General features: G+C 64.6%; 50 protein-coding genes (1 of these 50 running past the window's edge). 30 read left to right on the forward strand and 20 right to left on the reverse strand.

Annotated elements, in window-relative coordinates; genetic code table 11:
* The first annotated feature begins 166 nt into the window (after positions 1–166).
* Positions 167–940, forward strand: coding sequence for a ParA family protein (locus DAES_RS00010; RefSeq protein WP_013512967.1), 774 nt, complete (start codon positions 167–169; stop codon positions 938–940).
* 69 nt (positions 941–1,009) lie between these two features.
* On the opposite strand, the gene DAES_RS00015 is transcribed toward DAES_RS00010, so the two are convergent.
* Positions 1,010–1,435: a hypothetical protein gene (locus DAES_RS00015; protein WP_013512968.1), complete on the reverse strand. Its 426-nt coding sequence runs from the start codon at positions 1,433–1,435 to the stop codon at positions 1,010–1,012.
* Between the two features lie 92 nt (positions 1,436–1,527).
* On the opposite strand from DAES_RS00015, the gene DAES_RS00020 reads away from it, so the two are divergent.
* From DAES_RS00020 to DAES_RS00030, 3 genes are all read left to right on the forward strand, one after another.
* Positions 1,528–2,448, forward strand: a complete 921-nt coding sequence (locus DAES_RS00020) for a ParB/RepB/Spo0J family partition protein (protein ID WP_013512969.1) — start codon at positions 1,528–1,530, stop codon at positions 2,446–2,448.
* A 178-nt stretch (positions 2,449–2,626) separates the two neighbouring features.
* Positions 2,627–3,634, forward strand: coding sequence for a D-glycero-beta-D-manno-heptose-7-phosphate kinase (rfaE1, locus tag DAES_RS00025; protein WP_013512970.1), 1,008 nt, complete (start codon positions 2,627–2,629; stop codon positions 3,632–3,634).
* Positions 3,635–3,784: 150 nt separating this feature from the next.
* On the forward strand, positions 3,785–5,095 hold the full coding sequence (locus DAES_RS00030; RefSeq protein ID WP_013512971.1) for an ATP-dependent 6-phosphofructokinase: 1,311 nt from the start codon (positions 3,785–3,787) through the stop codon (positions 5,093–5,095).
* A gap of 59 nt (positions 5,096–5,154) precedes the next feature.
* Here DAES_RS00030 and DAES_RS00035 read toward each other — a convergent pair whose 3' ends face one another.
* The 4 genes from DAES_RS00035 to DAES_RS00050 all read right to left on the reverse strand — a co-directional run bounded on the left by DAES_RS00035 (position 5,155) and on the right by DAES_RS00050 (position 7,665).
* A complete protein-coding gene (locus DAES_RS00035; protein ID WP_013512972.1) occupies positions 5,155–5,556 on the reverse strand; it encodes a hypothetical protein in 402 nt (133 codons plus the stop codon).
* Between the two features lie 11 nt (positions 5,557–5,567).
* Positions 5,568–5,852 carry a helix-turn-helix domain-containing protein gene (locus tag DAES_RS00040; RefSeq protein WP_013512973.1) on the reverse strand — a complete coding sequence of 95 codons (285 nt, stop codon included), beginning with the start codon at positions 5,850–5,852 and terminating at the stop codon, positions 5,568–5,570.
* Between the two features lie 487 nt (positions 5,853–6,339).
* Positions 6,340–7,131, reverse strand: coding sequence for a class I SAM-dependent methyltransferase (locus DAES_RS00045; RefSeq protein ID WP_013512974.1), 792 nt, complete (start codon positions 7,129–7,131; stop codon positions 6,340–6,342).
* 60 nt (positions 7,132–7,191) lie between these two features.
* On the reverse strand, positions 7,192–7,665 hold the full coding sequence (locus tag DAES_RS00050) for a MarR family winged helix-turn-helix transcriptional regulator (RefSeq protein WP_013512975.1): 474 nt from the start codon (positions 7,663–7,665) through the stop codon (positions 7,192–7,194).
* A gap of 114 nt (positions 7,666–7,779) precedes the next feature.
* On the opposite strand from DAES_RS00050, the gene DAES_RS00055 reads away from it, so the two are divergent.
* The 15 genes from DAES_RS00055 (at position 7,780) to DAES_RS17465 (ending at position 24,031) form a co-directional block, all read left to right on the forward strand.
* Entirely contained in the window at positions 7,780–8,634 is an 855-nt protein-coding gene (locus tag DAES_RS00055; protein WP_013512976.1) for a ChbG/HpnK family deacetylase, read from the forward strand.
* 74 nt (positions 8,635–8,708) lie between these two features.
* Positions 8,709–9,485, forward strand: coding sequence for an asparagine synthase-related protein (locus DAES_RS00060; RefSeq protein ID WP_013512977.1), 777 nt, complete (start codon positions 8,709–8,711; stop codon positions 9,483–9,485).
* A complete protein-coding gene (gene larB / locus DAES_RS00065; protein WP_049776355.1) occupies positions 9,458–10,267 on the forward strand; it encodes a nickel pincer cofactor biosynthesis protein LarB in 810 nt (269 codons plus the stop codon). The genes DAES_RS00060 and larB overlap by 28 nt, the downstream gene beginning before the upstream one ends.
* Positions 10,268–10,316: 49 nt before the next feature.
* The gene (larC, locus tag DAES_RS00070; protein ID WP_013512979.1) at positions 10,317–11,138 is read left to right on the forward strand and encodes a nickel pincer cofactor biosynthesis protein LarC; all 822 of its coding nucleotides are present in this window, start codon (positions 10,317–10,319) and stop codon (positions 11,136–11,138) included.
* The gene (locus DAES_RS00075; protein WP_013512980.1) at positions 11,131–11,793 is read left to right on the forward strand and encodes a DUF3431 domain-containing protein; all 663 of its coding nucleotides are present in this window, start codon (positions 11,131–11,133) and stop codon (positions 11,791–11,793) included. Before larC ends, DAES_RS00075 begins: the two co-directional genes overlap by 8 nt.
* A 55-nt stretch (positions 11,794–11,848) precedes the next feature.
* On the forward strand, positions 11,849–13,072 hold the full coding sequence (locus DAES_RS00080) for an ABC transporter permease (protein ID WP_013512981.1): 1,224 nt from the start codon (positions 11,849–11,851) through the stop codon (positions 13,070–13,072).
* Positions 13,073–13,262: 190 nt separating this feature from the next.
* Complete coding sequence (locus DAES_RS00085) at positions 13,263–13,835, forward strand: TetR/AcrR family transcriptional regulator (protein WP_013512982.1); 573 nt, start codon at positions 13,263–13,265, stop codon at positions 13,833–13,835.
* Between the two features lie 424 nt (positions 13,836–14,259).
* Positions 14,260–14,904 carry a TetR/AcrR family transcriptional regulator gene (locus tag DAES_RS00090; protein WP_013512983.1) on the forward strand — a complete coding sequence of 215 codons (645 nt, stop codon included), beginning with the start codon at positions 14,260–14,262 and terminating at the stop codon, positions 14,902–14,904.
* Between the two features lie 4 nt (positions 14,905–14,908).
* Entirely contained in the window at positions 14,909–15,997 is a 1,089-nt protein-coding gene (locus DAES_RS00095; protein WP_013512984.1) for an efflux RND transporter periplasmic adaptor subunit, read from the forward strand.
* Between the two features lie 45 nt (positions 15,998–16,042).
* Positions 16,043–19,264 carry an efflux RND transporter permease subunit gene (locus DAES_RS00100; protein WP_013512985.1) on the forward strand — a complete coding sequence of 1,074 codons (3,222 nt, stop codon included), beginning with the start codon at positions 16,043–16,045 and terminating at the stop codon, positions 19,262–19,264.
* Positions 19,265–19,857: 593 nt separating this feature from the next.
* Positions 19,858–20,733: an HAD hydrolase family protein gene (locus DAES_RS17860; RefSeq protein WP_013512986.1), complete on the forward strand. Its 876-nt coding sequence runs from the start codon at positions 19,858–19,860 to the stop codon at positions 20,731–20,733.
* Between the two features lie 143 nt (positions 20,734–20,876).
* Complete coding sequence (locus tag DAES_RS00110; protein WP_013512987.1) at positions 20,877–22,301, forward strand: diadenylate cyclase; 1,425 nt, start codon at positions 20,877–20,879, stop codon at positions 22,299–22,301.
* Positions 22,302–22,338: 37 nt separating this feature from the next.
* Positions 22,339–22,563 carry a hypothetical protein gene (locus DAES_RS00115; RefSeq protein ID WP_013512988.1) on the forward strand — a complete coding sequence of 75 codons (225 nt, stop codon included), beginning with the start codon at positions 22,339–22,341 and terminating at the stop codon, positions 22,561–22,563.
* A gap of 80 nt (positions 22,564–22,643) precedes the next feature.
* Complete coding sequence (locus DAES_RS00120) at positions 22,644–23,681, forward strand: HD-GYP domain-containing protein (protein WP_013512989.1); 1,038 nt, start codon at positions 22,644–22,646, stop codon at positions 23,679–23,681.
* Positions 23,682–23,857: 176 nt separating this feature from the next.
* Positions 23,858–24,031 (forward strand): hypothetical protein, encoded by a 174-nt coding sequence (locus DAES_RS17465; RefSeq protein WP_013512990.1) that lies wholly within the window; start codon positions 23,858–23,860, stop codon positions 24,029–24,031.
* Here the strand turns inward: DAES_RS17465 and DAES_RS00125 are convergent.
* The 5 genes from DAES_RS00125 to DAES_RS16760 form a co-directional block, all read right to left on the reverse strand.
* The gene (locus DAES_RS00125; RefSeq protein ID WP_041271285.1) at positions 23,982–25,067 is read right to left on the reverse strand and encodes a hypothetical protein; all 1,086 of its coding nucleotides are present in this window, start codon (positions 25,065–25,067) and stop codon (positions 23,982–23,984) included. The two genes, DAES_RS17465 and DAES_RS00125, sit on opposite strands and share 50 nt — an antisense overlap.
* Before the next feature lie 146 nt (positions 25,068–25,213).
* Entirely contained in the window at positions 25,214–26,272 is a 1,059-nt protein-coding gene (locus tag DAES_RS00130; protein WP_013512992.1) for a GGDEF domain-containing protein, read from the reverse strand.
* A gap of 145 nt (positions 26,273–26,417) precedes the next feature.
* Entirely contained in the window at positions 26,418–27,323 is a 906-nt protein-coding gene (locus DAES_RS00135) for an HD-GYP domain-containing protein (RefSeq protein ID WP_236608432.1), read from the reverse strand.
* A 185-nt stretch (positions 27,324–27,508) separates the two neighbouring features.
* Positions 27,509–28,336, reverse strand: a complete 828-nt coding sequence (locus tag DAES_RS00140) for a glycosyltransferase family 2 protein (protein WP_013512994.1) — start codon at positions 28,334–28,336, stop codon at positions 27,509–27,511.
* Between the two features lie 5 nt (positions 28,337–28,341).
* Complete coding sequence (locus DAES_RS16760) at positions 28,342–31,629, reverse strand: response regulator (protein ID WP_013512995.1); 3,288 nt, start codon at positions 31,627–31,629, stop codon at positions 28,342–28,344.
* A gap of 174 nt (positions 31,630–31,803) precedes the next feature.
* Between DAES_RS16760 and DAES_RS00150 the strand changes: the two genes are divergently transcribed.
* Positions 31,804–32,568: a substrate-binding periplasmic protein gene (locus DAES_RS00150; protein ID WP_013512996.1), complete on the forward strand. Its 765-nt coding sequence runs from the start codon at positions 31,804–31,806 to the stop codon at positions 32,566–32,568.
* A 95-nt stretch (positions 32,569–32,663) separates the two neighbouring features.
* On the opposite strand, the gene DAES_RS00155 is transcribed toward DAES_RS00150, so the two are convergent.
* The 3 genes from DAES_RS00155 to DAES_RS00165 form a co-directional block, all read right to left on the reverse strand.
* Positions 32,664–33,962, reverse strand: a complete 1,299-nt coding sequence (locus tag DAES_RS00155) for a PAS domain-containing sensor histidine kinase (protein ID WP_013512997.1) — start codon at positions 33,960–33,962, stop codon at positions 32,664–32,666.
* The gene (gene ercA / locus DAES_RS00160; protein ID WP_013512998.1) at positions 33,946–35,115 is read right to left on the reverse strand and encodes an alcohol dehydrogenase-like regulatory protein ErcA; all 1,170 of its coding nucleotides are present in this window, start codon (positions 35,113–35,115) and stop codon (positions 33,946–33,948) included. Before ercA ends, DAES_RS00155 begins: the two co-directional genes overlap by 17 nt.
* Positions 35,116–35,318: 203 nt before the next feature.
* Entirely contained in the window at positions 35,319–38,861 is a 3,543-nt protein-coding gene (locus DAES_RS00165; protein WP_013512999.1) for a PAS domain S-box protein, read from the reverse strand.
* A gap of 306 nt (positions 38,862–39,167) precedes the next feature.
* On the opposite strand from DAES_RS00165, the gene hcp reads away from it, so the two are divergent.
* On the forward strand, positions 39,168–40,775 hold the full coding sequence (gene hcp / locus DAES_RS00170) for a hydroxylamine reductase (protein WP_013513000.1): 1,608 nt from the start codon (positions 39,168–39,170) through the stop codon (positions 40,773–40,775).
* Positions 40,776–40,914: 139 nt separating this feature from the next.
* Here the strand turns inward: hcp and DAES_RS00175 are convergent, their stop codons facing one another.
* A complete protein-coding gene (locus DAES_RS00175) occupies positions 40,915–42,360 on the reverse strand; it encodes a SagB/ThcOx family dehydrogenase (protein ID WP_041271286.1) in 1,446 nt (481 codons plus the stop codon).
* Positions 42,361–42,534: 174 nt separating this feature from the next.
* Here DAES_RS00175 and DAES_RS00180 point away from each other — a divergent pair, with 174 nt between their 5' ends.
* From DAES_RS00180 to murI, 4 genes are all read left to right on the forward strand, one after another.
* A complete protein-coding gene (locus tag DAES_RS00180) occupies positions 42,535–43,770 on the forward strand; it encodes an HD domain-containing phosphohydrolase (protein WP_013513002.1) in 1,236 nt (411 codons plus the stop codon).
* The gene (locus DAES_RS00185) at positions 43,767–44,690 is read left to right on the forward strand and encodes a hypothetical protein (RefSeq protein WP_013513003.1); all 924 of its coding nucleotides are present in this window, start codon (positions 43,767–43,769) and stop codon (positions 44,688–44,690) included. Before DAES_RS00180 ends, DAES_RS00185 begins: the two co-directional genes overlap by 4 nt.
* Positions 44,691–44,717: 27 nt before the next feature.
* Complete coding sequence (locus tag DAES_RS00190) at positions 44,718–45,962, forward strand: EAL and HDOD domain-containing protein (RefSeq protein WP_013513004.1); 1,245 nt, start codon at positions 44,718–44,720, stop codon at positions 45,960–45,962.
* Between the two features lie 523 nt (positions 45,963–46,485).
* Complete coding sequence (murI, locus tag DAES_RS00195; RefSeq protein WP_013513005.1) at positions 46,486–47,325, forward strand: glutamate racemase; 840 nt, start codon at positions 46,486–46,488, stop codon at positions 47,323–47,325.
* A 16-nt stretch (positions 47,326–47,341) separates the two neighbouring features.
* On the opposite strand, the gene DAES_RS00200 is transcribed toward murI, so the two are convergent.
* Together DAES_RS00200 and DAES_RS00205 are read right to left on the reverse strand one after the other, a co-directional pair.
* Positions 47,342–48,271, reverse strand: coding sequence for a universal stress protein (locus DAES_RS00200; RefSeq protein WP_013513006.1), 930 nt, complete (start codon positions 48,269–48,271; stop codon positions 47,342–47,344).
* Between the two features lie 10 nt (positions 48,272–48,281).
* Positions 48,282–49,706, reverse strand: a complete 1,425-nt coding sequence (locus DAES_RS00205; RefSeq protein ID WP_041271496.1) for an SLC13 family permease — start codon at positions 49,704–49,706, stop codon at positions 48,282–48,284.
* 177 nt (positions 49,707–49,883) lie between these two features.
* Between DAES_RS00205 and ilvN the strand changes: the two genes are divergently transcribed.
* The 5 genes from ilvN to DAES_RS00230 all read left to right on the forward strand — a co-directional run bounded on the left by ilvN (position 49,884) and on the right by DAES_RS00230 (position 54,793).
* Positions 49,884–50,363: an acetolactate synthase small subunit gene (ilvN, locus tag DAES_RS00210; protein ID WP_013513008.1), complete on the forward strand. Its 480-nt coding sequence runs from the start codon at positions 49,884–49,886 to the stop codon at positions 50,361–50,363.
* 3 nt (positions 50,364–50,366) lie between these two features.
* Entirely contained in the window at positions 50,367–51,329 is a 963-nt protein-coding gene (locus DAES_RS00215) for a phosphate acyltransferase (RefSeq protein WP_013513009.1), read from the forward strand.
* Positions 51,326–52,459 (forward strand): butyrate kinase, encoded by a 1,134-nt coding sequence (gene buk / locus DAES_RS00220; RefSeq protein WP_013513010.1) that lies wholly within the window; start codon positions 51,326–51,328, stop codon positions 52,457–52,459. Before DAES_RS00215 ends, buk begins: the two co-directional genes overlap by 4 nt.
* Before the next feature lie 205 nt (positions 52,460–52,664).
* Positions 52,665–53,543, forward strand: coding sequence for a CheR family methyltransferase (locus DAES_RS00225; RefSeq protein WP_013513011.1), 879 nt, complete (start codon positions 52,665–52,667; stop codon positions 53,541–53,543).
* 29 nt (positions 53,544–53,572) lie between these two features.
* Positions 53,573–54,793: an HDOD domain-containing protein gene (locus DAES_RS00230; protein WP_013513012.1), complete on the forward strand. Its 1,221-nt coding sequence runs from the start codon at positions 53,573–53,575 to the stop codon at positions 54,791–54,793.
* A 128-nt stretch (positions 54,794–54,921) separates the two neighbouring features.
* On the opposite strand, the gene DAES_RS00235 is transcribed toward DAES_RS00230, so the two are convergent.
* The 4 genes from DAES_RS00235 to DAES_RS00250 all read right to left on the reverse strand — a co-directional run.
* Positions 54,922–55,932 carry a bile acid:sodium symporter family protein gene (locus tag DAES_RS00235; RefSeq protein ID WP_013513013.1) on the reverse strand — a complete coding sequence of 337 codons (1,011 nt, stop codon included), beginning with the start codon at positions 55,930–55,932 and terminating at the stop codon, positions 54,922–54,924.
* A 109-nt stretch (positions 55,933–56,041) separates the two neighbouring features.
* Positions 56,042–56,254, reverse strand: coding sequence for an electron transport complex, RnfABCDGE type, subunit B (locus tag DAES_RS00240; RefSeq protein WP_013513014.1), 213 nt, complete (start codon positions 56,252–56,254; stop codon positions 56,042–56,044).
* A gap of 108 nt (positions 56,255–56,362) precedes the next feature.
* Positions 56,363–57,007 (reverse strand): TPM domain-containing protein, encoded by a 645-nt coding sequence (locus tag DAES_RS00245; RefSeq protein WP_013513015.1) that lies wholly within the window; start codon positions 57,005–57,007, stop codon positions 56,363–56,365.
* A 16-nt stretch (positions 57,008–57,023) separates the two neighbouring features.
* Positions 57,024–57,671, reverse strand: the 3' portion of a protein-coding gene (locus DAES_RS00250) for a TPM domain-containing protein (RefSeq protein ID WP_041271288.1). 141 nt of this gene lie beyond the right edge of the window; the window shows 648 of its 789 coding nt (coding positions 142–789); the start codon falls outside the window, past its right edge — the gene reads right to left on this strand; its stop codon occupies positions 57,024–57,026.

A 57,671-nucleotide genomic window follows, 5' to 3' on the forward strand; every position in this document is an offset into this window, starting at 1 on the left:
TCGCCTTCTATTGACGCTCATTTCTTGCCTTCCCTGCCGATTCATCTTAGGAACACTCATGGCCTGATCGCATTTGTTTCACGTGAAACAGGGATGGTCTTGCCGCATGTTTCACGTGAAACCTGCGGAGACCGGGCGAAAACCGCAGTGCGCAAGTGAGGATCCTGTGGCGAGAAGAATCGTTGTGGCGAATCAAAAGGGTGGCGTGGGCAAGACAACCACCGCTGTGAACCTGGCTGCGTCTTTGGCCGTGATGGAGAAGCGGGTGCTGCTCGTGGACTTTGACCCCCAGGGAAATGCCTCGAGCGGGCTCGGCTTTTATCCGGGCGACAAGCGGGAGAATGTGTATTCTGTCCTCTTTGAGCCAAAAAACATACACAAGGCCATCTGCCAGACCGACATCCCGTTCCTGGATATTCTGCCGGGGACGCAGGATCTGGTCGGTGCGGAGATCGAGCTGGTGGACAAGTTCGGGCGCGAGTATTATCTGCGCGAACTGGTGGAAACGGTGGATGATCAATATGACTACCTGCTCATCGATTGCCCGCCATCCCTTGGGCTGCTGACGGTCAACGCCCTGTGCGCGGCCACGGAGCTGCTGGTGCCGCTTCAGTGTGAGTATTACGCGCTGGAGGGCATCGCGCAGTTGCTCATGACATACGAGCTCGTGCGCAAGCGGCTCAATACCAACCTGGATATCCTCGGCGTGGTGCTGACCATGTACGATTCTCGCAACAGATTGTCCTGGCAGGTGAAGAATGAGGTGCGCAAGGCGTTCCCCCAGCACCTGTTCGAGACCATCATCCCGAGAAATGTGCGGCTGTCCGAGGCGCCGAGCTTTGGCAAGCCCGTGATCAACTATGATATCAAGTCGCGCGGGGCAGAGGCGTATCTGGCGCTGGCCCAGGAAGTGGCAAAAAGCTCCACGAGCCGGGCGTAGGCGGGTGTTTTTTGGCAAGGTGATCACCCGCTCGCTGGCGGGTGATCAGCGTGAGCAAGCGGTGAGTGATCAGTAGTGGCCTTCCTTGGACCGGTCCTTGGCCTCGGTGAAGGGAGTGCATTCGGTCTTGATGCGGTCCTTGAAGTGTTTCTTGACCACCTTGGCCCGGCAGCCGGCGCATTGGAACGAGACCAGCCCGGCCAGATTGGCCGCAGTCAGGCGGAATTTGCGCGGATCGTCCGCCTGCCAGTCGTCGGTCGTGTTGCCGCACAGTTCGCAGTGGACATCCGTGTCGACCGGGTAGGCGAAATCCCAGTATTGCTTGAGGGTTTCCCAGTCGGTCAGGGGCTCGGGCCGCTCGACGGGTTTGGCCTGATCCGGGATGCCAAGGGCGACGAGCACGGAGTGGCGCACCTGTGTCCACGCCTGGGCCGAGAGCAGCGCGCCGATCAGGTTGCCGTCCTTGTCAAAGAGTTCGTTGATGTGGTCAGACATGTGTGCTCCGATTGTTTTTCGATTGTTCGGGGCTTTATAGGCGCTAAACCCAGCTGGGGCAAGGCGCATGATCAGCACGAGGAGTGTGGGCCATGGTTTCAGGCAACAGAGGATTGGGACGCGGGTTGGATGCGCTGCTTGGCGGCGTGCGCGAGGACGAGAAAAAGACTTCCGCCTCTGCCGAGGTCCGGCTGATCGGCGTTGGGGACATCGTTCCCAACCCGTACCAGCCAAGGCGCGAGTTTTCCCAGGCCGCGCTGGATGATCTGTGCGAGTCCATTCGTTCGCGCGGGGTGCTCCAGCCGGTGCTGGTCCGCTCGGTCGCCAATGGCCGTTTCGAGCTGGTGGCTGGCGAGCGGCGGCTGCGGGCCACCAGGCAGGCCGGCTTGGCCGAGATACCTGCCCTGGTGCGCGAGATGACCGACCAGGAGAGCCTGGCCATCGCATTGATCGAAAACCTGCAACGCGAGGACCTCAACGCCATTGAAGAGGCGCAGGGATACCTCCAGCTCCAGCAGGAATTCGGCCTGAGCCAGGAAGAACTGGCCAGACAGGTGGGCAAGAGCCGCTCAGCTGTAGCCAACGCCATGAGGCTGCTCAACCTGCCGGACGCGGCCCAGAGGGACATACAGCAGGGGGCCATGACCGCCGGGCATGGCCGGGCCATCATGAGCGTGAGCGACGCGGCTGCCCAGGCCGAGTTGCACCAGCGCGTGGTGGGCAACGGCCTGACCGTGCGTCAGGCCGAGGCGCAGGCTGTCTTCTGGAAGGGCAAGGGGCGGCTGCCCGGTGCAAGTGAGATGGATATGCCCTCCAAGCCGGGCCGATCTGCCCCTGCCGAGGCCGAGCCCCTGACTCCGGAGCTGGAATCTGTCCAGGCTGCCCTGAATGAGTTGCCGGATATTAAGGTCCGCATCGCTGGATCAATGGAAAAGGGCAGGGTAACAATTAGTTACAACAGTGAAGATGGCTTGCGGTCATTTGTGGAAAAGGTCGGCGTTGATCTGCCGTAGTTCCCCCTGTGGCCGGGGCCGTGTCCGCTCCAAGACAAGGCTTTGGCAGCCGGGATTGCGATGATCACCCCGCGGCGATCCGCCCCTGAGCCACGCGCCGCGCGTTTGGCGCGATGAGCGGGTGAAGCGCTGGCGAAGAACCAGTTGAACCACCATGAACCATTGGGAAAAGAACAGTATGAAACGCAAGTTGATTCGAGAGGCCGTGCGCGCTCTGGCGGGCAGGAAGGTCATGATCATAGGCGATCTGATGCTTGACCATTACATGATCGGCGGGGTTGAGCGCATCTCGCCCGAGGCCCCGGTGCCCGTGGTCCGCGTCGAGCGCGAGACTTCGCTGCTGGGCGGGGCGGGGAATGTGGCCCGCAACATCACGGCCCTGGGCGGTGAAGCGCTGCTCGTCTCCACGGTCGGCACGGACGAGGACGGGGCGCGGGTGGACCGCCTCTGCAACAAGGCGCAACTGCGCACAAAGCTCATCCGGGATCCGGCCCGCCCGACCACTAAAAAGACCAGAATCATTGCGGGAACACAGCAGGTGGTGCGCGTTGACCAGGAGCTGGCAGTGCCCCTTCAGGATGCGGAACTCGAAGAACTCTTCAACTATCTGCAACCCATTCTGGAAGAGTATCCGGTGATCATTCTTTCGGACTACGGCAAGGGGTTCATCTGCGAGGAGTTTATGTGCCGGTTCATGCCCATGGTGGCCGGGTGCGCCAGGCGGCCCGTGGTGCTGGTCGATCCCAAGACCGTCAACTACGACCTCTACCAGGGCGTGGACCTGCTCACCCCCAACACCAAGGAGGCAGGGGAGGGCGCAGGCCTGCCGGTCAAGGGACAGGATACCGTGCTTCGGGCCGGACGCGCCCTGTTCGACCGCCTGGGCTGCCGCAATCTGCTCATCACCATGGGCGGGGACGGCATGGCCCTGTTCGAAGGCGCGGACACGGTCACGCATATCCCCACCGTTGCCCGCAAGGTCTTTGACGTGACCGGTGCGGGCGACACCGTGATCGCCACCGTGGCCCTGGCCCTGTCCGCAGGTATCGACCTGCTGACCGCCTGCACCCTGGCCAACTACGCCGCAGGCATCGTGGTGGGGCAGGTGGGTGCAGCCACTGCCACCCCGGCTGACATGCTGGAGGCCATTGACGAGCTGCCGGAACCCGAGGCGAGCCGCTGGTAGACCACAAGAAAAGATTCAGTACAATCAGGATATTGCTGTATCACTCGCAAGTAAGCGCAACGTTCAGCAACTCTGGGCCGCTGCCTGGGCCGGAGTTCGGCCCGGTTCAGCCTGAACCCGCCTGACAGGAAAGACAAGGAAGGTATGCACATGGCCAAATCGCGACACGCTGTCCCAGACACCACCATCCGCACTCTTGGCCCGGCCAAGATCGGCACCCCCCTGCGTCATCCGCGGTATGTGGATGAAACCAGGCCGCTCAAGCTGGTCATGACCTCCGAGGAGTTGTGCGAGCTCGACAACGAGACCATGCTGCTTGACTTTGAAAAGGCCGGGCCGCGCGAAAAACTCTACTTTGACCCGCCCAAGACCAAGTGCGCCATCGTCACCTGCGGCGGCCTGTGCCCAGGCATCAACGACGTGATCCGCGCCATCGTCATGGAGAGCCACTACCACTACGGCATCCGCACCGTGCTCGGCATCCGCAACGGCCTGCGCGGATTCATCCCCAAATACGGCTATGATCTCAAGGAACTGACACCCCAGAACGTGTCCAGCATCCACCAGTTCGGCGGCACGATCCTGGGCTCGTCGCGCGGGCCGCAGGACCCTGGAGAGATCGTGGATTCCCTGGAGCGGATGAACGTCAATGTCCTCTTTGTCATTGGCGGCGACGGCACCATGCGCGCGGCCAGCGCCATCGTGGACGAAGTGGAGCGGCGCAGGCGCAAGATCGCGGTCATAGGCATCCCCAAGACCATCGACAACGACATCAACTTCATCACCCGCACCTTTGGCTTTGACACCGCTGTTGAAAAGGCCACCGAGGCCATCCAGTGCGCCCATGTCGAGGCCACAGGCATGGATATGGGCATCGGGCTGGTCAAGCTCATGGGCCGTGAGGCCGGGTTCATCGCGGCCCAGGCCACCCTGGCCATGCAGGAGGTCAACTTTCTTCTGGTCCCGGAAGAGCCTTTTGCGTTCGATGGCGAGCGCGGCCTGCTCATGGCCATTGAGCGGCGGCTGCTGCATCGGGGGCACGCGCTCATTGTCTGCGCCGAGGGCGCGGGCCGCGACCTCCTGGAGGAGAGCCGCCGCACCGACGCCTCGGGCAATGTCAGGCTGGGCGACATCTGCGGGCTGCTGGCGGATCGGATGAAGGCGCATTTTGCTGCGCGCAACCTGGAGATGAACATGAAGTTCATTGATCCGAGCTACATTATCCGCTCCGTGCCTGCCAATGCGGGCGACCGGGTCTATTGCGGCTTCCTGGGCCAGCATGCGGTCCACGCGGCCATGGCGGGCAAGACAGGCATGGTGGTCACCCAAATCAAGACGAGCATGGCGCACCTGCCCCTTGAGCTCGTCACCTCCAAGCGGCGTTACCTGAACACCGACTCCGACTATTGGTCGTCGGTCATGGAGGCCACTGGCCAGCAGAACTACTTCATCGCGCAATGAAAAGGGGGGCCGAAAAGGCCCCCCTCGCATGTCGGATAGGGAACAGGAGAAACCGGAATCTATTCGTTGGCTGCGAGACGGCGGCGGACCTGCTCGCTGACCTGACGGCTGACGCTTTCCTTTTCGGACTCGATGGCCACGGCCAGCAACTCGAAAAGTTCGTCGTAGGAAAACTCAAGGCTCAGGCTGCCGTTGGAGACCACGCAGCTCTCGGCCCGCTCATCGATGCGGTAGGCCCTGCGCTCGCGCGCGTGGCCGATGGCGGAGATGATGCCGTAGGCCAGGATGCCCTGCTCGTCGCGGTAGAGCTTCTCCATGGTCAGCATGCCAGTGGTGTCGTCAAAATACATCTCTTCGCCGATAAGTCGCCCCGTGACCGCAGCGTCTTCGCCGAAATCATTGGGAAGATTCACGGTAAGGACCGGATCGGTGTCATGCCCGCCAGCAAATTTCTTCGACATGCGCTCTCTCCTTAATCCAAAGGAAGCTTTAACTGTTCAGGTCCGGCATCGGCGTCTTTCCTGTCCGGGGCCGCCTTTCCCGTGCCATCCTGTCCGGTGGCAGACACCTTCCACCCTTCTTCGATGAACTCCATCAGCGCGGGTTCGGTGACCCGCCACTGGCTGCCTATCTTGATGGCCTTGATGCTCCCGCCCATGATCAGCCTGTAGGCAGTGCGCTGATGCACCCGCAACACGTCCGCCACTTCGCGAACCGTGAGCAGTGCCGGGGGCCTCGTGGTGTCTTTGTTGTCCATAGTGTCACAAGCTTACTCTCTATGATCATCCTTTGACATAGGGAGTCAAGGATTGTCAACAAAGTACAACGTTGTCGCACAAAGTCTAGAGTTTATCTACAAAAACAACGAAAAGGTGGCATTACAGGGCATTGTTGTGCGTTACGGAATCCTATAGCAGAATCTTCAGAAAAAAATAATGGGTATTTGGCAAGGAATGCGAATTTTCATGCACGATCCGAAGAAATACCGTCTAGAGGATTTCTCGGAAAAATCATGAGTAGCACACAGCCGTGTTTGCCAAAAACTAAATTATACTTGATTGTTGCAGCAAAAAAACCAGAGTGCAGCACTGTGCTGCTCAAAAGGGGAAAAAAGGAAAAACAGGGTTGCGGCCACCGCCTGATGCTTGTGGGAAAACCGGATCAGGATGGACAAAGCGCGTTACAGCCAAGTAAAAAAGAGTGTTGGAAAGTGTTGCGGAAGCTTGGGGATCGAAGTGCGAATCCTATCGGGCGCAAGGGGTCCCGGTCTTGGTGGCGGTGATGATGACATCCTTGCCCAGGAACAAGGCCCGGCTCAGAAGTTTGCGCGCTATGAAAGTGTTGTAGGCGATGTTGTCGGGCTGGGTCTTCTCGTGTTCCTGCGCGGTCTTCTTGTAGTGCAGCAGATAATAGCGCGTTGCCAGGGCGATGAAAGGGTGCAGAAGCAGGAACACGGTGTCGCTGGCCTGGAAATAGGAGGACTCGACCGCAGTGATCTCATACCCGGTCTTGCGGAGGAAGTAGTCCATCTCCGGGTAGCCGATGAGGTTGATGTGGGCGTCACCAAAGGGAACATCGAGGTTGATGGGCGACTTCATGCCCCGGTAAAAACCGGTCAGAAGGTGCAGGATGCGTGAGCGGATCTGGAGCCGGTTGGGAAAGGTCATGATCAGCCGCCCGCCCGGCTTGAGAACGCGGTTGAACTCGCGCAGGGTGTGCGGCACGCACTCCACGTGCTCTATGACCTCGCGGCAGATGACGACATCAAAGGCGTTGTCCGGAAGCTCGATGGGCTTGTTCAGGTCGGCCTGGAATTCGGTGATGTCGGGAAAGTCGTGGAAGTAGTAGTTGGAGATGGTCAAGTCGTGGCCCTGATCGCGCAGCTGGCGGGCCAGCAGGGCCGCGCCCGCGCTGGATTCAAATATCCGGCAGGGGCGGTCGGGGATGTGGGAGCAGATGACAGCATCCTTGTCCACGTCCCGCCGATGCTTGCGGACCGTCTCGTTGCCAATGACCACGTCTATGTATTTGCTCATGTCGTCTCCTGCGTGGCAAGGTCTTTAGCCGGAAGCCGGACCGATGGCAACCCGGGAAAACTACCCGTCCACCTCGTCGAGGAGCAGGAAGAGGGGGTCGGCCTGATCCGCTTCCAGCGCTTCGGTCATCTGGCGCATGATGCGTCTGAAGTAGCGGCGGTCGGTCACGGTCAGTCCGGCGTTGACCGCGGCCCGGAGGTCGCCGATGGCCTGGATTACCGGGGCCTTGGCCGATGCGCCCTTTTGGGTAAGGGAGATGATGTGGTGCCGCTTGTCTCCGGGATCGGGCGAGCGCTCGATGAGCCTGTCGCGTTCCATGCGCTTCAGGGTGTTGGAGAGCGTGGCCTGCTCAACCGGCATGAGCTCAAAGAGGGTTTTCTGGGTGACTCCATCGCCCTGCCACAGGTAGTGCAGCACGCCAAGATAGCCGGGGTGCACGTCCAGCGGGGCCAGCCGGGCGGCCAGGCTGCGCGAATACAACCGCTGAAACTGCGAAAGCTGGGTGAAGAAGAGGGAATCGGGTTCATAATGCATGGCGTGGCTCCGTGTTAAAAGACGCATCACATAGTAAGCTATATAGTCCTCTGTTCGTTGTCAACCGGCGGATGAAGCTTTACGGGGTGGGTGTCCTGTGACTAGGATGCGCTCATGAAAATTGTCATCAACGTGGACGATTGCGGGGTGCACCCGGCAGTGGGGCGGGCCGTGGCTGCCCTGGCCGAAGCTGGCGTGGTGACCTCCGCGTCCATCGTGCCGGGCGGGCCGGATGCTGCTGCCGCTGCCGGGCTGGCCGGGCTGGTCGGGGTGGACATCGGCATACATCTGGACATCCTGCGCGGCAGGCCCGTGCACCACTGGCAGGAGCTCTCCACCCTGGTGGATGAGCGCGGCGTGTTCCTCGGCTCGGCCATGCGGTTGTTCGCCCGCTATGCCGAGGGGCGGGTGAAGCATGAGCAGGTGGAGGCCGAGTGGCGCGCCCAGATCGAGCGCGGTCTTGATCTCGGCGTGCGCCCGACGCATCTGTCGAGCCAGGGCAATGTGCACGCCTGGCCGACCCTGACCCGGATGGCGGGCGATCTGGCCGCGCGCTACAAGATCCGCTGGCTGCGCACGCCCGACGAGTGCTCCGAGGTCTCGCGCCTTGACCTGAGCGCGTCACGGATGAAATTTCTGAACGTCTGCGGCCTGTTCGACCGGAAAACCAGCGGCGTTTCCTGGCCCGCCCTGGCCTGGGGTCTGGACGCGGGCCGGGGCGATTTCACGCCAGACCTGTTTGCCGCTCGCGTCCGACGCGCGGCAGACATCCTGGGACCGGACGCGGTCGTGGAGCTGTGCTGCCGTCCGGGCGTGATCATGGCTGGCGATCCGCCCATAGACCCGGCCTATGATCCCATTGTGACTGCCGGGATCTGGCGGGACCAGTTTGCCGCGCTCTCCGCTCCTGGCTGGGGCGAGGTCTTTGCCTCGCTCGGCTTGGAACCGGTGGGTTTTGGGGGTGTGTGACCCGGCCATGGCCATGCCCGAATTCCGGACACGGATTTGGTTGAAGCCCGGCAGGCGGTGGGGTAGGCTCGGCCATGGACTTTGACGCGCTTGTCTCGATCATGGGCTCACGCCTCACCCCGGCTGGCCTCCTGGTGGTCGCCCTGTCGGGCGGGGTGGACAGCGGGCTGGTGGCCGCTGCGGCGCACGCAGCCGGGACTGGCCCGGCCAGCGGCGGGCGGGTCGTGGCCGTGACCGTGTGCAGCGAGCTGAGCGCCGGGCGCGACGTGGAAAGAGCCTCGGCAGTGGCCCGCCACATTGGCCTTGCGCACGGCACCCTGACGGCGCGATTGCTGGAGAACGAGGCGGTCCGGCGCAACAACGCGGACCGGTGCTACCACTGCAAAAGGGCGATTTTCGACCTGATGCGGCGCGAGTTCGGTCAGGAGTGCCTGCTGGTGGACGGGACCAATGCGGACGACGATCCGGCCCGGCCCGGCCTGCGCGCGGCCCAGGAGTATGGGGTGTTCCACCCCCTTAAGGAGTTGGCCATCCCCAAGGTGCGCGTGCGCGAGCTGGCCCGTGGTCTCGGCCTGCCCAACTGGGATACGCCGTCCGAGAGCTGCCTCGCCACCCGGTTGCCGCAGGGACTCGCCCTGACCCAGGCGCGGTTGGACAAGGTCCGGGCCATGGAAGATTTTTTGCGCGAGCGCGGTGTGAAGACCCTCAGGGCGCGCCATGATGATATGGTGGCAACCGTTGAATACCCGGCGCAATATGCCGGAATAATTGCACAAGAGCGTGATTCTCTGGCCGATATGATCAAGGGGATCGGCCTGGGATCATGCCAGTTCAAGGAGTGGACCGAGTGAATCCCGATGCTGTGCTCGACGCCTTCGCCGCTGGCGACATGACCAGGGAACAGGCCAAGCATCTGTTGCTGGGCAACTCATTCATGGACACCGGGTGCGCCAAGCTCGACCTGCACCGCGAGTTGCGCACCGGCGGCCCGGAGGTGATCTATTGCGCGGGCAAGACCCCGGCCCAGGTGGCCAACATCTTTGCGGCAGCAGTGGGCCACGCAGGCCGCGTGCTTGGCACCCGCGCCACGCAGGAGCATGCAGACGCGCTGCCCGCGTCCATGGAGGCGCGGTTTGATCCCGTGTCCCGTCTGCTCTGTGCCGGTAGGGGGAACAGTCCTGGGCAGGGCAAGGTGGTGGTGGTTTCGGCTGGCACCTCGGACCTTCCCGTGGCCGAGGAGGCCGCCGGGACAGCGGAATATCTCGGCACCCGCGTGGTGCGCCACTACGACTGCGGCGTGGCCGGCATCCACCGGCTGTTTTCAGTGGTCGGCGAGATGGCCGACGCCTCGGCCATCATCGCGGTGGCCGGGATGGAGGGCGCGTTGCCCTCGGTCCTGGGCGGCGTGGTGGTTCCGCCGGTCATTGCCGTGCCGACCAGCGTGGGCTACGGCGCGAGCTTCCAGGGGCTGGCCGCCTTGCTGGCCATGATGAACTCCTGCTCGCCGGGCGTGGCCGTGGTCAATATCGACAACGGCTTCGGGGCCGGGTTCCTGGCCCACAAGATCAACATGCGCGTTGCCGGTTTCAAAGGGGTGTCCGGGTCGGCAGGGTGCAAGAAAACAGCGCTATAATCCAACGGGGCAAAGCGAACGCCAGCCCGAGAACCGACAGGAGTATGAGTTGAAACCCGACCAGAAGCCCTGCATGCACACCCTGTATCTCGATTGCTCAAGCGGTGTCAGCGGCGACATGCTCCTTGCCGCGCTGGCCCATGCTCACGAGGAACTGCACGGTCCCGGCAGCGGTCCCGCCTTTCTGGAACAGGAACTGGCGCGTCTGGGCATCGCCGGGTTCGAGCTGGCCTGGTCCGACAAGTCGGTGGGCGGCATCGCCACCCGCCATGTGGACGTGATCCAGACCTCGGACCAGCCCATGCGCCACCACGCCGACCTCGTGCGCATCATCGAGTCGAGCGGAATATCGGGCCGGGCCGCCAAGCGGTCCATACACGCCCTGACCCTGCTCGGCCAAGCCGAGGCCAAGGTCCACGGCACCACCCTCGACCAGGTCCACTTCCACGAGGTCGGGGCTGTGGATACCATTGTGGACATTGCGGGAACCATGCTCCTGCTGGACGCCCTTGACGTGGGCCGGACCACGGCTTCAGCCGTGGATTTGGGCAGTGGTTTTGTCCAGTGCGCACATGGCAAAATGCCAGTTCCTGCACCGGCTTGCGCCGAACTAGCCAGGGGGTTGACCTCCTTTGGCTCGGACTGCGGCATGGAGCGGGCCACCCCCACTGGGCTGGCCGTGTTGCGGACCATTGCCGAGACTTGCGGAAGCATGCCCCTTGGCACCTCCCTGGCCGTGGGCTACGGATCAGGCGGGCGGTCCTGCGACGCGCAGCCCACCTATGTCCGGGCGTTCGTGCTCAAAGGGGTTGCGGTCGATCACGGTGCTGGGCACGGGCATTCCCACTGCGGACACCACCACCATGGATAATCGCGTCCACGTGATCATAGCCCGCTACGGTGAGGACATCGCCTGGGCCGACGAGCTTGGCTATGGTTACGTGGTGTACGACAAGGGCGGCCAACCGGCAGCCAACGCAGTGGCGCTGCCGAACATCGGACGCGAAGGGCATACCTGGCTGACCCACATCGTGCACCATTACGAGGCACTCGCGCCGGTCAGTGTCTTTCTCCAGGGCGATCCGTTTGATCACATCAGCGAGCAGGGCCGAGGCACGGTTTCCATGTTGCGGTCCATGATTGAAGATGTTGTGGTCAAAAAGACCCCTTTCAAGGGATTCGCCTGGTTCCGGATCAAGTGCGACGGCCTGGGCCGTCCGCATGATCTGCGCGATGTCGCGAACCAGGGCCGCTGGGCCGGATGGGGCCGTGACATCCCCGTGGCCGAAGTGTTCGACGAGCTGTTCGACGCGCAGCCGCCCGACCAGTTCATCGTCCGGGGTGCGGCAGGATGCTTTGCCGTCACTGCCGAGCGCATCCGGACCCGGCCCCGCGCCTTCTACGAGCACGGGCTCAGGCTCTTCGAGGCCGACCCGGACGACGCACGCAACACCGGCCACGCCTTTGAGCGGTTGTGGCACTGCATCTTCAACGGGAACACGGCATGGAACAAAACGCAGTACTAAGGGCCGCAACGTGCCGGGCCAGGGCCTGCGCCAACACGCCGAAGCAGGGCTGCCCATGACACCCGCCCTGAACCTGCGCATTGCCATCTCGTCGTTGGCCGCCCACAAGTGGCGCGCCATTCTGGCCATGGTCGGCGTGTTCCTCGGGGCGCTGGCCTTCACCGGCGTGCAGCACGTCTCGGAAATCATGGTCCGCCAAGCCGAGATGGAGACCGAGAAGCTCGGACCCAACCTTTATGCCGTCATGGCCGGGTCCATCCGGTTCCGCCGCTCCGGCGCAGTCTCCACTACCTCCAACGTGCGCAACTTCACCCTGGGCGATGCCCAGGCCGTCATCGACGGGGTGCCATCGGTCCTGGAAGGCACGCCCTTTGTCTCCACCACCATGCAGGTGCGGGCCGAGGGCCGTGCCTTGGCCGCCAAGCTCATGGCCTCCCTGCCCAATTATCAGTCCATCAGGAGCTACTACCCGGATCACGGGCGGTTTTTCGACGAGGCCGAGGTCAGCAACCACGCCAAGGTGTGCGTGCTTGGCCAGTCTCTGGCCAGCCGTCTCTTCGGCAAGCCCGAAGACGCTGTGGGCCGGTCCGTCTACCTCTTTCGGGCCAGCTTCCGCGTGGTGGGGGTCATGGAGGCCAAGGGGCGCGATCTCTCGGGCGAGGACCAGGACGAGTACCTGCTCATGCCCCTGACCACCTACATGCGCCGCGTCAGCAACCAGCCGTGGGTCAACGGGGTGTATCTGCGGCTCTCCAAGGAGGCCGGGCTCGACGCCGTGGGCGCATCCGCCACGGCCATCATGCGCGCGCGCCACGCCATCGACCCCGGCCAGGACGACGACTTCAGCACCATGTCGCCCAAGGACACCATCCAACTGCAACGACAGGCCCTTGACCTGATGACCACCCTGGGCGCCATTACCTCGTCCATATCCTTTGCCGTGGGAGGCATGGGCATCCTCTCCATCATGATTCTGGTGGTCCGCTCGCGCCGGGTCGAGATAGGCATCCGACGGGCCGTGGGCGGCAGACGGCGCGATATCGTTCGCCAGTTTCTCTTCGAATCCGGACTCATGGCCGCAGTGGGGGGAGCCCTGGGCGTGGCCTCCACCCTCGGTCTCGTGACCGTGGGCAGCGCCCTGGCCGACCTGCCCCTGATCATCGACCCCGCCAACCTCGGCCTGACACTGCTCGGGTCCTGCTTCCTGGGTGTCCTGGCCGGGGCGTATCCGGCCTGGCAAGCCGCCAATATCGAGATACTCGACGTGTTGAAGAGTTGATCGCACAATCGCTTGTAAACAAACAATAACCACGAGAACATTCACGGCTATGTGTTTTTTAGATAGCAGGCTGTTTTTCCCAAGGCGCTGGGGCCATCGCGGTCTTGATTCAGGAGTTTTCATAAAATAATGGACGCCCCATGCGCCATACCCAACACTCGGTACCAGGGCACAAGAAAAGGGAGAGATCATGGCAGAACAAAGAGAAGCATTGCTTGCCGCAGCAAGCGCCCGGTTCCAGGTATCCGAGCTGGCCGGGCTGGAACTGGACAGCCTGATCGATGAAACAGGCGTGAGCCGCGAAAAAGCGCAAGAATTCTTTCCGACGCGCGACGACCTGATCCGGGCGGTGTACGAGCGAGTCCTGGTCGGCATGGCCCAGGATTCCTTTGCCAAGCTTCCGGCCACCGGCCTGCAGGAACAACTTGAATACCTGCTCCGCTGCCGATACGAGTTCATTGCACGGCACAAACAAAGCTCCCGGCATGTGTTGCTCGGAGCCATCAGCGAGCACGGTGGCTGGCGCGATCCTTTCGAAGACCAGTTCTGGCGGTTCTCCATACAGGTGGTGGCTCTGCTCCAGGGTGCCAAACGCGCAGGCAAAATCAACGCCACGGCAGATGAGGCCCTGGCCGCGCGAGCCTTTGTCTCATTCTATCTGACCGGGGTGCTCCTTCTCCTGCGCAGCGAAAAAATCGACGCAAATGGAGCCTGCGAATTCACCTTTCCACTGGTCAACGCGCTGCTCACGCCGCTCCGGTAAAGAGGGTATGCCTCCGGCGGCCAGAGAACCTTTTGGAAAAGGTTCTCTGGACTCTCCAAAACTGTTTGGCGCTCCGCCCCAAGGCGAGGCTGAGGGAACAGAGCGACGGAGAGCGACGGAGAGCGACGGAGAGCGGCGGAGAGGGCGTGGATAAGCGGGAAAGCAGCCCTCGTATCCTTTTAGCAAAAAGCGGCTCGCCCCCGGCGGACGGCAGGCCCCTACGGTGCCATCAAGCCCTTGCTTCCCCTTTGTCCTTCCAGGCGGCGTAGCCCCAACAAGTTTTGAAAGGGGGGTCCGGGGGGAGAACTTTTGGAACAAGTTCTCCCCCCGGAATCTCTCACTCCTCACTCCACCCCCCCTGCCCCCGCCCCGTGAGTGGTGAACGGTGTTTACAAGGTGAACGGTGTTTGCTAGAGGGTGCCGGATGAGCAGGCGAACTAGGCGTGAGTGTGACAGGGACCGGATGCGGCGGCTGATCTTGGATTCGGCCAGGCAGTTGTTTGTGCGCGAGGGTTTCGACAACGTCTCCATGCGTCGCATTGCCGGGGCCATCGAGTACAGTCCGGCGGCAATCTACCGATATTTCAAGAGCAAGCGCGAAATCCTCTCGACCTTGCGGGATGAGGGGTTTCGGCGTTTCGTGGTGAGCCAGCGGTTGCGCGCGCAAACGTGTCCGGACCCGCTTGAGCGTTTGCGGGCCGGGGGCGTCGAGTATGTGTGTTTTGCCCTGGCCGAGCCGGAGTATTTTCAGCTCATGTTTTGCACGGACTGTTCCGAGGTGGACCTGGAGGGGGATCTTGCAGCCACGTCCATGGAGGCTTATGCCTTGTTCCGCGCGACGGTGGACGAGGCTGTGGGGCTGGGGCATTTCGGCGATGCAGACACGGACAGCGTGGTGTTTTCCGTGTGGGCGGGCGTGCACGGGTTGGCGCACCTGATCAATTCGGGCCGGGTGGGCCTGCTTGTTGATGCGCCGGACATGGAGGCGCTTTTGGGCCGAGCTATGGATTTCATACTGCGCCCTGGCCAGGGCGGCTGCGGGCTGTCTGGACAAGGGCAAGAGGGGTGAGTGGATGAAACGACTGATGATGACCGGTTTGGCCCTGCTGGCCCTTGGCGGTGTACTGCTCTTCGGTGGCTGCGGCGACCAGGCTGGGAGCGAGCCCAAGCCTGCCGAGGCGAAACCGGCTGCGCCTGCAAAGACCCCTGATGCCGGGAGTGCCGGGCAGGACTTGGCGAAGAGCCGCGAGACGTTCGTGGTCCAGTCGGCGGAGCGGCGGTCGATGCTGACCGCATTCACCAGGGCGCGCACGCTGATGACCCTGGTGTCCGAGGAGTCGGGCCGGGTTCACAAGGTGCTGGCTGACGTGGGCGACACCTTGGGCGAGCAAGGGGTGTTCGCCCAGTTGGACACCACCTTCATCGAGCTTGATCTGGAGGCCAACCGGGCCGATCAGCAGCGGCTCGGAAGCGAACTGATGTACAGCAAGAAGGAGATGGAGCGCTACGAGCAGCTGGTGCGCAGCAACAACGCGCCCCAGTCCACTCTGGACAATAACATCCGGGCGCATCAGTCCGCCCTGCAGCAGTTGCGCGCCGAGCAGATCGAGGAGCGGGTGCTCGTGGAGCGGATGAAGCGGTTTTCGCTTGTCGGCCCGCCCGGATGGAAGGTGGTGACCCGGTTCATCGAGCCGGGCGAGTGGCTGACCAACGGGGCCAAGGTGGCCGAGCTGGGCCGCTATGATGTGCTCCTGGTGCCGTTTGCCCTGTCCAGCGAGGAATACCGCGCCCTGGAATCGCAGGGCGACAGGGTGGAGCTGCGGCTGACCGATCTGAATCTTACGGTTCCTGCCACCGTGGCCAGGGTATCGCCCGGTTTTGACGCCCAGACGCGCAAGATCAATGTGGACCTGGAGATAGGGGAAGGGGATTTCGAGTTCCGGGGCGGGCTGCGAACCGAGTTGACGCTCGATCTGCCGGACCCGGGCAAGGCTGTGCTGGTCCCGGCCACGGCCCTGGTCAAGGCGTATGAAGAGCACTTTCTCGTGACCCCGGACAATGATCGCGTCCGCGTGGTCCTGCTGGGCGGGGCCGACGACGGCATGCGCCGCGTGAGCAGCCCGGACGTGCGGCCGGGTGACAGCTTCCTGTTGCGTCCGTAGGCGGTTACAACGGTTTTTGGCCCGATCTAGAGGTTGGAGAGAGCGATGACGACGGCTGGCAGAAGTACGCCCATTGAGGGGCTGGTGCGCATGACCCTCAGGCAGAAGGTCTTTGTGAACCTTCTTTTCGTGGTCCTGACCGTGGCCGGCGTGTTCTGCATGTTCAGCCTGCCGGTGGAGCGGTATCCGGACGTGCGCATGGGCAAGGTCATTGTCAGCGCCTTTCTGCCCGGTGCCAGCCCCGACGAAATGGAGATGCTCGTCACCCGCAAGATCGAGGACGCCCTGGAAGACCTGGAGAACGTGGAGTTCATCCGCTCGCGCTCCTTTCGCCAGCGCGCCTCCATTCTGGTGAAGTTCCTGGATGATACGGATTACGACAAGCTGTATGACGAATTGCGCTTCAAGGTGTTATCCATACAGAATGACCTGCCGTCAAACATGGACCCGCCGACCTTCACGGTTATCAGCGTCAACGAATGGCTGCCGGTCATCTCCGTCAATCTCGTGGGCGAGCGGTCCAACCGGGCTCTGACCTTGATGGCCGAGGAGATGAAGATCCCCTTGCAGCGCATTCCCGGGGTCAAGGAAGTCAAGATAGAGGGGGAGTACACCCGCGAGTTCCATGTCTCGCTCGATCCGGGCAAGATGATGCGCCTTGGCGTGACCTTTGACGAGGCGGCCAAGGCGCTCGAAGCGGCCAATGTCTCGGTGCCTGCCGGTGATTTTGTCAGTGATTCCGGCGAGTATGTCATCGTGGTGGACGAGAAGTTCCGCTCGCGGGACGCGGTTGCCGCCACCATCATCCGGCGCGACCTGGATGGCTCGTTCGTGACGGTGGGCGATGTCATGAGCCGCGCGGCCATGGACTATCGCGACCCGTTCGTCATCTCCTCGGTCAATGGCCGGGATTCCGTGTCCATCAAGATCATCAAGACCCCGGAAGGCAACGCCCTGGACATTGGCGCGGCAGTGGAGGGTGTGGTGGCCGATTTTCACGGCCTGCTCGCCAGGGAGGGGGTGGAGTCGGTCCTGAGCCAGGATCAGCGCGTCAACATCAACGAAAACATCAACACCCTGGGCTCCAACCTGCTGGTGGGCATTGTTCTGGTCTGCGTGTGCATCTGGGTGGTCATGGGTTTTCGCAACGCCATGCTGACTACGGTAGGCGTGCCGTTCTCGTTCATGGTGACCATGGTCATCATGCAGTTGACGGGCAACTCCATCAACGAGATCACCCTGTTCTCCTTTGTCTTGGTCAGCGGCATCATCGTGGACGACGCCATCGTGGTGGTGGAGAACATCTACCGTCATGTGCAGGAGGGCAAGCGATTGGCGCAGGCCGTGGTGGAAGGCACCAGCGAGGTGTTCCTGCCCGTGCTGGCCGCCACTTCGACCACCGTGGCCGCCTTCCTGCCCATGCTGATCATGACCGGGTCCATCGGCGAGTTCTTCGCCCTGGTGCCCAAGGCCGTGACCTTTGCCCTCATCGCCTCGCTCATCGAGTGCCTGTTCATCCTGCCGCTCCATTTTCTGGACTGGCCGGGGGCCAAAAGGCTGGAGGCCGACGCCCGCACCCATTCCCGCCGGGCCACTGACCCTCGGTTTCTGGTGGCCATCAGGCAGGGGGCGGACGTCCTGCTTGCGCTCTCCATGCGTCACAAGTGGAAGACCATGGGCGTGGTCTTTGGCGCGTTCGTGGTGGCCGTGATCATGCTGGTGGTCTCGGTGACAGGGGCGGTGCCGCTGTTGCGCATCAAGTTCTTCCCGGACGAGTACACCCTCTACTATGTTTCCATGGAAGGGCCGGTAGGCACGGACGTGCGCGTCGCCTCGGAAAAGGCCAAGGAGGTCTCGCGGGCCATCGCGGATTTCGGGCCGGGCACCACCAAGTCGTGCTCCGCCCTGGGCGGGATGGACATCAACGAAGATTATGAGAACATCTTTGGCTCCAACCGGGCCATTGTCATCGTGGAGCTGCCTGACAAGGCCGATCAGGCGTTCATGGACAACCCGGACAATGATCCGCTGCTCCTGCTCGACGCGGTGCGCGAAAAACTCGTCCCCTTTGCCCAAGGGGGGTGGAGCCTGCGCATCTGGCCTGAAAAGGGCGGACCGCCCTCGGGCAAGGACTTGAATATCCGTGTGCTCGGCTCGGACCCGGCGGCGGTGGCGGCCCTGAAGACAGCGGTGATGGCCTGGATCAAGGGCAATGAGGAGATCGCGCCATATCTCATCGATTTCAGCGCGGACACCGGCTCGGACAACCGGGTCTTCCGTTTCAGTCCGATTCCGAGCCGGGTCTCGGAGCATGGGCTGAACCCGACTCAGGTGGCGGCCCTGGCCGGCGGAGTGCTTGATGGCCGGTTCGTGGGCGAGTACCGCACCGACGACGAGGACATCGACCTGCGTCTCAAGATCGACAGCCGGTTTATGAAGGAGCCTGAGGACGCCCTGGACATCCCGGCGATCGAGGACGCCCATGGCCCGGTGCGCGTGGGCGATCTGGTGGAGGTCAGAACCTACCGCGAGCCGGGCGAGCTGAGCCGCTTCCAGGGCCAGCGGTCCGTGACCCTGACCGCCAACATCCGGCCCGGCGGGCCTGTCAACGCCCAGAGCGTGGTCCACGACGTGCGCGGCTTCTACTCGACGATCCAGGCCGATTATCCGGGGGCAAAGCTCGATTTCGCCGGCGAGTTCGAGTCAACGGGCCGGTCGTTCACCTCGCTCATGTATGCGTTTTTCATCGCCATCATGCTCATCTACACCATCCTGGCCTGCCAGTTCCAATCCTACACCCAGCCCGTGGTCATCCTCTCGGCTGTGTGCTTTGCCCTGACCGGCGTGGTCTTTGGCACCTTTCTGACGCGCTCCCTGTTCACGGTCAACAGCTTCATCGCCACCGTGGGCGTGACCGGCGTGGTGGTCAACGACTCGCTGGTGCTGCTCGACTTCATCAACCGGCTCTATGCGGCAGGCTATACCAGGGCCGAGGCCATCCGCGAGGGCGTGCGCATCCGGCTGCGGCCCATCCTGCTGACCACCCTGACCACCACCCTGGGGCTGCTGCCTATGGCGCTCGGCATCCCCTACTACTCGCTGGTCTGGGGGACCATGGCCACCACCTTTGTCACCGGCCTGTGCGTGGCCACCACCCTGACCCTGTTCGTCATGCCCATCGAGTGGGATCTGCTCATGCGCCACAAGGAGCGCAAGGAGCAAAAACGCGCCCTCAAAGAAGGCCGCACCGAGCCTGATCCGGGCTAGCGGGCGGGTGATGGAAGCCTGCACCGCAAGGGCGGCGTGACAGCCGCCATACCTTTGGATCATCCCCTCAGGCACCGTGGGCCAACCTCTTTGACTGAAACTGAGGGAATTACTGGCTCTAGAAAATATCTATAAAAAATCTAGAAAATGAAAATTTGCCTGGAATAATTAAAGTAATGATTCCTGTCTGACGCGCGGCAGCGTGGGAATGCGGGAGATACAACCGGGCGGCGGAGCGTGACGGTCAGGGCATGGCGACGGCGGCAACCCTGCTTGGCACAGTGGCAGTATGGTTATAATTCCGAAGTGTTGCGCTGTGGAAAAAATCTATGGCGTCAGAGCGATCTTGGGGCAGGGAGGCGGGCGGCATCCGAGGGTCAGCGGTGTCTGTCCATGGCGGTTGACTGCCTGTTGTCCTGTTGAGATGTTTTGACTTTTTGGGCGAAGTCGGTTGTGCGGGCCGTGCCGGAGGGCGTTCCGGTGTGGGGAAGGCTTTGTCGTGGGGCGCGCGGGTGTTGCGCGCGCGGGCAAGGCGGCGTATCCTTTGCGCAACTCCGGCATCCGGGCCGGTCACAAACCCATAAGGAGCCGCCATGGCACCCATCATGACTCCCCTGTTCGCGCCCCAGGTGCCTGCGGTCGTGCTGCTGGTCCGCGACATTGGAAAATCCCGCGATTTTTACGCCAAGGGCCTGGGCTACGTGCCGGGAGGGGGGTGTGATGCCGGTGCTGGTGCGGGCGAGACCCTGGCCGGGGCGTTCGGGCAATCCCTGCGCCTGGTGCCGGTGGTGTCTGACAGGCCTGTGGCAGAAGTCGGGTGCATGCACGAGTGCATGGACGGGCGCGTGGTCCTGTGCGTGTCCGTGGCCGACAGGGAACGCGCGGCCAGCGCCATCATGGCCCATGGCGGCGGACGGGCCGCAAACCGGCTCGGCGACACGCCGCTCTATCTTGGTCCGGACGGCGAGCTGATCCTGCTTGAGGAGCGCGGTCTGCCCGGCGTGGAGCGGGTGCGGCTCGTGGTCTACGACTTTGACGGGGTCATGACCGACAACCGTGTTTTCGTGGACCAGGACGGGCGCGAATCCGTGGCCGCCAACCGTAGCGACGGACTGGCCGTGGGCATGATCGCCCGGCTTGGCGTGGATCAGTGCATCCTGAGCACCGAGACCAACCCCGTGGTCCAGGCCCGGGCCATGAAGCTCGGCCTGATCGCCGAGAGCGGGGTGGCCGACAAGCCTGCCGCCCTGGTCGCGCTGGCCGAGCGGCGCGGGGTGGCCCTGGCGGATATTCTTTTTGTGGGCAACGATGTCAACGATGCCGGGGCCATGGCCCTGGCCGGGTTCTGCGTGGCCCCGGCGGATGCCCATCCCTCGGTGCGTGCCCTGGCCGGATATGTGACCCTGGCCCGCGGCGGCCACGGCGTGGTCCGCGAGCTGGCCGACCTGCTCATGGCCGCCCGGTCTTGACCGGTTCGGCCCACCCGAGTCCTGTTTATCCCGGCAGGAGGCGCGTATCTCGTTTTCCCATCTGGACATTTCTCCGTTTTTCAGCCTACTCATGATCATGACCTGTCAAAACCGTGGCATGCGTACACGTTTCGGAGTCGGGTATGGGCACAGCATCCTTTGAAAGCATCTGCATCTTTCACATCATGGACGGCCTGCGCCTGGGGCTGTCCCATTTCTCGCCGCCCAGCCGGGCCGCGCTCATCTACGCTGTCAGCCCTGATTCGCCGCCGCGTATCTGTGATCCTCAGGGGTTGCTGGTCGGGCACGAGCCAAAACTGCGCGATTATTACATCTACTCAAATTCCTGGCGCGGTTCGCCCGTGTCGGGCCGTCATCTGAAGCTGATCGAGTCCGACGAGTCCGGGCTCGACCTGGCCGGGACCATCGCTCTGGGCGCGCGTTCCCACGCCCTCCACTACCAGATGTGGTTCACGGACGAGCATCCGGCCATGTGTTCCACCGGTCCGACCTCGCGCTGGCTCGAATACGCCGCCGGACTTCTGGCCCAGAACTTCGCCACCAGGGAGATCATGGACCTGGACACTGCGGGCATCGTGCTCCAGCACTGCGCCACCCACGCCGTGCGCGACCACATCGTGGACGAGCGCAGCCAACTTGGCTGGCTCGACACCCGGATCAGGGTCTATCCCTTTCTGGACGCGGTCCTTGGCGTGTCAGGCACGCAGGAGGAGGGCGCGCGGCCACGGGGGCGCATGGTGGTGGTGGAGCCGGGCCAGCTCGGTCAGGTGCGCTTCATCTGCCGGTTTCCGGCCACGGAGCAGCCGAGGCTGGAGGACTGCAAGCATGTGCGCAAACTGTTGCAGGCCGTGGAGGATTCAGGGCGGGTGCTCGTCTCGGACGGGGCTCTGGTGCTCGGTATCGCCATCGGCCCCATGCCCGGCGCGTACCTGACCGCACAGTTCAGCGGCACCCACGGTTTCCTGTGGCTCAAGGACGATCTGGTCTGCACCTTCTATGACGGCGCGTTCCACTCTTCCAACATGCGGGCCAATCTGGTCCAGCTCGAAGAGCAGCTGCTGGAGACGGACATGCCCATGGAGGACCAGCACACCCTGCTCCAGATCGCCTCGCTCATGGTCAACCGGGTGCGCGACCGCAAGCACGGCTGCACTCTGGTCATCGACACCGGGGTGGAGCGGCTGTTCATGTCGGGCCAGCATTTCGAGAGTCCCCTCGACCTTCGGGATAGCGGCCAGCTCAAGCTCGCCTGCTCCCTGGCCAAGCTCGACGGCGCGCTGCACCTGGGCCGCGATCTCAAGCTGCACGGCTTTGCCTGCCTCATGGATGGCCGGGCCGTGCCCGGCGAGAACAGGGCGCGCGGGGCGCGTTTCAACTCGTCCCTGCGGTTCACTGCCGAGCATGAGGACATCGTGGTGGTGGTCGTGTCGTCTGACCGGCCCGTGTCCATCATCAAGAACGGCGTGGAGCTGACGGCCCTGTGTCACTTCCGGCAGATCAGCGGCCTGACGCGTCCGCCCCTGCTGGTCGAATGGATCATGAATTGAGCCCGGTCCGTCGTGCGCTCCAGGGGAGGCGCGGCCCGTGACCGCCCGGTGGATATCCGACCCGCTTTTCTGGATCGCCGCGCTGCCCGCGCTGGCCGTGTCCGGCCTGCTCGCGCAGATGGTCGCCAGCCTGTTCACCTGCTGCGGCACCTTCCGGCTGCGGGGCCGGTCCGTGCGCCTGAAGTGGTGGATGATCCCGGTGGCCGGGGTGGCCTGCGCCGCGCTGTGGACGGCGGCGGTCCTGTGCGCCGCCCTTGGCTGAGGCCCGGGGCTCGACGAAACCGGATTTCGCGGCTATAGGGGGACTTCCCTTTCCCGGCGATAACCACGGGCTGTGTGAATATGGCGAAACGGCAAAACGTTCTGGGCATCAACGGCATCGAGGGCGGCGACGGCCCGAACACCGAGGAATACAACCAGATAGACCCCAATATCCTGGACTGTTTCCCCAGGGCCTCTTTTCCTGTGGATCTCTTCCACTGGCGCGAGGACATCCGCGTGCTCTCCCCGGTCTATCGCGCCGGGCGCGAGGTGGACCGGCGGCTGCGCGAGCGGCTCCGGGGGCTGAGCGAGCAGGGGCTGCTCTTCTTCTCCCGCAACCAGATCGAGGCGTACACGGCCTGCGTGGCCTGCAACCTCGACACCGCACTGGACGACCCCAACCTGACCTGGGAAGAGAAGGCCGGGGTCTTCATCGGCGAACTGGCGCGCAGGCAGGACGCGGTGTACGCCCACCCCATGCCCCAGGAGCTGGACGGGCTGACGCGCGCCCTGTCCTCCTTCTGCGTCTATGTGGTGGAGGACAGCCGGCGCATGGGCACGGTCGTCCAACACCTGCACTGCGATCTTGGCCCGGAGCGCAGGCGCATCAATGGATCGCTCCTGGCCCTGGCCGTGTACATGGAGATGCACCGGGGCGACATCATCATCGAGATGCTGGAGACCGTGGCCCTGGGATTCTTTCTCTACGACATCGGCATGAGCAGGGTCTCGCCCATGATGATCTCCAGAATCCAGCAGCTGACCCCGACCGAGCAGCGGACCATGCGCGAGCATCCGAGGATGGGCCTGGAAATTCTGAACCGGCTCAACCTGACCCGGCCCGAGCTGGCCGAGCCGGTCATGCAGCACCACGAGCGGCTCAACGGCAGCGGCTATCCCAACAAACTCTCCGGCGACAGCATCGGCCATCTGGGCCGCATCGCCGCCGTGGCCGACTCCTACTGCGCCATGGTCACGGGCAAGCCCCTGCGCCAGGGGCTCGCGCCCATCAACGCCGCCGCCGAGCTGGTCGGCAAGGAGCGGCACTACGACCAGATGGTCTGCCGGACCCTGGTCCGCTTTCTCCAGACGATTCCCTCCTCCCAGCAACCCTCCTGAACCCCAGCGGACCGCGTCACGGTCCGGTCACGCAAAAGTGACCAGGTTGTCTGCCTGTTGCCGCAAAAATGGTCGTGCCTTTTGAACGGGCGGCTATGCTGCCGGAAAAGGTCCGGGGTCCGGCTTGCCCGCATTGGGCGACGACCGGGGCGCGGACACAACGGCGGGAGGTGGTCATGATCTGGTTGAGCCACAGTAAATACACCCATGAATACGTGTCGGGCCAGCTGGCCGAGATGTGCGTCCGGATGCGGCGCGAGACGCGGCGGATGGTCTATGTGGCCAGTGCGGCGGTGGGGCTCATGGCCGCGGCCCAGGCCACGTATCTTTACGGGCTGCTCGGCGTCTGAGCAGCAGCCAGGCCCAGGCCAGCGCCCCCAGGACGGCGGCCAGGGCCAAGGTTCCGGTGGGTGTAGCGCCCGCCGGATCGTCCGGGGCCAGGACCGGATTCAGGGTCAGGGCGTCTGCCGGGAGCCGGTCCGCAGGCACCCCGAACCGTGCCAGCACGGTCAGGTCGAGCACGGCCCGCGCGGACAGACGTTCGGGCAGCATCTCCCGGGCCGGTTCCCCGGCTGCGATGCGCAGGACAAGCCCGCCCAGGGCCGCGCCCAGGTCGCGGCCCGGCACGCTCACCGCAGCGGCGATCCCCTGGCTCGTGCCCGGCTCCATCCATCGGTCCGAGAGGGCAAAGACCGGGCCGCTGCTCCGCCCGGCCAGGATTCGCACGGCCTCGTCCTGGTCCACTGCCCGGCCCTGGGCGTCGTTGGCGAATCCGAGGAAAAGCGCGGCCCCGTTCGCGGGTATGCTTGAGGCCACACCCCGGAGCGAGCGCAAGGTCAGCCCGGCCTCGTCGCCCGGCTCGTGGCCTGGAAACACCACCTGGACATGCTTTTGGCCCGCGCTCACGGCCTGGGCCACGGCCCGCTCCGTGGCCAGGCTCAGGGCGAGCGATCCCGGCGAGCCGTCCATGATTCCCACCACCAGCCGGGTGTCCGGGCGCAGTCTGAAGAGCAGGTCCACGGCAGCGGCCACGTCCGGGGTCTCGGGCAGGCCGGTGCAGTCGCCGCACTGGCGCAGGTATTCCGGGTCGGGCGTATCCATGCCGCAATAGAGGACCGGGGCATAGGCAAAGAGATCGTCGCGGTACTTGCGCACAAAGGCGAAGGATGCCTCGCCGTCAGCGATGACAACCGTGGGCGCTGCGTGTCCCCAGGCCGGTCGCAGGGCCTCGAACCGGGCGTGGAAGTGCTCGTCCCCGCGCGCCTGGGAGCCGAGAACGATGGAGACGATGTCGCCGCGCCAGGACAGGGCCTCGGCCAGCCCCTGGGCCATGGCCCTGGTGCGGGCGTCGTCCCTGTCCACGCCGTGGAGCAGGACCACGGACAACCGGCCCTCAGGCCCCTTGGCCCAGGCCGGCGCAAGGGAGAGGAAGAGACACAGGACACCAGCGGTGACCAGGAGTTTTCGGCAAGTTAAAAATCTAGTTGATACAGTTGTTTCAGGCATCGGCAGTTATCGATCTTCAGACCCGATCAGGGTTTTCGGTACGCGTTCACCCGGTTGCGGCCATGGGCTTTGGCCTCGTACATGGCCGTGTCTGCCGCGCTGATCAGCCTGGCCGCGTCCCAGTCGGGCCGACACTCGGCCACGCCGATGGAGACCGTGAACTGAAGCGGGATCTCGGACAGTCGGCCCTCGGTGCGGGTGCGGAAGTCGTAGTTCTCCACATCCATGCGCAGGGCCTCGGCCTTGAGCACGGCGGTGTCCAGGGGCATGTTCCTGACCGCCACCACCAGCTCCTCGCCGCCGTAGCGGGCCGCGAATCCCTGATACTGGATGGCGTGGGCCGTGATGATCCGGGCCAGGGCGTGGAGCACGTCGTCGCCCGCCTGGTGGCCAAAAGTGTCGTTGACCCGCTTGAAGTGGTCCACGTCGATCATCATCAGCGAGAGCGGCCCGCCCTGGCCCTTGCGCAGGGCCAGGACCGAGGCCTGGACATGGGCGTCCAGGGCGCGGCGGTTGTGCAGCTCGGTCAGCAGGGGGTCGAAGTTGGCGGTGTGCTCCAGCGCCTGGGTGCGTTCCTGCAACTCCCTGGCCTCCTCCCTGAACTCCACGATGAGCTCCTGGAACATGCCGCGCACCTTGGCCACGATGTGCGAGCGGGTTCCGCCCGACTGGATGACGCCCACGGTGTCTTCCTTGAAGGCGTTGAGCTTGCGGTTCTGCCGCTCGCCGTGGCCCTGCATGGAGCCGATGATCATGTTCATCTCGTTGACCAGCTCGGTGGCGGACCGCTTCTCCTGGGTCAGGGCCTCCTCCAGCTCCAGAGCGCCGATGGTCTGCATGATGTGCATGTCGAGCATGGCCACCACCGCTTCGAGGTGATCCCTGGAGAAGTCGCACCTGGCCAGCTCGGCCAGGATGTCGTGCTGGATCTCGGCCTTTTTTTGGTCGGTGTAGACAGAGAGGCGGGGCAGGAGATTGCGCACGAACAGGACCACGGCGACCCAGTTCGGATCGTCGGCCATGCCGAAATTCGACAGGACTTCCTCCAGTTCGTCCATGGTGGTGTGTCCCTTGTCTGGCGTCATGCGTGCCTCCCGTGTCCATGGGCCGGGCCTGTCATGGCCCAGCCTTGTCATGGACCTTAAGCACAGAGCGGTGCCGGGTAAAGGAGAATGCGCCATGCGATGCGGAAAATAGAAAAGTAGGAGAGGGCACAGGGGCCGCAGCCCGTCAGATCATGTCTGCGCCGCTCAGGACGGCCACGAACCTCTTGAAGATGTCCATGTCCACTCCGTCGCGCATCTGGTGACGGATAAGGGTCAGGGCCTCGTAGGGGGGCATGGCCTCGGCGTAGGGCCGGGCCGTGGTCAGGGCGTCGTAGATGTCGGACACGGAGATGATGCGCACGGGCAGGGGGATGCTCTCGCGCCTGAGACCCGCCGGGTAGCCCGTGCCGTCGAGCTTCTCGTGGTGGAAGAGGATGCAGTTGATGGTGTTCTGGGTCATGGGCAGATGGGCGCACATGGACACGCCGTGGACCGGGTGCTCCTTGATCACGTCGCGTTCGGCCTGGGTCAGGGAGCCGCGCTTGTTCAGGATGCGCCGGGGGATCCTGGCCTTGCCGATGTCGTGCAGCAGCGCGCCCAGGCCGCACTCGTAAGTGTCCGCTTCGCTCATGTCAAAGGCCTGGAACACGGCCACCGAGTAGATGAACACGTGCATGCAGTGGGTGTAGGTCTTGTAGTCGTGGGAGATGAACGGAGCCACGGCGGACAGGGTCTTGTCCGAGGCCAGAAAACGGATGGAGTTCTTGACGATCTCGGTGATGCGGGAAAAATGTCTGGCCCGGACCGCGCTTGGCAGCTTGTGGTCGAAGATGTCCTGCATGACCACGGTGGAGGCCTCGTAGAAAACCTGGGAGCGGACCTCGATGGGCAGGGTTTCGTCAAGCAGGATGGTGCCCAGGTTGCGCTCTATGTACAGCTCGTACTGGGGCTTTTCCGAGCTTTGGACATAGACTTCGCGCACCCCGTTGTCGTGCAGGGTCTTGCGGTGCCGGACCGTGAACTTCTGGCCGGAGACGGTGTAGAGGACAAAGTCCCCCCCCTGCCAGAGGTAGACGGAGAAATCCCCCAAGGCCTCCGGAAACAGCATCACCGGGGAGACGGGGAAGTAGGATACCGGACGGGCGGCGTGGGTATTCAGTCCCATTGGCGGGAAATTACCCCAAGTGCAACCGGAAGGCCAGTGAAAATCCTGAAAAACTCTAGACTGACCGGAGGAGAGAAAGGACGAAAAAAAGGGAAGGAGGAAGGGGTGACTCAGCCTCTGTCCGTATCGCTTCGGGCGAGCATGGACCTGACCACGTCCAGGGTGGGGATGATGCCGCGCGGGCCGGGATCGGCCCAGGATTGGCCGGTCATGACCGCGTCTGCCCAGTGGCGCACCCCAGCGGGAAAGAAGAGGGCGTTGTTCAGGACAATGGCCGCCTTGGCGCGGGCGTCGTTCTTTCTGGCGGCATAGGAGAGGTTGGCCCCGTGCATGGGGTGGCCGAACCGGGGGCCGGGCACGCGCGCAAAGCCGAAGCCGTTGACCGCGGCCTGGACCCAGAAGTCCCAGTCCTCGTAGGCGGTGTTGGCGCGGTAGCCGACCGACGCCTCCCAGACCTTGCGGCGAATGACGGCTGCGGGCGGCAGGATGTTCTGCACGCGCAGCAGCCCGGGGTCGAAGTCCGGCAGGGGGATGTCGCGGGCGTGGCCGTCTTCGATGTGGGTGTAATCGGTGTAGGCCAGATGGGCGTCGGGCCGCTCGGCCAGGGCGTTCAGACAGGCGGCCAGGTAGCCGGGGCCGGGGATGTCGTCCGGGTCCAGGCACAGGATCAGCCCGCCCTGCGCCCTGGCGAATCCCGCGTTGCGCACCGGGCCGGGGTGGCCGCAGTGGTCGAGCCACAGGGCCGAGAATCCGGCCAGGGGGAGCGCCTTGAGGGCTGCGGCCTCCTGGCGCGAGTCATCGGTGGAGCCGTCGTCCACCAGGATCAGCTCCACAGCGTCGAGGCCGCCCTGCTGCCCGGCCAGACTGGCGGCCAGCCGGGGGAGGTAGCGTCCGTAGTTGTGGTTGGGGACGATGATGGAGAGGGCCGGGGCGCTCATGTCGGTCACGCCGCGGGAAAGAGCCGGGCCAGGACCGCCTCGAGTTCCGTCAGTTCCACGGGTTTGGCGATGTAGTCGTCCATGCCGCCCTCAAGGAAGATCTCCCTGTCGCCCGCCATGGCGTGGGCCGTGATGGCGATGACCGGAATGGCCGGGTCGATGCCGGAGCCCTGGTCCGCCTCGCGGATGCGGCGGGTGGCCTGGACCCCGTTCATGCCCGGCATCTGGATATCCATGAACACTGCGTCAAAAGGCTGTGTCTCAAGGGTCTTGAGCGCCTCCTCGCCGTTGTTGGCCGTTTCCACAGCGTGGCCCATCATGGTCAGCATGCGGGCCACCATGAGCCGGTTGACCCGGTTGTCCTCCACCACGAGCAGGCGCAGCCCCTGGCGGGCCGGGCCAGTGATCCTGTCCGAACCATCGGCGGCGTCGGCCTGGGTCGCGCTGTCAAAGCCCAGGACCACATGCAGGGTGGTGCCGCGCCCGGTCTTGCTGTCGATGCACATGGACCCGCCCAGCAGGCCGATGAGCCGCTTGACGATGCCAAGCCCCAACCCCGCGCCCTGATGACGGCGCATATAGGACCCGTCCACCTGGGTGAAGGGTTCGAAGATGAGGTCCACCATGGCGTCCGGGATGCCGATGCCCGTGTCGCTCACGCTGAAGAGCAGTCGCGTCCTGCCGTCCCTGGGGTCTGGGCCGAGGGGGCAGACCGAGATGGTCACCGATCCCTGGTCCGTGAACTTGATGGCGTTGCCCACCAGATTGAAGAGGATCTGGCGCACCCGGCTCTTGCCGCCGGTCAGATGCTCGGGCGTGCCGGGCCAGATGTCCACCGCCAGGGTCAGCCCCTTGTCGCGGGCCTCGCCCCGGAAGGTGGTCAGCACGTCATCGAGGAACGGGGTCAGGCTGAAGGGCTCGGTGATCACCTCAAGCTTGCCCGCCTCGATCTTGGAGAAGTCGAGGATGTCGTTGATGATGGCCAGCAGGCTGCGACCCGAGGCCAGGGCGGTGTCCACAAAGTCGCGTTGCTCGGCGTCGAGCCGGGTGGTCTGGGCCAGCTGGAGCATGCCGAGCACCCCGTTGAGGGGGGTGCGGATCTCATGGCTCATGTTGGCCAGGAATTCGCTCTTGGACCGGCTGGCGGCCTCGGCCAGTTCCTTGGCCTTGAGCAGGTCGCGCTCGTTGGCCTTGCGCTCGATGGCCAGGGCCACCTGCTCGGAGACCGAGGTGAGCAGGTTCACGTCCCGGGCCGTGTACTGGTAGGGGTCGGTGTACGACTGCACGGCCATGACGCCCACCACCTCGCCCCTGATCTTGAGGGGCACGCCGAGCCAGACCTCCGAGGGGGTGCCCACCGAGATCGATGCCTCGCACCCCTTGGCGCGCAGGAACTCGCTGCGGACCATGCGGTCCACCGGATGCAGGCCGGGATCGCCCGGACCCGGCACATCGACAAAGGCCAGCTCCTTGCTGGTCACCAACAGCGGCCTGCCGGTGCGGATGACCTCCACGGTCAGGCTGCACGTGTCCTCTTCGGACAGAGGGATGATCTTGCCCTTGAAATCGTCCTTCTCATCCTCAATGTAGGGGAATTCGAGCCGGGTGCGCTGCTTGTCGAGCAGGGCGATGAAGAAGTTGGCGGCCTCGATGTTGTCATTGAGGATGGCGTGTATGCGCTGGTAGAGGTCCTCGAGGTCCGTGGTGGTGCTGACCGCGCCGGAAATGCGGTAGAGCATGGTGGCCACGGTCTCGTTGTACTGGCGGGTGGTGATGTCGCGGGTCACGGTGGCCACATGGGTGACATCGTTGCCCTCGCCCCAGTAGGGGTACATGGTCACCTCGTAGAATCTGCGGCCAGAGACCGGGAAGGAGAACCACTCGCGGTAGACGACGCTGCGTCCGGTCAGACACTTCTCCAGCCTGGGCCTGATGGCCTTCTCAAATGGGCCCGCGCCCCACAGCTCGGCCACGGGATGGCCGATGACGCCGCTCTCAGGCCTGCCGTGGTGGTCCAGGTACGCCTCGTTGGCCGCCTCGAAGACGAAATCCCGGTTGATCAGGGTCATCATGTCCTGGGAGGCGCTGGCGATGAACTGGAACTTGCGCAGGGACTCCTCGATATCCTTGCGCGCGGTCACGTCCCAGAAGGCGATGAAGGCCGCCTTGCGCCCGTCCAGCACCATGAGCACAGCCGATGCCTGGGTCCAGAACCGGCTGCCGTCGGCGCGCACCATCTCCACCTCGACGTTGTCCAGCCGCCCCTCCTGCATGATGCGCTCGAAGAGATCGACGCGGGCCTGCCAGTCGGCGTAGAATGCCCTGGTGGACATGCCCTGGGCCCTGGCCCGGTCAACGCCGAACAATTCAGCCCCTCGCGCGTTGCAGAACAGGGTCTGGCCGCTCTCCATGTCCACCACGATGATGGACAGGGGGGAGGTCTCCAGGATGGTGCGCAGCCGTTCCTCGCTCCTTTGCAGTCTGCGGGAGATGTCCTTTTGCCGGGTGATGTCGGTCAGGACGCCGACGATGCCGCCAGGGGTGCCGTCAGGGCCATTGAAGACCGCCTTGCGGATGAGGATGTCGCGCTCAATGCCGCCGAAGCGGGTGACCTGCTCGTATTCCTGGTGCCCGCCCGTGGCCATGAGTTCGCGGTCCTTGCTGACAAAGACGGGGCTCTCGGCGGGCGGGGCGAACTCCTCGACGCGTCGGCCCACCACCTGCTCGCGGGTCATGCCCGCGAACTCCTCCCAAGCCTTGTTGCAGCCCAGGTAGCGGCCTTGCGCATCCTTGTAGAAAACCTGGTTGGGCACCGCGTCGATGAGGGTCTGGAGAAAGGCGATCTGGTTGCCCAGAGCCTTCTGGGTGCGCTGGTGTTCGGCGATCTCGAAGTCGAGCCGGGCGCGCTGGGCCGCCAGATAGGCGGCGCGCTCCAGCCCCTTGAACAGGGCATGATCCAGTTCGGCCAGCACGGCCTCGCCCTTGACCACGAAATCCCACGCGCCCCGGCGTACGGCCTGGACCGCGTCCTCGATGCCGTTGCTGCCCGAGACCACGATCAGGGGGATGGAGTCGCTCCGGTCGGCCATGTCGGCCAGCACGGCCAGGCCGTCCATGTCCGGCAGTTGCAGGTCCAAGAGCACGGCAGAGAACCGGCGCCCGCCAAAAGCGTCGAGGCCCGCGCGCCCGTTTTCGGCCAGATGGACAGAGAAGCCGCTGGCTTCCAGGTGATGGGCCACGAGTCTTGCGAATTCGGGACTGTCTTCTATGATCAGGATGTGATCCGGCTTCACTGCATCGTCCCCTCCCCAGAAGTCTGTTGGCTCATCCTATGCCATTGCCGGACAAAGATGAAGGTGCATATGATAAACTTTTGTGATCATCACGGGCGCGCAAGGCGATTGTGTACAACGCCCGATTGCGGTACACGGAAAGCCACAACCCCACACCCCACGGAGAGACACCCGATGCGATCCCTTCTTGCCGCCCTGGTCCTGGTCGTGACGTTCATGGCCCAGGCCGTCCGAGCCCAGACATTCACCTTTGTTTCGGACATGGACTTCGCGCCCTATTCCATGCTCTCCCAGGGCCGTGCTTCGGGCATCGACGTGGAGGTCATGACCGAGGCCGCGCGCCGGGCCGGGGTCGAGATCGAGATTCTGCTCAGGCCATGGGATGAATTGGTGCGCATGGTCAAGGCCGGGGAGTGCGACGGCGCCTTTGCCCTGTTCAAGGATGAGCAGCGCCAGGAATACGCCATCTTTCTGGAAGCGGTCCCCCTCCACTACAGCGATTACGTGCTCTTCACCAAGGTGGGGACCAACTTCTCCTTCCGCTCCTTCGACGACCTGGCCGGGAAGACCATTGGCCGTGCCGCCGGGGTGTCGCTGGGCGAGGAGTTCGAGGCGGCTGCCAAGGCCGGGAAGATGACCCTGCGCACCTACCCTGATCAGGCCTCGGCCCTGAGCGGACTCATCTCCGACGAGGTCAGCGCCTACGCGGGCAATATCGACGTGACCTACAACCGGTTGAAGACCATGGGCATGACCAGTTCCATCATCTACCTGCCAAAGAAGATACTGGAGAAGAAGCCCGCCTACGTGGTTCTGTCCCGCGCCTCGGACTATCCCGAGAAGGCGGAGGTGGGTCAGAAGCTGGAGCGGGCGTTGGACCAGATGCGCCGGGACGGCACCTACAGGGACATTGCCCACCGTTACCTGCTCCGGTTCTAGCCATGAAGGGACGGCCTTGCGGCCATGACGACACGCAACGATCCGGGCCGGTGCGCAGGGTGCGCACCGGCCCTTTTTCACGTCCGGCGGGCGGGTCATTCCGGCTTGGCGTCGGCGATGACGGGCAGGGTGAAGAGGAACCTGCTGCCCTGGCCGGGCGCGCTCTCCACCCACAGGTGCCCCTGGTGGTCCTTGATGATCTGACGGCAGATGGGCAGGCCAAGGCCCGTGCCCGTGGGCCGGTCGGTCAGGCTCTCCTGCCCCTGGATGAACTTGTCGAAGATGGAGGTCTGCTGCTCCTGGGGGATGCCCGCGCCCGTGTCCACCACGCTGACGCGCAGGTGGGCGCCCACCAGCTCGGCGCGGCAGGTGACGCTGCCCTGGCGTGTGAATTTCGCGGCGTTGGAGAAGAGGTTGACCATCACCTGGATCAGGCGGTGGCGGTCGCCCATGACCTGGGGAAGGTCCGGGCCCACCTCGTTGAGGAACAGGACCTCCGAGGCCTGGAACAGGGCCGAGGACGAATCCATGGCAGGCCGGAGAAACTCTGCCGGGGCCAGCGGCTCCATGCGGTATTCCACCTTGTTGGCCTCAAGCTTGGCCAGGTCCAGCACATCGTTGATCAGGGCGGTCAGCCGCTCGCCCTCGGCCTCGATGATGTCGATGTTCTTGCCGATCCTGTCCATCTCCTTGCAAAGTTTGGGGTCGCGGTCCCGGTCCACCGCCGGAAAGACGCGCTCCGCCAGCTTCTTGCGGATGATCTTGGCAAAGCCGATGATGGAGGTCAGTGGCGTGCGCAGCTCGTGGGAGACGATGGACAGGAATTCGGTCTTGGCCTTGTTGGCCCTGGCCAGCTCCCTGGTCCGCTCGCGCACTCTGACCTCCAGCTCGTCGTGACTTTTTTTCATGGACTCCTCGCTGCGCTTGCGCTCCGAGATGTCGCGGGCCACGACAATGGCCTGGCGCACCTCCCGATGCTCCACGATGCGCAGGGTCATCTCCACGGGCACCGGCAGCCGATCGGGCGTGGCCGGATGGCGAAACTCGGTTTCCAGGCTCAGGGTCTCTGTGGAGATGTTGAAGAGATTGTCTGCATAGCGGGCTATGTGTTCCGGCAGCAGCCCCTTGAAGGGCATGTCGAGCAGGGATTCCCTGCCGCAGTCGAGCATGGACAGGGTGGCGCCGGAAAAGTCCACGATCAGCCCAGTGTCGGCGTTGACCACGAAGATGGCGTCGCTGACGCGGTCGAGCAGGGCGCGGAACCGCTCCAGTTCATCCAGGCGGTTTCTGAGTTCTGGATAATAGCTCTTGCCGATGGACCGTCTGCCCAGGCCGATCAGTTTTTCCCGCTCCGCCCCTGGATCGGGCGCTGGGCGGTCAGCACGCCTTTTCATAGATGCCGATGACCTCGCTGGCCGTGGGTTGTCGCGGGTTGGTGAGCATGCAGGCATCGGCCAGGGCATTTTCTGCCAGCAGGGGCAGTTCGGCCCTGGTCATGCCCAGGTCGCACAGGGTCTGGGTCACGCCCGCGGCCCGCTTGAGCTCCCTGATGGCTCCCAGGGTGCCGCGCCTGATATCTTCCTCGCCTGCGCTGGCCGGGATGTCCGCGCCCAGGGCGTTGCCCAGGCGGCGGTAGCGCTCGGGCGCGGCAGCGAGGTTGAAGTCGGCCACGTGGTCGAGGAGGATGGCGTTGCACAGGCCGTGGGGCAGGTCGAGCAGGCCGCCCAGGCTGTGGGCCATGGCGTGGACCGCGCCCAGGATGGCGTTGGAGAAGGCCAGCCCCGCATAGGTGGAGGCGAGCATCATGCCGGTGCGCGCCCCCATGTCGTCCGGGGTCTCGATGGCCCGGATCAGGTGGCGGTGGACCAGACGCACCGCCTCCAGGGCATGGAGGTCGGTGATGGCCGAGCTGGCGTTGGAGACGTAGGCCTCGACCGCGTGGGTCAGGGCGTCGAGCCCGGTGTGGGCGGTCAGGTGCGCGTCCATGCTCATGGTCAGGGCCGGGTCGATCAGGGCCACGTCCGGAATCATGGTCTTGGAGACGATGGCGATCTTCACCTTGCGGCCCGTGTCGTTGACGATGCAGAACTGGGAGATGTCCGCAGCCGTGCCCGCCGTGGTGGGGATGCAGATGAGCGGCGGTCCGGGCCGCTCGACATTGTCCACGCCCTCGAATTCAAGAATATGGCGGCCATTGGTGCAGACGATGCCGATGGCCTTGGCGCAGTCCATGGGGCTGCCGCCGCCCACGGCCACGAGGGCGTCGCACTGCTCGCGCCGGAAGAGGTCGGCCCCGGCCATGACCTCCGAGTCGCGGGGGTTGGCGGTCACATCGTAGAACTGGGCGCAGTCCACGCCCTCGGCCAGCAGGCTGGCGGCCACCTGGTCGGGCAGACCGAGCCGCACGAGTCCAGGGTCTGAGACGATCAGGGCCTTCTTGACCGAAAGGTTGGCCGCGAACTGGCCCGCGAGGGACCCTGCGCCGGGGCCGAAGACGAATTCCGGGGCCACGAACTTCCTGAGATCGGCGAGGGACTGGTCGGGCATGGCGCTCCTCCCGTGTTGGCGGGCCGCTGCGGGCGGATGGTGGCGGGCTGTTGCCGGATGGTGGCGGGCTGTTGCCACTTTCCCGCCACACAAGGTCTGCCGCCGATTGGCCGGAACGCTCCGGCAAGGCTGGCCTCGGTCCACTGAACCCTGTGCATAGCCCAACCGGGCGAAGGTGTAAAACCCGTTATATCAGGAGTGGCTCAGTTTCCGTCCATGAGCCCGCGCAGGGAGGCCATCTCCGCCTCCAGGGCTTCAAGGGCAGGCCGGGCCTCGTTCTGCGCACGGCAGGCGGCTTCCAGACTTCTGGCGGCCCGCGCCGCCCGAGATGCGCCGATGGACGCGCAGATGGAGCCGATGGTGTGGGCCAGGGCCGCCCCGCCGGCATCATTGCCTGCGCCCATGGCCTGCCGCAGCTCAAGCTCCATGGCCGTCAGCTCGGTCCGGGCCGTATCCAGGAATCCCTGGAACACGGTCTCGTCCACCCCCAGCCGCTCCATGGCCAGCCCTGGCGTCCAGGGTGCGTCCGGCGCGTCCGGCATCGCGGTCGGTGCGTCAGCCGGTTCCGGCGCGTCCGGCTGCGGATTTGCCTCCGGCGGGGCTGGTTGGCCTGTGTCGCCCCCGGCCAGCCTATTGATGATCAGGGCCAGCTCGTTGAAGTTGACCGGTTTGGCGACATAGTCGTCCATGCCCGCGTCCAGGCTCCTGTCGCGGAATTCCTTGAGGGCGTGGGCCGTGACCCCGATGATGGGGATGGCCGGGTTGGGGATGGGGCCGTCGGGCAGGGCCGCGCGGATGGCCTTGGTGGTGGAGATGCCGTCGAGCACGGGCATCTCGATGTCCATGAGGATGAGGTCAAAGGGTTCCCGGCGGAGCTGTTCGAGCACTTCGAGACCGGTCTTGGCCAGGGCAAAGGAGTGGCCCATCTCCTTGAGCCGGAGGGTGGTGACCATGATGTTGACCTCGTTGTCCTCGGCCACCAGGATGTGCAGGGGGCGATACGGGGCCGGGGGCCGGACCGGGCCGGGCTCCTCGTCCACAGGGCAGGCCACGCCCGGCTCCAGGCGGACCACGAACGAGAAAACGCTGCCCCTGCCCATCGTGCTGGTGACCGAGATGTCGCCGCCCATCAGCCCGATGAGCTGCTTGCAGATGGCAAGGCCCAGCCCCGTACCGCCAAAGGCCCGTGTGGTCTGGGAAAAGCTCTGGAAGATGGTGCCCATGAAGCTTTCCGGGATGCCTATGCCGGTGTCCGCCACCTCGAAACGCACCCCCACGGTGCGCTGGTCGTCGGCGTCGGGCTGCGCCTGGGCCGGGCTGACAAGGACGCGGATGGACCCCTTGTGGGTGAACTTGATGGCGTTGCCCACCAGGTTCATGAGCACCTGACGCAGGGACAGGGGGTCGCCCTTGACGCAGGCCGGAACGTCCTGGTCGAGTTCGAGCACGAAGTCGAGCCCTTTTTGCCGGGCCTGCATCTCCAACCCCTTGAGGGTGGTGCGGACGTGGGAGGGCAGGTCGAAATCCACCCGGTCGAGGCAGAGCTTGCGCGCCTCGATCTTGGAGAGGTCGAGGATGTCGTTGATGATGCCGAGCAGGTGCTGGGCCGAGTCCATGACCGTCTTGAGATAGTCGCGCTGCTCGGTGGTCAGGCTGGTTTGCAGGGTGATGTCGGTCATGCCCACGATGGCGTTCATGGGCGTCCTGATCTCGTGGCTCATGGCGGCCAGGAATTCGCTCTTGGCGCGGTTGGCGGCCTCGGCGTCCTCGCGGGCGCGCATCAGGTCGTCCTGGGCGCGGCGTTGGGCGGTGATGTCGTCCCAGGCCCAGATGACGCCCTTGTCCAGGCTGCCCTGGTCCACGGCCTTGGCGTACATGCGGCACCAGACCGTGTTGCCCTCGCTGTCAAGAAAGGCCTGCTCGGTGTTGAACTCGCCGCTTTGCGACAGGGCATCGCGGGCCGTGCGCACGAAATCCGTGACCGCGTTGGACGAGGACAGGAGCGCGGCCAGCTCGCTGCCCACCAACTCCGCCGGGGTGCGCCCGAAAATCTCCGCCCCGCGCCGGTTGATGGTCGCCAGCCTGCGCCCCTTGGACATGGCGATGCCCATGAGCGAGTTCTCCAGGATGGCCTCGAACTTGGACAGGGTCTGGCGGATGCGGTTCTCGGACTCCTTGCGCACGGTGATGTCGCGGACGTTGGTCAGGATGGCCTCCTGACCGTGGAACACGATCCGGTTGAGGTAGACCTCCACGTCGAACTCCGCGCCGTCGTGGGGGCGTCTCGCCTTCCATTCGAAGTTCTGGGGCTCGCCGTTGAGCACCGAGCGCCAGTAGGACGACAGCCGGTACACGGCGTTGTCGCGGCTTGAGATGTCGCGGGCGATGGACACGTCGTGGATCTGGTCGGCGGAAAGCCCGTACATCTTGAGCATGCGCTCGTTGGCCTCCAGGATGCGGCCCGTGACATCGTGGATGAAGATGGCGTCGTGGGAGGCGTCAAAGACCGTGCGCAGGGCCTCCATGGTTTCCTTGACCTCGCTCGTGCGCTCGCGCACCCGTTCCTCCAGGGACTGGTGCGTCTTGCGCAATTCGGTCTCGGCCCGCTTGCGGCGCGAGGTGTTGGCGATCAGGGCAAAGATGATGATCATCTGGACCACCGTGAAGATCATGCCGAACCAGAAGAGATTCATATGTTCGGAATAGAAGGTGGTCGGGCGGTTGATGATCTCGCTGTTTTCGGGCAGGGCGTCCATGCCGATGCGGTATTTTCTGAGCTGTTCGTAGTCGAACATGGGCCTGGGCGCGCTCTCGCGGATGACCGGGATGTCCTGCGGATGGCGACCGGCCAGGACATGCAGGGCGATCTGGGCCATGGCCTGGCCCTGGGCATAGCCCGAGGTGAGCATGCCGCCCACGATGCCGTGGCCCAGGTCGAAGTCGTAGAGGCCATAGATGGGCACGCTGGCCCTGGCGGACACGGCCCGCAGCACCTCGGCGGTGTCGTGGAACCGGCCTTCCGGGGTGCGGAAGTAGACGCCGTAGAGGATCAGGCTGTTTCTGGGCAGCTTGTCCACTTTTTCCAGCAGCTCGTCCAGGTCGGCGGCCTCCATGGTGTGCAGGGTCACATCCGGGGCAAAGGTGGCCAGGTCGGCCTTGACGCCCCTGGTCACGGCCCGGCCCGAGGGCGTGGTGTCGTTGATCAGGTGGACCGATGCGGTGCCGGGATGGTGGTTGAGCGCCCACCACAGGGTGCCCCGGATGTCCAGGGTCTCGGCCACGCCCGTGAACAGGGGGTGGTCCGCGATCAGGTCCGGGGTGAAGAAGTTGACCCCGCAGAAGACCACCGGCACCTCTGGAAACAGCGCCTGATGGTAGCGGCGCATGAAGTCGAAGGCATTGCTGTCCGTGACCATGATCAGATCAAGGGTCATGCCCCTGTATTTGTGCCCGAACACGTCGCGCAACTGCTGCTGGGAGTGTTCGTTGAACACCACGCGCTTGGTGTCCATGTTCTCCACATGCAGGATGATGCCCGTTTCATTGGGCCGGAGCACATCGGTCAGGCCGCGGAAGATGCTCTCGTTCCAGAGGAAGTTCTGATGGTAGGAATTGAGCAACAGGATCTGCTTGCGCACGGAGGGCCGGGCGTCGGCAAGGGGCGTTGCCGCTTGGGCGAGACACGCCAGCAGCAGGGCAACGGCCAGGCAGCATCCTGGAATGAGGTTTCGAAGAGCGCGGTTCATGGCAACACCCGGTATGGTCTCAGTTGAGCCATCCCTAGCAAATGCGGCGAGTGAAAGAAAGGGCGTGTGTGCGGCCCCTGGCAGCTTGGCGACGCAGCAGGTTGTCCGGCTAACGAGGCGGTGTGCTCAGAACGCCCGGTTCCCCTGACCCAGCTGTCCGCGTTATAATCTGAAGAGGATGATTTTTTCCTGCGGTTTTTGACTCAAGTCATACTTTTGTAGTCTGGTTAACGGTACTTCTGAACTTGCCATTCACGAAAACCCAGAAATCGGTAACCCCGGAAACCAGCCATAAGGAGACGACACATGTTTTGTTATCAGTGCGAACAGACCGCCAAAGGCGGCTGCATCAAGGCCGGAGTCTGTGGCAAGAGCGACAGCACCGCCACCCTTCAGGACCTCCTCCTGCATCTGACCAAAGGACTTTCCCTGGTGGCCATCGCCGCCCGCAAGGCAGGCGTGACCGACTCCAGGGTCAACCGCTTCGTGGCCGAGGCGGTCTTCTCCACCCTGACCAACGTCAATTTCGACGACGACCGCTTCGTCAAGCTGATAGAGGAGTGCGTGGCCCTGCGCGACGGTCTCAAGGTCCGCGTGCCCGGCGTTGTCTTTGACGGTCCAGCCGCCCTCGATCCTGCCGCCGATTTTGACGCGCTGCTGGCCCAGGGGAGGCAGTATGGCATAGAAAACGACCCGGAGACAGACCCGGATCTCAAGTCCCTCAAGCAGACCCTGACCTACGGCCTCAAGGGCGTGGCCGCCTATGCCGACCATGCCGCCATCCTCGGCCACGAGGACGAGAAGCTCCACGCCTCCCTCCAGGAACTGCTGGCAGCCACCCTGTCCACGGACCTGACCCTGGCCCAGTGCGTGGAGGCCGCCCTGGAATGCGGGCGCATCAACATCCGGGCCATGGAGCTGCTCGACGCGGCCAACACCTCCACCTACGGCCACCCGGAACCCACCGAGGTCAAGCTGGGAGCGACCAAGGGCAAGGCCATCCTCGTCTCCGGCCATGATCTCAAGGATCTGGCCACCCTGCTCAAGCAGACCGAGGGCACGGGCATCAACGTCTACACCCACGGTGAGATGCTGCCCTGCACCGCGTACCCGGAATTGAAGAAATACAAGCACCTGGCCGGTCACTACGGCACGGCCTGGCAGAACCAGAAAAAGGAATTCGCCGAGTTTCCCGGCGCTGTCCTGATGACCACCAACTGCATCCAGAAACCCACCACCTACCTGGATTCCATCTTCACCACCGGTCTGGTGGGCTGGCCCGGAGCGGTCCACGTCCCGAACAGCGACTTCACGCTGGTCATTGACAAGGCGCTGTCCATGGCAGGGTTCCCGGCAGACACGGACAAGGGCACGGTCATGACCGGCTTTGCCCGCAACGCGGTCATGGCCGTGGCCGGGACGGTCATCGACGCGGTCAAGTCCGGCGACATCCGCCACTTCTTCCTGGTGGGCGGCTGCGACGGCGCCAAGCCGGGCCGCAACTACTACACCGAGTTCGTGGAAAAGGCCCCCAAGGATACCGTGATCCTGACCCTGGCCTGCGGCAAGTTCCGCTTCTTTGACAAGAAGCTGGGGGACATCAACGGCATTCCGCGTCTGCTCGACGTGGGCCAGTGCAACGATGCCTACTCTGCGGTGCAGATCGCCCTGGCCCTGGCCAAGGCCTTTGACTGCGGCGTCAACGACCTGCCCCTCTCGCTGATCCTCTCCTGGTATGAGCAAAAAGCCGTGGCCATCCTCCTCTCGCTCCTGGCGCTGGGCATCAAGGACATCCGGCTCGGACCCAGCCTGCCCGCCTTCATCACCCCCAACGTCCTCAACTATCTGGTGGAGAACTACAACATCGCGGCCATCACCACGCCCGACCAAGACCTCAAGGCCATCCTCGGCTAGGCGCGGGCCGCTTTCTCCCGCACACGCGCTCCGCCCGGTACGGCTCCCGCCGCACCGGGCGGTTTCTGTTTTCGACAAGGGACCGCAACAGCCGATGCGGGCTGGCATGCTTTGCAAAATACGGGCTTGCCTCGGAGAATCAGGGGTTGCGAACACAACCGACCGCAACAAGGTACAGGAGGGCGTGGCCCTGGGGCAGGGCCAGGAGGGTGGCTGCCTCCTGGTCAAAGAACGCGCCGATGCCGCATGCGCCCAGCCGCTTGGCCGTGGCCGCCAGATAGGCGAGCTGGCCCAGGCGGCCCGCCTCCAGGTGGGCATAGCGGTAGGCGCGCGGGCCGCAGCGGCGCACTAGCCCGGCCAGATCCGCGGTAAAGGTCAGGTGCAGGGCGGCGGTGTCGAGCCAGCCCTGGTCCAGGCAGACGCGCGCCGCCTTGGTCAGGAGGCTGCCCGGTGCGAGCAGGGTGGTGGCGTGGTGCGCCCGGAGCAGGGCATGGCGGCCCGGCGTCAGGCCGCTGGTGCGGTCGGCCAGGAACCCGGCGTGGACAGCCCCGGTGCAGTCCGGCCCCTGGTCGAGGCAGAGCAGGCCGAGGAGGTCGGTCAGGTCGCGAGCTGGCGCGGGCCGGGACACGAAATCGCGGCGCGAGCGCCGGGCCAGGATGGTGGCCGCGGTGGAGGCCGGGAACTCAGGATCGGCCAGGGGGACGAACTCCCCTGGCGGCCCGGGACGCCGACCCGTGGGGCAGCGGGCAAAGCTGGCCGTGGCCCGGTGGGCGTCGAGCAGTTCGGGCGGCGATTCGGGCCTGGGCGCGCACCGGCTGAAACCGGGCAGGTCGTCCGCCGTGGCCCTGGGCGGGGGTGCCCAGGCCGTGGTCTGGTCGCAGCCCAGGGCGTGGACCACGGCCAGACACCCCTCCAGGGAGGGGTCCAGGCCGAGCATGGCGTTCATGGCCGCATCGTCGAAATCATAGTCCAGAGAGCCTCCCAGACCGTGGATGGCCGCTGCCAGCAGCAGGTTCTGGGCCATGTGCCCGGTGTCGAGCAGACAGTAGCGGTAGGCGCGCGCCCCGTACTTCCACGCGCTGCGAAAGAACACCGAGGTGAGCAGGAACCGGACCATGGGCGCGCGATCACTCTCTGCCTGAACAAAGACGGGCCCGGCCCGCAGCTGGCTCATTGCATGCAGTATGGGGCAGTAGTGATACACTCCGTCATCCATTCCGATGACGTTCTGCACGGCAAGATAGAGCTCGGCAGGAAAGAGCGCCCCGGCAGACGGCACGGTGCGGAAGTGGAAGACCGCGCCGCTTGGCAGTTTGCGCGCCTGGCTGATGCCCGCGGTCAGGCTGCATGCCGAGGCCAGCAGCCCCGGCAGGTCGGCGCGGTCCGGCAGCGCGGTGCCCTCTGCGCCCAGCATGGCCTGATTGAGGGACACATCGGGCAGGTCGGCGTCGGCCCCGGCGGTCAGGGTGGGCACGCCTGCGTACCGTTTGAAGGGCATGGGCCGGTTGTCCTGGTTTGGCGGTCGGCCCGTGATGCGCCCCCGGCTGTGCGAGGTTTGTTCGTGGTAGTCCAGTATGATTGTCATGGAGTGCGCCCCGGTTTCAATACTTTGGTCCACCGTAGCACAGCGCGCGCCATTGGCAAACCCGGCGATGGCCCGTGCCGGGAGCGCCCAGGCCCGTGCCGGGTGCTCCAGTGAAGCGCATTGATTTTTCACGAGGATTGGGCGATATGGGGGTAACGCAGCAGAGGTGATGCCATGCCGGATAATCAGTTTAGGTGCGCGGACAGCGCTGTCCTGACCATCCTCAAGACCAGCGAGGAGGTCAACCAGCTCAAGGATGTCGATACCATCCTCGACAAGATTCTCTACGAATCCAGGCGGTTCGCCAATGCGGACGCAGGCTCGATCTTTCTGGTGGAAAAGGACAGCCTCATCTTCAGCTACGTGCAGAACGACACCCTGTTCAAGGGCGAGTCGGCCAACGCGGCCCTGTATCACAATTTCGCCATCCCCATCAGCGAGAAATCCATTGTCGGCTATGCGGCCAAGACCCGCGGCAACCTGGCCATCGACGACGCCTACGAGCTGGACCCGACCCTGCCCTTTGCCTTTAACAAGTCTTTTGACCAGAAGTCCGGCTACCGGACCACGAGCATGCTGACCATCCCGCTCATTGCCCAGGAGAGCCGGCTGGTGGGCGTCATGCAATTGATCAACGCGCGCAACGAAGCGGGCGCGGTCGGCCCGTTCACGGACGAGGCCAAGACCTATATCCCGCTGTTTTGCAACAATGCCTCGGTGGCCATCGAGCGCGGCATCATGAACCGCGAGTTGATCCTGCGCATGATGCAGATGGCCGAGCTGCGCGACCCCACCGAGACCGGGGCGCATGTCCAGCGCGTGGGCGCCTATTGCGCCGAGATATACGGCACCTGGGCCGCGCGCCGCAAACACAGCGCCAAGGACATCAAACGCACCCGTGACAACCTGCGGCTGGCCGCCATGCTCCACGACGTGGGCAAGGTCGGCATCTCCGACAACATCCTCAAGAAGCCGGGCAAGCTCACGGACGAGGAGTTCGAGGCGGTCAAGTGGCACACGGTTTGGGGGGCCAGACTGTTCAAGAACCAGACCTCGGGCCTGGACGCCATGAGCAGCGACATCGCCCGCTGCCATCACGAGAAATGGGCCGGGGGCGGCTATCCCGGCACGGTCCTGCCAGACCTGTGGTCGCCCGAGGCGAGCATGGGGGCATCCTTAAGCGGCGAGGCCATCCCCCTGGCCGCCCGCATCTGCGCCGTGGCCGACGTGTACGACGCCCTGGCCTCGCCCCGGTCCTACAAGGACCCCTTTCCTGACGAGAAGTGTCTGGCCATCCTTGAAAAGGACGCCGGAACCCACTTCGACCCGGAGATCGTGGAAATATTCATCGAGATATTCGATGTCATCAAGGCCATTCGCGACAAGTTCAAGGAGACCGCACACGTATGATCGCACCCAACGCGGCCACGGGCGGGAAGCCCGCCAAGCTCTACGACATGGTGGACCCGGCTGACGGCGAATGCGTCCTGCGCGAGGCCGAGGAGTGTTTGCGGGAGTTTTTCCCTGCCTCTGATCCCGCGTTGCTGCGACGGGCCTTTGCCGACGTGCAGAGCCTTTTTCACGGGCAGTATCCGGGCTACAGGGCCAGCAACACCAAATACCACGACTTCGAGCACACCTGCTCTGTGGTTCTGGCCCAGGCGCGGCTCATCCACGGAGCCATGAGCGAGGGCTGGCGCTTCTCCGAGCTGGACGCGGTCAAGGGGCTGCTGGCCAGCCTCTACCACGACGTGGGGCTGATCCAGGCCGAGGACGACATCCTGGGCACCGGGGCCAAGTACACCGTGGGCCACGAGGAGCGCTCCATCCAGTTCATGCGCCAGAACCTGAACGGCTCCCTGCCTGCCGACGACATCGAGGACATGGCCGACTGCATCCGCTGCACCATCCTGGCCATGCCGCCCGCCCGCATCGCGTTCCGCTCCGAGCCCATGCAGATGATGGGCTGGTTTCTGGGCAGCGCGGACCTGCTGGCCCAGATCGCGGACCGCTACTACCTGGAGAAGCTGCTCCTGCTTTTTGAGGAATTCAAGGAGGCCCGGCTGCCCGGGTATGACACGCCCTATGACCTGCTGGTCAAGACGCGCAACTTCTACCAGGACGTGGCCCGCAAGCGGCTGGACAACGACCTGGGCCGGGTGGACCGCTACATGCGCGCCTACTTCAACCACCGCTTTGGCGTGGACCGCGATTTCTACACCGAGGCCATCCACCGCAACCTTGATTATCTCGACACCATCGTGGGCCAGTGCCGCGACGACATAGCGTGCTTCATGCAAGGTCTCAGGCGCAGCGAAGCGCTTCTTTAGCCGCTGCGCAACAAGGAGGGGCCGTCAATGGTTGATGTAGATTCCCTGTACGAGTCCTTTTTCGTGGCCCGGCAGCCGGTGTTTCAGACCGACGAGAGCATCTGGGGCTACGAGCTGCTCTTTCGCGCGGGCGAGGCCAATGTGGCCGAGATCGCCAACGATTCCCAGGCCACCTCGGCGGTCATTGCCGACGGCCTGTCCATGGCCCTGGAAGGGTTGCCGGAAACCGCACAGGTGCTGATCAACTTCCCGGAGCAGATGCTGCTCGACGGGGTGGGCTTTGCCCTGCCAAGCGACCGATGCGTGGTCGAGGTGCTGGAGCACGTCAGGCCCACGCCCGAGGTGCTCGACGCCGTGCGCAGGCTCAAGGATGCGGGCTACGCCATTGCCGTGGACGATTATTTTGGCCAGCCCGAACTGCGTCCTTTCCTGGAGCTGGCCGACATCCTCAAGATCGACATCCTCGCCCTGGGGGCCGACCCGGAGCGCATCCGGGCCGCCGTGGCCGGGATTGGCGGCCTCGGCTGCCGACTGCTGGCCGAAAAGGTGGAGGACAACGCCACCTTCCGCCAGCTCGGCGGCATGGGGTTCACCCTGTTCCAGGGCTTCTTCTTCAGCAGGCCGGAGATCCTGACCGGGCGCAAGCTCTCCACCTCGGAGCTGACCCGGCTGCAACTCCTGAGCGAGCTCTCCGGGCTGGACTTTGACCCCAAACGGTTGAGCGAGATACTCCAGTCCGACCCCAACCTGAGCTACCGGCTGTTCCGCTACATCAACTCCGCCGGGTTCGGGCTGCGCCAGAAGGTCACCTCGCTCAAGCGGGCCATCGACATGATGGGCATGCTCCAGGCCCGGCAGTGGCTCAGCGCGGTGCTGCTGGCTGACATGAACCCGGCATCCCGGTCCGGCGAGCTGGCCCTTATGGCCGTGCAGCGGGCCCGGTTCCTCGAGGGGTTGTGCGCTGAAACGGGCCAGAAGATCTGCAAGCCCGACGCCGTGTTCATCTCCGGCCTCTTCTCGCTGCTCGACACCATGCTCGGTATGCGCATGGACGACATCCTGGCCACCCTGCCCCTGGACGAGTCCATCGTCAAAGGCCTTTGCGGCGAGGGCGAGATCCACGATCTGCTCTCCCTGGCCCACAGCTACGAGCGCGGCCACTGGGCCGACACCTCCCGCCGCATCAGCCGCCTGGGCCTGACCACCAGCCAGGTCGATCGTCTCTACGCCCAGTCCCGCCACTGGGCCCAACGCATGGTCGGCGGCGGATAATGGGGTGATTGCTGCGTTGCTTCAAAGCATCCAGACCCTCGCGTAGGAAGACTACGCTTCGGGCCTGGATGCTTTTCGCGCCTTGCACTCACCCCATTCTCCACCGCCGACCGGGGATGCAGGGTGCGGAAGGGATATCCAAACCCCTTGGGGAGGAATACTCCGCGCCGAGCCGGGATGCTTTTCGCGCCTTGCGCTCACTCCTTTTCCTTCGCCGACCAAGGGCACTGGGTGCGGAAGGCACACCCAAGTCCTCGCATGGAAAGCCTCCGCATCGGGTTCGCGTTCCATTTTCTGCCGCCGAAGGGTGCGCACCGCGTGGGACGTGTCGTCTGTGGAAAGGGCCGTTTCCAGCGGGCGTGCCGCCCTATCGCGGGAGCGGGCTGGCAAAGGGTCGCGAAGCAAGCCGCGACCCTGGCCCGGCCATTGTCCAGACTCCTGCAAATCTCTTTAGACTTTTTCTGGAAAATGTGTTGGATTTGCCGGGCGCGAGACCAGATGGTCCGGCAAGGAGCCTGAATTCATGGAAAATGCGGCAAAACTGCCCATCGGCATGTTTGATTCCGGGGTGGGCGGGCTGACTGTGCTGCGCGCCCTGCGCGAGCGGATGCCCTGCGAGGACGTGGTTTACCTGGGCGACACGGCGCGGCTGCCTTACGGCACCAAGTCGCCCCAGACCGTGTCGCGCTACGCCGTGCAGTGCGCGGCAGAGCTGGTGCGCCGGGAGATCAAGCTCTTGGTGGTGGCCTGCAACACGGCCTCTGCCGTGGCCATCGGCCCCCTGCGCGAGGCGTATCCCGGCATCCCGGTCATCGGGGTGGTGGAGCCGGGCGCTCAGGCTGCCTGCCGGGCCACCCGCAACCAGGCCATCGGCGTCATCGCCACCGAGGCGACCATTGCGGGCGGGGCCTACCATCGCGCCATCCACGCCATCGCGCCAGAGGCCCGCATTGTGGGCCATCCCTGCCAGCTCTTCGTGGCCCTGGCCGAGGAGGGGTGGATCGACGGCCCGGTGGCCGAGGGCGTGGCCGCCAGATATCTGCATCCCGTATTCCGGCCCGCTTCAGGCACGGAAAGCCCGGTCATCCCAGACACCCTGGTCCTGGGCTGCACCCATTTCCCGCTGCTGGCTCCGGCCATCCGCAGCGTGCTCGACCCGTCCGTGGTCATCGTGGATTCCGCAGCCACCACGGCAGAGACCGTGTATGCCGAGCTGGCCCGGCTGAACCTGGGCAGGCCCGGCACGGGCTGCGGCGACACCGCCTACCTGACCACCGACGACGCGGCCCGGTTCGCGCGCACAGGCACGCGCTTCCTGGGCACGCCCATCACCGAGCATCAGGTGGAGTTGGTGGATCTGTAGGCGGACGCGTGCGCGCCTATTTGACGATGAGCACCGAGTTCCTGGCCCGGGCCGCCACCTCGTGGGCCACGCTGAAGGTCTTGGCAAACCACGGCTTGGCCGACTCGGCCATGACGATCAGGGAGAAGTCGTACCCGATTTCGGTGATGATTTCCGCCGGATTGCCCACCTCCACCAGCAGCTCGTGCGGCGTGACGCCGTGTTCCCTGAAGTAGGCGTCGGCCTCGTTAACGGCGCGCTGCGCGCTCTCGCGTCCGGCCTCGTCCGGGGCCACAGACAGGAGGGTGGACGGGCAGTCGCACGCCTTGGCGTAGCGCACGGCGCGGTCCAGCATGGCCTGTGAGCGCTTAGTCTCCTGCACGCAGACGAGGTGGCCGTGGCCCGGCTCCAGGTGGCGGGCCACGATCACGGGCCGCGCGCAGTGGGCGGCCACGGTCAGGGCCAGGGACTTGGGCGTGAAATATCGGCGCAGCCCCTCCACCGGCTTGGGCGAGCCGCCCACGATGACCAGATCCGCGTCGAACCGCTCGGCTTCGTCCGCCACCGTGCTGGTCACGTCCGGGCTGATGCGCAGCTTGAGCGACACGGTGCCGCCGCACGGGTTCTCGTACTCGCGGATATATTCGCCCGCCGGGTCGCCGCTGATCTCCGCGTGCCGCCACTCGGCCTCGCCCTTGATCTCGCCCAGCTCAAGCAGGATGTCGCGGGCCTTGCGCAGGGCGGTCATGCCGGGCAGCTCCAGGCCCCAGTCGAGGATGTTCTGGCGGGCCACGCGCACCTCCATGCCGCCCGAGTTCAGGCCGCTGTCCTGGGCGCGGACGTAGAGCAGCCCGATGTCGGCGCAGCTGTGCCGGGCCAGCCGGGCCGCGAACTTCAGCCCGGCGAACGCCTCCGGGCCTCCGCCGATGCAGATGAGAATCCTCAGGGGGGTCTGGTCCTGTGTCATGACCATCTCCTTACAGCCCGACCAGGGGCCAGTACAGTTTCGACGCCAGCAGTAGCACGGCAAAGGACATGAGCGCCATGCGCCAGCCCACCCGCATGAAGTCCGAGGAGCGCAGGTAGCCGGACGAATGGACAATGGTCGAGGCCGGGGTGCCGATGACCGTGAAATAGGCAAAGGCGCTGGACATGGCCGTGGTCATGCCCACGGCCAAAGGGTTGCTCCCGGACTCCATGGCAATGGACAGGACAATGGGGCCGAGCACGGCCACGGCAGCCCCGTTGCTCATGGTGTTGGTCAGCAGGGTTGTCAGGATCATGACTGCGGCCAGCAGGCCGATGCCCCGGTCCATGCCCAGCGGGGCCAGCCCGTCCATGAACAGCCCGGCCAGCCAGGCCGCGGCCCCGGTGTCGCGCATCTGCACGCCCAGGGATATGGCTGCGGCATAGAGCAGGACCACGCCCCAGTTGACGCCCGAGTTGATGTCCTGCCAGCGGACCAGCCCGGTGACCAGAAACAGGGTGGCCCCGAGGATGGCGATGGTGCCCATGCCCACCTCGGACGAAAACCCCACCCAGCCCACCAGGGTCAGCAGGAAGAGCCCGATGGCCAGATAATGCTGTCCGGTCAGCGCGCCCTCCTCGCCCACCTGCGCCTTGAGCGTGTCCACAGCCGGGCCGAGGTCCGCCATGTCGGTTTTGAAGGTCCGGCGCAGGATCAGGTGCATCAGGGGCAGCTGGACCAGGAAGACCGGGTAGGCGTAGATCATCCACTTGAGATAGCTGACGCTGAAGACATGGGTGGCCGGATCGTCGGCCACAAAAAAGAAGTCGCGCAGGTAGTCGATCATGATGGCGTTGCGCGCCCCGCCCGACGGGGTGCCGATGCCCGCCATGGCGCAGGCGTAGGAGATGGAAAAGAGCAGGATCACGGCCAGTCCGCGTCGTTTGTCCTCGTCGTCCGTGGCCAGCTGGAGCAGGGACAGGGCCACGGGCAGCATCATGGCCGCCACCGTGTGCTCGCCGACGAACGAGGCCAGGATGCCGGAAAAGATCGAAATACCAAACGCTATGTTATATGTATTCGATCCCGTAATACTGACGATGAGCAGGGCAAGCCGCTTGTCGAGCTTCTGCTTGACCAGGGCCACGGCCAGCATGAGCGAGCCCATGATGAACAGGACCGAATCCTTCATCAGCGAGCTGGCCACCAGCGACGAATCGAGATCGAGCAGGAAGACCTGGCCCAGGATGATGAGCAGGGCCACGGCAGGCAGGGGGATGGGCTCGGTGACGAACAGGATGGTGGCGCCGACGGTCATGATCAGCACCCGCCATCCTTGGGGCGAAATCCCCTCTGGTGCGGGCGCGAGGAGCATGGCCGCCTGGATGACCAGGGTGATGAGGAACCACCGTTTTTCGCGCAGATAGTGTACCATGTTCAAGCCAGCGTACACCATTTCGCGGTCCGTTGCCACCTCTGGCGTGCGTGGCGCGGCCCTTGCCGGGGTTCCTGCCCATGCCGTTGTCGGGCGGCTTTTCATTTTGCCCGGCTTGGGATAATCACGGGGAGGGAGGGGCATGGCCCCGCAGCCTGTCAAACCGAGGAGAAGCCCTTGAAACGCACCATTTCCGCCCTGGCCCGCAACGAGCCGGGCGTGCTTGCCAAGATGGCCACGGAGTTCAGCCGCTATGCGGCCAACATTCTGTCCCTGGCCGCCGGGGAGACGGAAAACCCCCAGGTCTCCCGCATCGTTGCCTGCATCGAGGGGGACAACGCGGCCCTGGACGAGATCAGCCGCTATCTGGAGGGGCTTGAGACCATCATCCAGGTGGACGACCTGTCGCGCAAGGATTTCGTGGACCGCGAGCTGGTTCTGGTCAAGGTGGTCATGGACCCTGAGCGCACAGCCCAGCTGATGCAGGTCTTTGAGGTCTTCCGGGCCAGCGTGGTGGGCATGGGCCAGGAGACCATCACCGTGGAGATGGCCGGCGACCAGGAGCGGGTCGAGGGGCTCATCCACATGCTCAAGCCCTATGGCATCAAGTCCATGTGCCGCTCGGGCATGATCGCCCTCAAGCGCGGGGACGAATAGTCCATGGCGGAGTGGTCCGTGACCAGCAACAACGCGCCCATCGCCAGCCTGGACGCGCTGGTGCGCGCCGCCCGCAGCCACGGGCCGGGCGGGACCATGCCCAGGGTGGCCATTGCCCGGTCAGCCGAGGGGTTTGTGCTCCGGGCCGGGATCGAGGCCTTTGAGCGCGGCATTGCCGAGCCTATCCTCATCGGCGACCTGGACGCCACCCGGCGCATCGCCGATGCGCGCGGTCTGGACATCTCCCCCTTTCGCTCCATTGACATGGGCGACGACCAGCAGGCCGTGGCCGAGGCCGTGCGCCTGTTTCGCCAGGGGGAGGCCCAGCTGATCATGAAGGGGCTGGTGCCCACGGTCACCCTGCTCAAGGGGGTGCTGGACAAGGAAACCGGCGTGCCCCATCCCTCGCGCATCCTCAGCCATGTGGCGGTCTTCGAGTCGCCCCTGGACGGGCGGCTGATGCTCATGACCGATCCGGGCGTGAACATCAATCCCAACCTGCAACGCAAGGCGGACATCCTCAGGAACGCCTTGGATGTGGCCCGCTGCCTGGGCATGGACAGGCCGCGTGTCGCCATTCTGGCGGCCACGGAGAAGGTCAACTACCCGGCCATGCCCGCCACGCTGGACGCCGATATCCTGACCAAGATGGCGGCCAGGGGCGAGTTCGGCGATGCGGTGGTGGCCGGACCGCTCTCCCTGGATCTGGCCCTGTCCGGCGAAATCGCGGCCTGCAAGCGGTTCGAAAGCCCGGTGGCCGGGTGCGCCGACATTCTGGTCACCCCCAACATCGAGGCGGGCAACATCCTCTACAAGTCCCTGTCCGTGTTCTGCGGCTGCGTCATGGCCGCCGTGGTGGTGGGCAGCCTGGTGCCGGTGGTGGTCCCGTCGCGCGGCGATTCCAATGCCAGCAAATTTCTCTCCATTGCCCTGGCCAGCCTGCTGGCCCGCCGGACACGCGCATGAAGAGCGGGAAAGCACGGCGCAAAGACGGGCACCCCCTGCGGATATTTGTCATCAATCCCGGCTCCACCTCCACCCGGCTGGCCCTGTATGCGGGCGGACAGGCCGTGTTCTCGCGCGAGTTCCAGCACGACAAGGCCGAGATCGCCCGATTCCCCCATGTCGCGGACCAGTTCGCCTACCGGCTGGCTGCCGTGGAAACGGCCCTGGCCGACGGGCGCATTGATCCCGGCACTCTGGATGGCGTGGCTGGCCGTGGTGGGCTGCTGCGTCCCATGGAGGGCGGTGTTTACGAAGTGTCCGACGCAATGCTCGATGATCTGCAATCGGCCCGTTACGGCGAGCACGCCTGCAACCTGGGCGCGTCCCTGGCGCGCGAGGTGGCACGACGGGCCGGGGTGGGCGCGTACATCGTCGACCCGGTGGTCACGGACGAGCTGGCAGACGTGGCCCGGATTACCGGCCTGCCGGATATCCGCCGCCGCAGCCTGTTCCACGCCCTGAGCCAGCGTGGCGCGGCGCGCACTGCGGCGGCCCGGCTCGGCGTGGCTTATGGTGAGGCGGATTTCATCGTCTGCCACATGGGCGGGGGCATCTCCATCGGCGCGCACCGGCGCGGGCGGGTGGTGGAGGTGGTCAACGCCCTGGACGGCGAGGGGCCGTTCTCGCCCGAGCGCACGGGCGGACTGCCGCTTGTGCCGGTGCTGGAGATGCTTGAGCGCGGGGAGCAGACCCCGGCCACGCTCAAGCGGGCCGTGCTGCGCGAGGGCGGGCTTTTCGCCCACCTGGGCACCAACGACCTGCGCGAGGTCGTCCGGCGCATGGGCGAAAACGACGACCAGGCGCGCACCCTGTTCCAGGCCCTGGCCTACGGGGTTTCCCGGCACATCGGCTCCCTGGCCCCGGCCCTGGCGGACGAGGCCGGGCGCGTGACCGTGGCCGCGGTAGTGCTTACGGGCGGGTTGGCCCGCAGCGCGCAACTTGTCCATGAAATTATGAGGATGGTCGGCTATCTCGGCCCGGTGGAGGTGGTCACTGGCGACGAGGAGATGGCGGCCCTGGCCGGGGGTGTGATCCGCGCCCTGACCGGGGCGGAGCCGGTCAAGACCTATGGCCCGGCAGGCGGGCTGTGACCCGGCGCGCCGGTGTCGCGGCTGCTTTGTCCGTTGACCGAGCAAAAACGCCCTGTTACCGAAAGAGACTCCCCGCAGGAGCCGAAGCATGGTATGTGTCACAGGCGGTTGCGTGAATATAATTGCCATGGCAGGTGGCTCCCCATAGCTTTTCCCGGGGCCGTCCGGCACAAGGCGGCTCACTCCGGGCACAAGGACAACGTGGATGGGATCGCTTTTTTCCAACGCCATATCACTGCGTAAAAGTGTCGGAATTTCCGACGCCGAGTTCATGCAGTTGCGCGACTTCATTTACGAAAAATGCGGCATTTTCGTGGACATCAAGCGCAAGTATCTCTTTGAGAGTCGTTTTTCCAAGCGGTTGAACGACCTGGGCCTGCCCGGATTCGCCGACTACATCAAGTATCTCAAGTTCGATATGCGCAAGAATGAAGAGCTGGCAACGCTCTTTGAGCTGGTGACCACCAACGAGACGAGCTTCTGCCGCGACGGCAAGCAGCTGGAAGCGTTCCAGGACAAGGTGCTCAAGGAGGTGCTCGACGCCCAGCGCAAGGCGGGGCGGCTGGAGCTGAACATCTGGTCCGCCGGGTGTTCGTCGGGCGAGGAGCCGTACACCCTGTCCATCCTCCTGCACGAGACCCTGCGCGCCGAAATCGCCCGCTGGCGTATTGCCATCACCGCCGTGGACCTGTCCAGGGCCATGGTCGAGCGGGCCAGGGAAGGCGTGTACGCCGACTACGCCTTCAAGACCACGCCCGACGACATCCGGCAGAAATATTTTGTCAACTCGCCGAGCGGCTGGAAGATCAAGCCCGAAGTGGCCCGGATCGTCACCTTTCAGGAGATGAACCTGAACGACCCCCTGGCCTTGAAGCGGGTTCCGCGTTCGCATATCGTTTTCTGCCGGAATGTGGTAATTTACTTTGATGACGCCATGAAGCGGAAGGTGGTCAGTTCGTTCTACGACAACCTCCTGCCCGGCGGGTATCTGATGCTTGGCCATTCCGAGACACTGCACAAGGTCTCGTCCTCGTTCAAGCCCGTTTACCACCCCGGAACCATCGCGTACCTGAAGGAAGGCTAGGCAGTCAGTGCCTGCACGGAGGAAATGTTTTGGCTCTCACACCCCTTGATCAACTGACCGCCGGCATGGTTCTGTCCGGCGACCTGAAGTCTGCCGACGGCAGGCTGCTCTTCAGGTCCGGCACACCTCTGGAGGCCCGGCACATTGAGCTGCTCCGGCGCGTCGGGGTGTCGGGTGCCGAGGTAGAACCTCCGGCGAGCGAGCTGCCGCCCGAGACCCTCAGGGAAATCGAGGAGTATGTCAGGGGCTTCTTCCTCTATGCCAACCCGGACAGCGCGCCGGTCATCGCCATGTTCCGCATGGCCCTCGAAATGACCGGCGAGGCCGTGTCCAAGGGATGGCAGCTGCCGGACGCGAATACCCGCCGGGCGGCCAGCGTCGAGCACATGCAGGATATCTTCCTCAAAGGCATGGGCACGCCCGAAACCATCGCTAGGCACGAGACCGAGCTGGCGAGTTTTCCGGACATCTATTTCCGCATCAGGGAGGTGCTGGAGGACGAGAGCGCCTCGTCGGCCCGCATCGCCAAGGTGGTGGGCACGGACATGAGCCTGTCGGCCAAGCTCATCAAGCTGGTCAACAGCCCGCTCTACGGCCTGTCCCAGCCCATCGACTCCATCAGCCGGGCCGTGACCCTGGTGGGGGCCAAGGAGCTCTCCACCCTGGCCCTGGGCATTTCGGCCATCAATTATTTCAAGGATATCCCTCACGAACTGGTGGATATGCGCACCTTCTGGCGGCACTCCATCACCTGTGGCATCTTTGCCAAGATCCTGGCCGGAACCCAGGTTGGCATCTCGCCGGAGCGCAGCTTCATCGCCGGGCTGCTCCACGACGTGGGCAGGCTGATCCTGTTCAAGAAACTGCCCTACGCCTCCACCGAGGCCATGCTCTTTGCCCGTGAGAACTCCATCCCCCTGGTGGAGGCCGAGCGCGCGGTCATGGACTTCACCCACACCGACATCAGCCGCCCGCTGCTTGCGGCCTGGAAGTTCCCGGAGGAGCTGGCGGACATGATCAACTACCACCACAATCCCATGGAATTTCCCAATCCGCTCGAACCGGCCATCGTCCATGTGGCCGACTGCCTGACCAATGCGGTGGAGATCGCCCAGGGGGGCATGTATGTGGTGCCGGACGTGGACGAAGACGCCTGGGAACTGCTCGGCCTTGACGCCGAGACCGTGCTGGTCGCGGCTGCGGACCGGTACTGCGAGCAGATCGACAACATCCTCGAAGCGTTCTTCTAGACCACGCCAAAACGTCCGGCTGGCGCGTCTTTCTTGGCGTTTCCACGGCGGACCACAACTATCCGCAACTCCCGGAATAGCCGCTCCATCCATCCCATCCGCAACAATCGCGGTATCCGCAGACCGGGTCAGTCCGTTGCGGTGTTGCGCTGCGTGGCGGCTTCGGCTTTGGTCAGGTCGTTGCGGAGCATGCCCGCCACCAGGGCGCTGTCAAAGACCACCTGGCAGACATAGAAGACGAGGATGGGGAAGATGGCCAGGGGGTGATGGGCCGCGTAGGTCATGCTCCACAGGGCCACGGACAGGGACATGGGCTTTTCGGCGGTGATGAACAGGAACGAGCGCGAGGCCGGAATCTCCATGCGCAGCCACTTGCGGCTCGCCACATGGGCCGCGCCGACCATGATCACATGGAGCAGGACGCAGGGGATGATGATGTGCGCGAGGTCACTGAGGCGCAGAGAGTGGAACAGGGCGGATTCGCTGGAGCAGGAGGTGTAGACCAGGATGACGATGCAGACCATGGGCACGTGCCGGGTCATGCGCTCTGTCCGGGCGGGCAGGGTGGGGAACGCCCGGCGCAACAGCTGCCCGGCGATGGCCGGGATGAAGAGGTAGAAGAGCAGGTTTTGCAGCACGGCCATTTCGCTGACATGGGCCGCGCCCCCCACCCACAGGGCGATGTTGGCCGGGATGGTGGCGATGCCGATGAGGTTGAGGGAGACGAGCAGAATGACCGCTGTCAGCGGATCGCCCCCGGCGCTGGCGGCCATGGCCATGGCCGCCTCCAGCGAGGTGGGCAGGCTGGCCAGGAGGATGAACCCGATGTGGAAGTCGGCCTCCAGGCCGAAAAGCGCGGACAGCCCGGCGGCCAGCAGGGGATAGCAGACCACCGAGACCAGGGCGGCCACCCCGATCATGGCCGCATAGTCGCGAATCCTGCCGCAGCCCTTAAAAGACATGTGCAGCCCCTGGATGGCGAAGATCAGGGCCACCAGCGGGGCGTTGACATCAAAGGCGCCAAGGATCGACTCGGGAACCGGGTGGTGCATGCTCAGCCAAATGGCGCCGAGAATGCCGAGCAGCAGCAGGTTCTTGCGGACGAGATGGCGGAATGCGTCGAGGAGGCGGTGGGTCATGGCGGCCTGTGGCAAAGGGTGGATGACGGCGGAACAACTACGCTCCGGGAGTCAGTACACCAATTCCCGCTGCCGTGCCAGCCTCGCCGGGTCAGTCTGTCGGGGCTGGTCAGGACGGGCAGGGCAGGGCGTCGCGGCCTGTGACGCAGGCCGTCTCGTACAGGTCTTCATCGCCGGGCGTTTCGCAGTCCGGTCCTTCCAGGCTGGCCAGGGCGCGGGTCAGCATCAGCGCATTGGGGCTCGCGCTCCGGGTGCAGCGCAGCAGGGTGAGCCCGGCAAGGGCGATGGCGAGAAACGCGGCCAGAAAAACGGCATTGCACATGGCGGGTCTCCTTTGATCCAGAAGACCAGCCACAGGTGACTGTTTGGCGAAGGCGCGGTGACTCTTCGGTGAATTTCCGCCCTGGCAGGGCGGTCGCGTCAAGGGCGGCTAGCGGGCCTCGCCGTCGATGATCAGGTTGGGCAGTTCGTCGGTGTCGTCGGCCTTGATGGGGAAATGCTCGGCGATAAGCTCGCCGCAGCGGGCCACGCCTTGGCACAGGGCCTCGCCGGGATGCCCCTGGCGGATGCCCTCGGTGACCATGGCCACCACCTCTTCCCAGACCCTGGGGTCCACCTTGTCGTTGATGCCCTTGTCGGCCAGCACCTGGACGCAGCGCTCATAGACCGAGACGTAGATGATGATGCCGGTCAGGTCGCGGGTGCGGTGCAGTCCGTTGAGGTAAAAGGCCGTGACAGCCGCCTCCTCCACCTCGGCGCGCATCTCGCTCCTGGTGATGAAGGGCTTTTTCAGGGCCGGCAGAGCGGCCAGCAGCCGCGAGAGGACAAGATAGAGGCCAAGGAACAGGGCGAGAAAGGTCCACATGTCGTCGCGGCCCAGCAGGGTGACCCCGGCCAGGGCGGCCAGGATGGCGAGCATCAGCCCGCCCAGATGGCTGGCACGGGGGTAGTCGTAGCTGCAAGAGGCGATCACCGGCACGATCTCGCCGGAGGTGCGCGTTTCCACGTCCTTGACGCAGGCCTTCTGGGCGTCCTGCTCTTCCTTGGTCAGCAAGGTCTGTGCGAGAGTGGTCATGGTCTGTCCTTGATGTTTACCAGCCGCCGGACGCGCCGCCGCCGCCGAATCCGCCGCCGCCGAATCCACCGAATCCGCCCCCGCCGCCAAGGCCGCCCCCGCCGCCGCGATGGGAACCGCCGAGCATAGAGAGCAGGAACAGGGCCGAGGCTGCGGAGCCGACGCCGGAGCGGCCCGTGGCCTGTTGGTCGCGGCTCAAGGATGCCCGCTTGCCGCGTCCGAACAGCTCGGTGGCAAAGATGATCAGGAGCATGGGCAGCACGATCAGGGGCAGGACCGAGCCCTTGCCGCGCGAGCCTGTGCCGGTCGGCGCGACAAACTCGCCGCGCACAGCCTGGGCAATGGCCGTGGCCCCGGCCATGAACCCGCCGTCAAAGTCCCCGGCCCGAAAGTGGGGGATGATGATCGAGTCGATGATCTGCCCGGCCATGACATCGGTGAGCACGCCCTCAAGGCCGTAGCCCACCTCGATGCGCACTTGCCGCTCGGCCTGGCTGACGATGAGGATGACGCCGTTGTCCTCCTTGGCCTGTCCCACCTTCCAGGTGTCGGCCACGCGGATGGAGAACGCCTCCAGGGAGTCGCCTTCCAGGGACGGCACGGTGAGCACGGCCACCTGGGTGGAGTCCGTGCTCTCCAGATCGGCCAGCAGGGAGTCCAGGGC

It is taken from the genome of Pseudodesulfovibrio aespoeensis Aspo-2 (genome assembly GCF_000176915.2).
Classification (GTDB): domain Bacteria; phylum Desulfobacterota; class Desulfovibrionia; order Desulfovibrionales; family Desulfovibrionaceae; genus Pseudodesulfovibrio; species Pseudodesulfovibrio aespoeensis.

Excerpts from the sequence above, each read along its gene's own strand:
- DAES_RS00015 (WP_013512968.1), bottom strand. The coding sequence starts at position 1,435 with ATGTCTGACCACATCAACGAACTCTTTGACAAGGACGGCAACCTGATC.
- DAES_RS00020 (WP_013512969.1), top strand. The coding sequence starts at position 1,528 with ATGGTTTCAGGCAACAGAGGATTGGGACGCGGGTTGGATGCGCTGCTT.
- rfaE1 (WP_013512970.1), top strand. The coding sequence starts at position 2,627 with ATGAAACGCAAGTTGATTCGAGAGGCCGTGCGCGCTCTGGCGGGCAGG.
- DAES_RS00030 (WP_013512971.1), top strand. The coding sequence starts at position 3,785 with ATGGCCAAATCGCGACACGCTGTCCCAGACACCACCATCCGCACTCTT.
- DAES_RS00035 (WP_013512972.1), bottom strand. The coding sequence starts at position 5,556 with ATGTCGAAGAAATTTGCTGGCGGGCATGACACCGATCCGGTCCTTACC.
- DAES_RS00040 (WP_013512973.1), bottom strand. The coding sequence starts at position 5,852 with ATGGACAACAAAGACACCACGAGGCCCCCGGCACTGCTCACGGTTCGC.
- DAES_RS00045 (WP_013512974.1), bottom strand. The coding sequence starts at position 7,131 with ATGAGCAAATACATAGACGTGGTCATTGGCAACGAGACGGTCCGCAAG.
- DAES_RS00050 (WP_013512975.1), bottom strand. The coding sequence starts at position 7,665 with ATGCATTATGAACCCGATTCCCTCTTCTTCACCCAGCTTTCGCAGTTT.
- DAES_RS00055 (WP_013512976.1), top strand. The coding sequence starts at position 7,780 with ATGAAAATTGTCATCAACGTGGACGATTGCGGGGTGCACCCGGCAGTG.
- DAES_RS00060 (WP_013512977.1), top strand. The coding sequence starts at position 8,709 with ATGGACTTTGACGCGCTTGTCTCGATCATGGGCTCACGCCTCACCCCG.
- larB (WP_049776355.1), top strand. The coding sequence starts at position 9,458 with ATGCCAGTTCAAGGAGTGGACCGAGTGAATCCCGATGCTGTGCTCGAC.
- DAES_RS00075 (WP_013512980.1), top strand. The coding sequence starts at position 11,131 with ATGGATAATCGCGTCCACGTGATCATAGCCCGCTACGGTGAGGACATC.
- DAES_RS00080 (WP_013512981.1), top strand. The coding sequence starts at position 11,849 with ATGACACCCGCCCTGAACCTGCGCATTGCCATCTCGTCGTTGGCCGCC.
- DAES_RS00085 (WP_013512982.1), top strand. The coding sequence starts at position 13,263 with ATGGCAGAACAAAGAGAAGCATTGCTTGCCGCAGCAAGCGCCCGGTTC.
- DAES_RS00090 (WP_013512983.1), top strand. The coding sequence starts at position 14,260 with ATGAGCAGGCGAACTAGGCGTGAGTGTGACAGGGACCGGATGCGGCGG.
- DAES_RS00095 (WP_013512984.1), top strand. The coding sequence starts at position 14,909 with ATGAAACGACTGATGATGACCGGTTTGGCCCTGCTGGCCCTTGGCGGT.
- DAES_RS00100 (WP_013512985.1), top strand. The coding sequence starts at position 16,043 with ATGACGACGGCTGGCAGAAGTACGCCCATTGAGGGGCTGGTGCGCATG.
- DAES_RS17860 (WP_013512986.1), top strand. The coding sequence starts at position 19,858 with ATGGCACCCATCATGACTCCCCTGTTCGCGCCCCAGGTGCCTGCGGTC.
- DAES_RS00110 (WP_013512987.1), top strand. The coding sequence starts at position 20,877 with ATGGGCACAGCATCCTTTGAAAGCATCTGCATCTTTCACATCATGGAC.
- DAES_RS00120 (WP_013512989.1), top strand. The coding sequence starts at position 22,644 with ATGGCGAAACGGCAAAACGTTCTGGGCATCAACGGCATCGAGGGCGGC.
- DAES_RS17465 (WP_013512990.1), top strand. The coding sequence starts at position 23,858 with ATGATCTGGTTGAGCCACAGTAAATACACCCATGAATACGTGTCGGGC.
- DAES_RS00130 (WP_013512992.1), bottom strand. The coding sequence starts at position 26,272 with ATGACGCCAGACAAGGGACACACCACCATGGACGAACTGGAGGAAGTC.
- DAES_RS00140 (WP_013512994.1), bottom strand. The coding sequence starts at position 28,336 with ATGAGCGCCCCGGCCCTCTCCATCATCGTCCCCAACCACAACTACGGA.
- DAES_RS00150 (WP_013512996.1), top strand. The coding sequence starts at position 31,804 with ATGCGATCCCTTCTTGCCGCCCTGGTCCTGGTCGTGACGTTCATGGCC.
- DAES_RS00155 (WP_013512997.1), bottom strand. The coding sequence starts at position 33,962 with ATGAAAAGGCGTGCTGACCGCCCAGCGCCCGATCCAGGGGCGGAGCGG.
- ercA (WP_013512998.1), bottom strand. The coding sequence starts at position 35,115 with ATGCCCGACCAGTCCCTCGCCGATCTCAGGAAGTTCGTGGCCCCGGAA.
- DAES_RS00165 (WP_013512999.1), bottom strand. The coding sequence starts at position 38,861 with ATGAACCGCGCTCTTCGAAACCTCATTCCAGGATGCTGCCTGGCCGTT.
- hcp (WP_013513000.1), top strand. The coding sequence starts at position 39,168 with ATGTTTTGTTATCAGTGCGAACAGACCGCCAAAGGCGGCTGCATCAAG.
- DAES_RS00175 (WP_041271286.1), bottom strand. The coding sequence starts at position 42,360 with ATGACAATCATACTGGACTACCACGAACAAACCTCGCACAGCCGGGGG.
- DAES_RS00180 (WP_013513002.1), top strand. The coding sequence starts at position 42,535 with ATGCCGGATAATCAGTTTAGGTGCGCGGACAGCGCTGTCCTGACCATC.
- DAES_RS00185 (WP_013513003.1), top strand. The coding sequence starts at position 43,767 with ATGATCGCACCCAACGCGGCCACGGGCGGGAAGCCCGCCAAGCTCTAC.
- DAES_RS00190 (WP_013513004.1), top strand. The coding sequence starts at position 44,718 with ATGGTTGATGTAGATTCCCTGTACGAGTCCTTTTTCGTGGCCCGGCAG.
- murI (WP_013513005.1), top strand. The coding sequence starts at position 46,486 with ATGGAAAATGCGGCAAAACTGCCCATCGGCATGTTTGATTCCGGGGTG.
- DAES_RS00200 (WP_013513006.1), bottom strand. The coding sequence starts at position 48,271 with ATGACACAGGACCAGACCCCCCTGAGGATTCTCATCTGCATCGGCGGA.
- DAES_RS00205 (WP_041271496.1), bottom strand. The coding sequence starts at position 49,706 with ATGGTACACTATCTGCGCGAAAAACGGTGGTTCCTCATCACCCTGGTC.
- DAES_RS00215 (WP_013513009.1), top strand. The coding sequence starts at position 50,367 with ATGGCGGAGTGGTCCGTGACCAGCAACAACGCGCCCATCGCCAGCCTG.
- buk (WP_013513010.1), top strand. The coding sequence starts at position 51,326 with ATGAAGAGCGGGAAAGCACGGCGCAAAGACGGGCACCCCCTGCGGATA.
- DAES_RS00225 (WP_013513011.1), top strand. The coding sequence starts at position 52,665 with ATGGGATCGCTTTTTTCCAACGCCATATCACTGCGTAAAAGTGTCGGA.
- DAES_RS00235 (WP_013513013.1), bottom strand. The coding sequence starts at position 55,932 with ATGACCCACCGCCTCCTCGACGCATTCCGCCATCTCGTCCGCAAGAAC.
- DAES_RS00240 (WP_013513014.1), bottom strand. The coding sequence starts at position 56,254 with ATGTGCAATGCCGTTTTTCTGGCCGCGTTTCTCGCCATCGCCCTTGCC.
- DAES_RS00245 (WP_013513015.1), bottom strand. The coding sequence starts at position 57,007 with ATGACCACTCTCGCACAGACCTTGCTGACCAAGGAAGAGCAGGACGCC.